The 57,017-nt window shown below is 48.0% G+C and carries 58 protein-coding genes, 1 riboswitch and 2 other annotated features (2 of these 61 running past the window's edge); of the genes, 30 read left to right on the forward strand and 28 right to left on the reverse strand.

The window, feature by feature from the left end:
- The 4 genes in view from KB186_RS03615 to KB186_RS03630 are tightly spaced (at most 49 nt apart) and all read left to right on the forward strand, a layout consistent with a single transcriptional unit that may run on beyond the window.
- Window positions 1-757, forward strand: the 3' portion of a protein-coding gene (locus KB186_RS03615; protein ID WP_173609714.1) for an ABC transporter substrate-binding protein. The gene continues 62 nt to the left of window position 1, outside the view; the window shows 757 of its 819 coding nt (coding positions 63-819); its start codon lies off the left edge, out of view; the stop codon is at window positions 755-757.
- A gap of 49 nt (window positions 758-806) precedes the next feature.
- A complete protein-coding gene (locus KB186_RS03620; RefSeq protein ID WP_232773119.1) occupies window positions 807-1,472 on the forward strand; it encodes an amino acid ABC transporter permease in 666 nt (221 codons plus the stop codon).
- Between the two features lie 17 nt (window positions 1,473-1,489).
- Window positions 1,490-2,230, forward strand: coding sequence for an amino acid ABC transporter ATP-binding protein (locus KB186_RS03625; RefSeq protein WP_285860344.1), 741 nt, complete (start codon window positions 1,490-1,492; stop codon window positions 2,228-2,230).
- A gap of 28 nt (window positions 2,231-2,258) precedes the next feature.
- Window positions 2,259-3,440 carry a thiolase family protein gene (locus KB186_RS03630; protein WP_232773120.1) on the forward strand — a complete coding sequence of 394 codons (1,182 nt, stop codon included), beginning with the start codon at window positions 2,259-2,261 and terminating at the stop codon, window positions 3,438-3,440.
- Between the two features lie 72 nt (window positions 3,441-3,512).
- Here the strand turns inward: KB186_RS03630 and KB186_RS03635 are convergent, their stop codons facing one another.
- The 3 genes from KB186_RS03635 to KB186_RS03645 all read right to left on the reverse strand — a co-directional run bounded on the left by KB186_RS03635 (window position 3,513) and on the right by KB186_RS03645 (window position 6,582).
- Complete coding sequence (locus KB186_RS03635; protein ID WP_173609711.1) at window positions 3,513-3,887, reverse strand: hypothetical protein; 375 nt, start codon at window positions 3,885-3,887, stop codon at window positions 3,513-3,515.
- A 125-nt stretch (window positions 3,888-4,012) separates the two neighbouring features.
- Window positions 4,013-5,728 (reverse strand): arginine--tRNA ligase, encoded by a 1,716-nt coding sequence (gene argS / locus KB186_RS03640; protein WP_232773121.1) that lies wholly within the window; start codon window positions 5,726-5,728, stop codon window positions 4,013-4,015.
- Window positions 5,729-6,093: 365 nt separating this feature from the next.
- On the reverse strand, window positions 6,094-6,582 hold the full coding sequence (locus KB186_RS03645) for a hypothetical protein (protein ID WP_232773122.1): 489 nt from the start codon (window positions 6,580-6,582) through the stop codon (window positions 6,094-6,096).
- Between the two features lie 198 nt (window positions 6,583-6,780).
- Here KB186_RS03645 and KB186_RS03650 point away from each other — a divergent pair, with 198 nt between their 5' ends.
- Together KB186_RS03650 and KB186_RS03655 are read left to right on the forward strand one after the other, a co-directional pair.
- Complete coding sequence (locus KB186_RS03650; RefSeq protein ID WP_232773123.1) at window positions 6,781-7,353, forward strand: sigma-70 family RNA polymerase sigma factor; 573 nt, start codon at window positions 6,781-6,783, stop codon at window positions 7,351-7,353.
- Window positions 7,344-9,548 carry a YcdB/YcdC domain-containing protein gene (locus KB186_RS03655; protein ID WP_232773124.1) on the forward strand — a complete coding sequence of 735 codons (2,205 nt, stop codon included), beginning with the start codon at window positions 7,344-7,346 and terminating at the stop codon, window positions 9,546-9,548. Before KB186_RS03650 ends, KB186_RS03655 begins: the two co-directional genes overlap by 10 nt.
- Before the next feature lie 65 nt (window positions 9,549-9,613).
- Here the strand turns inward: KB186_RS03655 and KB186_RS03660 are convergent, their stop codons facing one another.
- On the reverse strand, window positions 9,614-9,721 hold the full coding sequence (locus KB186_RS03660; RefSeq protein WP_007724452.1) for a YjcZ family sporulation protein: 108 nt from the start codon (window positions 9,719-9,721) through the stop codon (window positions 9,614-9,616).
- A gap of 212 nt (window positions 9,722-9,933) precedes the next feature.
- A riboswitch (SAM riboswitch) is annotated at window positions 9,934-10,035 on the forward strand.
- 99 nt (window positions 10,036-10,134) lie between these two features.
- Between KB186_RS03660 and metH the strand changes: the two genes are divergently transcribed.
- A complete protein-coding gene (metH, locus tag KB186_RS03665) occupies window positions 10,135-13,581 on the forward strand; it encodes a methionine synthase (protein ID WP_232773125.1) in 3,447 nt (1,148 codons plus the stop codon).
- Window positions 13,582-13,626: 45 nt separating this feature from the next.
- The gene (locus KB186_RS03670) at window positions 13,627-15,498 is read left to right on the forward strand and encodes a bifunctional homocysteine S-methyltransferase/methylenetetrahydrofolate reductase (RefSeq protein ID WP_229088033.1); all 1,872 of its coding nucleotides are present in this window, start codon (window positions 13,627-13,629) and stop codon (window positions 15,496-15,498) included.
- A gap of 59 nt (window positions 15,499-15,557) precedes the next feature.
- Here KB186_RS03670 and KB186_RS03675 read toward each other — a convergent pair whose 3' ends face one another.
- The 5 genes from KB186_RS03675 to KB186_RS03695 form a co-directional block, all read right to left on the reverse strand.
- Window positions 15,558-16,547 (reverse strand): phosphotransferase, encoded by a 990-nt coding sequence (locus KB186_RS03675; protein WP_173609705.1) that lies wholly within the window; start codon window positions 16,545-16,547, stop codon window positions 15,558-15,560.
- Between the two features lie 72 nt (window positions 16,548-16,619).
- A complete protein-coding gene (locus KB186_RS03680) occupies window positions 16,620-17,198 on the reverse strand; it encodes a mismatch-specific DNA-glycosylase (protein ID WP_173609704.1) in 579 nt (192 codons plus the stop codon).
- Window positions 17,199-17,312: 114 nt separating this feature from the next.
- Complete coding sequence (locus KB186_RS03685) at window positions 17,313-17,462, reverse strand: hypothetical protein (protein WP_162837744.1); 150 nt, start codon at window positions 17,460-17,462, stop codon at window positions 17,313-17,315.
- Window positions 17,463-17,670: 208 nt separating this feature from the next.
- Window positions 17,671-18,390: a 3-ketoacyl-ACP reductase gene (locus tag KB186_RS03690; RefSeq protein ID WP_232773126.1), complete on the reverse strand. Its 720-nt coding sequence runs from the start codon at window positions 18,388-18,390 to the stop codon at window positions 17,671-17,673.
- A gap of 178 nt (window positions 18,391-18,568) precedes the next feature.
- Window positions 18,569-20,089 carry a carboxypeptidase M32 gene (locus KB186_RS03695; protein WP_232773127.1) on the reverse strand — a complete coding sequence of 507 codons (1,521 nt, stop codon included), beginning with the start codon at window positions 20,087-20,089 and terminating at the stop codon, window positions 18,569-18,571.
- A 186-nt stretch (window positions 20,090-20,275) separates the two neighbouring features.
- On the opposite strand from KB186_RS03695, the gene KB186_RS03700 reads away from it, so the two are divergent.
- A complete protein-coding gene (locus KB186_RS03700) occupies window positions 20,276-21,874 on the forward strand; it encodes a peptide chain release factor 3 (RefSeq protein WP_173609701.1) in 1,599 nt (532 codons plus the stop codon).
- An 88-nt stretch (window positions 21,875-21,962) separates the two neighbouring features.
- Here KB186_RS03700 and KB186_RS03705 read toward each other — a convergent pair whose 3' ends face one another.
- Genes KB186_RS03705 through KB186_RS03715 form a run of 3 tightly spaced genes read right to left on the reverse strand, consistent with a single transcriptional unit; the run spans window position 21,963 to window position 24,174 of the window.
- Window positions 21,963-22,472 carry a GNAT family N-acetyltransferase gene (locus KB186_RS03705; protein WP_217367030.1) on the reverse strand — a complete coding sequence of 170 codons (510 nt, stop codon included), beginning with the start codon at window positions 22,470-22,472 and terminating at the stop codon, window positions 21,963-21,965.
- A 30-nt stretch (window positions 22,473-22,502) separates the two neighbouring features.
- Window positions 22,503-23,591 carry a M24 family metallopeptidase gene (locus tag KB186_RS03710; protein ID WP_232773128.1) on the reverse strand — a complete coding sequence of 363 codons (1,089 nt, stop codon included), beginning with the start codon at window positions 23,589-23,591 and terminating at the stop codon, window positions 22,503-22,505.
- Between the two features lie 31 nt (window positions 23,592-23,622).
- A complete protein-coding gene (locus KB186_RS03715) occupies window positions 23,623-24,174 on the reverse strand; it encodes a helix-turn-helix domain-containing protein (RefSeq protein ID WP_173609699.1) in 552 nt (183 codons plus the stop codon).
- A gap of 169 nt (window positions 24,175-24,343) precedes the next feature.
- Here KB186_RS03715 and KB186_RS03720 point away from each other — a divergent pair, with 169 nt between their 5' ends.
- Window positions 24,344-25,492: an MFS transporter gene (locus tag KB186_RS03720; protein WP_232773129.1), complete on the forward strand. Its 1,149-nt coding sequence runs from the start codon at window positions 24,344-24,346 to the stop codon at window positions 25,490-25,492.
- Window positions 25,493-25,677: 185 nt separating this feature from the next.
- A complete protein-coding gene (locus tag KB186_RS03725) occupies window positions 25,678-26,661 on the forward strand; it encodes an ABC transporter substrate-binding protein (protein WP_232773130.1) in 984 nt (327 codons plus the stop codon).
- Between the two features lie 54 nt (window positions 26,662-26,715).
- On the opposite strand, the gene KB186_RS03730 is transcribed toward KB186_RS03725, so the two are convergent.
- The 5 genes from KB186_RS03730 to KB186_RS03750 all read right to left on the reverse strand — a co-directional run bounded on the left by KB186_RS03730 (window position 26,716) and on the right by KB186_RS03750 (window position 31,566).
- On the reverse strand, window positions 26,716-27,510 hold the full coding sequence (locus KB186_RS03730) for a DUF817 domain-containing protein (protein ID WP_232773131.1): 795 nt from the start codon (window positions 27,508-27,510) through the stop codon (window positions 26,716-26,718).
- A gap of 39 nt (window positions 27,511-27,549) precedes the next feature.
- Complete coding sequence (locus KB186_RS03735) at window positions 27,550-28,353, reverse strand: alpha/beta hydrolase (RefSeq protein WP_232773132.1); 804 nt, start codon at window positions 28,351-28,353, stop codon at window positions 27,550-27,552.
- Window positions 28,350-29,351, reverse strand: a complete 1,002-nt coding sequence (locus tag KB186_RS03740) for an ABC transporter substrate-binding protein (RefSeq protein WP_221867187.1) — start codon at window positions 29,349-29,351, stop codon at window positions 28,350-28,352. The genes KB186_RS03735 and KB186_RS03740 overlap by 4 nt, the downstream gene beginning before the upstream one ends.
- A 46-nt stretch (window positions 29,352-29,397) precedes the next feature.
- The gene (locus KB186_RS03745; RefSeq protein WP_232773133.1) at window positions 29,398-30,588 is read right to left on the reverse strand and encodes a helix-turn-helix domain-containing protein; all 1,191 of its coding nucleotides are present in this window, start codon (window positions 30,586-30,588) and stop codon (window positions 29,398-29,400) included.
- A 150-nt stretch (window positions 30,589-30,738) separates the two neighbouring features.
- Entirely contained in the window at window positions 30,739-31,566 is an 828-nt protein-coding gene (locus KB186_RS03750; protein WP_173609842.1) for a sulfurtransferase, read from the reverse strand.
- A gap of 98 nt (window positions 31,567-31,664) precedes the next feature.
- Here KB186_RS03750 and KB186_RS03755 point away from each other — a divergent pair, with 98 nt between their 5' ends.
- The gene (locus KB186_RS03755; RefSeq protein ID WP_232773134.1) at window positions 31,665-32,264 is read left to right on the forward strand and encodes a DUF502 domain-containing protein; all 600 of its coding nucleotides are present in this window, start codon (window positions 31,665-31,667) and stop codon (window positions 32,262-32,264) included.
- A 73-nt stretch (window positions 32,265-32,337) separates the two neighbouring features.
- Here KB186_RS03755 and KB186_RS03760 read toward each other — a convergent pair whose 3' ends face one another.
- On the reverse strand, window positions 32,338-32,580 hold the full coding sequence (locus KB186_RS03760; protein WP_232773135.1) for a hypothetical protein: 243 nt from the start codon (window positions 32,578-32,580) through the stop codon (window positions 32,338-32,340).
- A gap of 64 nt (window positions 32,581-32,644) precedes the next feature.
- Complete coding sequence (locus KB186_RS03765) at window positions 32,645-33,088, reverse strand: DUF2621 domain-containing protein (RefSeq protein ID WP_007724494.1); 444 nt, start codon at window positions 33,086-33,088, stop codon at window positions 32,645-32,647.
- A 167-nt stretch (window positions 33,089-33,255) separates the two neighbouring features.
- Between KB186_RS03765 and KB186_RS03770 the strand changes: the two genes are divergently transcribed.
- The 3 genes from KB186_RS03770 to KB186_RS03780 all read left to right on the forward strand — a co-directional run bounded on the left by KB186_RS03770 (window position 33,256) and on the right by KB186_RS03780 (window position 35,096).
- Window positions 33,256-33,630: a hypothetical protein gene (locus KB186_RS03770; RefSeq protein ID WP_012685928.1), complete on the forward strand. Its 375-nt coding sequence runs from the start codon at window positions 33,256-33,258 to the stop codon at window positions 33,628-33,630.
- A gap of 54 nt (window positions 33,631-33,684) precedes the next feature.
- The gene (locus KB186_RS03775) at window positions 33,685-34,644 is read left to right on the forward strand and encodes a tetratricopeptide repeat protein (RefSeq protein WP_221867183.1); all 960 of its coding nucleotides are present in this window, start codon (window positions 33,685-33,687) and stop codon (window positions 34,642-34,644) included.
- A gap of 65 nt (window positions 34,645-34,709) precedes the next feature.
- Window positions 34,710-35,096, forward strand: a complete 387-nt coding sequence (locus KB186_RS03780; protein WP_221867182.1) for a VOC family protein — start codon at window positions 34,710-34,712, stop codon at window positions 35,094-35,096.
- A gap of 80 nt (window positions 35,097-35,176) precedes the next feature.
- On the opposite strand, the gene KB186_RS03785 is transcribed toward KB186_RS03780, so the two are convergent.
- Genes KB186_RS03785 through KB186_RS03795 form a run of 3 tightly spaced genes read right to left on the reverse strand, consistent with a single transcriptional unit; the run spans window position 35,177 to window position 37,766 of the window.
- Entirely contained in the window at window positions 35,177-35,983 is an 807-nt protein-coding gene (locus KB186_RS03785; RefSeq protein WP_232773136.1) for an ABC transporter permease, read from the reverse strand.
- Complete coding sequence (locus KB186_RS03790; protein ID WP_173609686.1) at window positions 35,964-36,767, reverse strand: ABC transporter ATP-binding protein; 804 nt, start codon at window positions 36,765-36,767, stop codon at window positions 35,964-35,966. Before KB186_RS03790 ends, KB186_RS03785 begins: the two co-directional genes overlap by 20 nt.
- Window positions 36,768-36,773: 6 nt before the next feature.
- A complete protein-coding gene (locus KB186_RS03795) occupies window positions 36,774-37,766 on the reverse strand; it encodes an ABC transporter substrate-binding protein (protein WP_173609685.1) in 993 nt (330 codons plus the stop codon).
- Window positions 37,767-37,892: 126 nt separating this feature from the next.
- Here KB186_RS03795 and rnz point away from each other — a divergent pair, with 126 nt between their 5' ends.
- From rnz to KB186_RS03815, 4 genes are all read left to right on the forward strand, one after another.
- Entirely contained in the window at window positions 37,893-38,849 is a 957-nt protein-coding gene (rnz, locus tag KB186_RS03800) for a ribonuclease Z (RefSeq protein ID WP_173609684.1), read from the forward strand.
- A 43-nt stretch (window positions 38,850-38,892) separates the two neighbouring features.
- A complete protein-coding gene (locus KB186_RS03805) occupies window positions 38,893-39,117 on the forward strand; it encodes a hypothetical protein (RefSeq protein WP_088907054.1) in 225 nt (74 codons plus the stop codon).
- Window positions 39,118-39,143: 26 nt separating this feature from the next.
- Complete coding sequence (locus tag KB186_RS03810) at window positions 39,144-39,800, forward strand: YczE/YyaS/YitT family protein (protein ID WP_173609683.1); 657 nt, start codon at window positions 39,144-39,146, stop codon at window positions 39,798-39,800.
- A 128-nt stretch (window positions 39,801-39,928) separates the two neighbouring features.
- On the forward strand, window positions 39,929-40,018 hold the full coding sequence (locus tag KB186_RS03815) for a YjcZ family sporulation protein (RefSeq protein WP_100169674.1): 90 nt from the start codon (window positions 39,929-39,931) through the stop codon (window positions 40,016-40,018).
- Window positions 40,019-40,128: 110 nt separating this feature from the next.
- Here the strand turns inward: KB186_RS03815 and KB186_RS03820 are convergent, their stop codons facing one another.
- On the reverse strand, window positions 40,129-40,401 hold the full coding sequence (locus KB186_RS03820; protein ID WP_173609682.1) for a stage VI sporulation protein F: 273 nt from the start codon (window positions 40,399-40,401) through the stop codon (window positions 40,129-40,131).
- Between the two features lie 187 nt (window positions 40,402-40,588).
- Here KB186_RS03820 and KB186_RS03825 point away from each other — a divergent pair, with 187 nt between their 5' ends.
- Window positions 40,589-41,509 carry a S8 family peptidase gene (locus tag KB186_RS03825; RefSeq protein ID WP_173609681.1) on the forward strand — a complete coding sequence of 307 codons (921 nt, stop codon included), beginning with the start codon at window positions 40,589-40,591 and terminating at the stop codon, window positions 41,507-41,509.
- A 67-nt stretch (window positions 41,510-41,576) separates the two neighbouring features.
- On the opposite strand, the gene KB186_RS03830 is transcribed toward KB186_RS03825, so the two are convergent.
- Window positions 41,577-41,903 carry a hypothetical protein gene (locus KB186_RS03830; protein ID WP_173609680.1) on the reverse strand — a complete coding sequence of 109 codons (327 nt, stop codon included), beginning with the start codon at window positions 41,901-41,903 and terminating at the stop codon, window positions 41,577-41,579.
- 69 nt (window positions 41,904-41,972) lie between these two features.
- Between KB186_RS03830 and KB186_RS03835 the strand changes: the two genes are divergently transcribed.
- Window positions 41,973-42,425 carry a YaiI/YqxD family protein gene (locus tag KB186_RS03835; protein ID WP_173609679.1) on the forward strand — a complete coding sequence of 151 codons (453 nt, stop codon included), beginning with the start codon at window positions 41,973-41,975 and terminating at the stop codon, window positions 42,423-42,425.
- Window positions 42,422-43,090: a phosphatase PAP2 family protein gene (locus KB186_RS03840; protein WP_232773137.1), complete on the forward strand. Its 669-nt coding sequence runs from the start codon at window positions 42,422-42,424 to the stop codon at window positions 43,088-43,090. The genes KB186_RS03835 and KB186_RS03840 overlap by 4 nt, the downstream gene beginning before the upstream one ends.
- Window position 43,091: 1 nt before the next feature.
- Here the strand turns inward: KB186_RS03840 and KB186_RS03845 are convergent, their stop codons facing one another.
- Window positions 43,092-43,973 (reverse strand): LysR family transcriptional regulator, encoded by an 882-nt coding sequence (locus KB186_RS03845; RefSeq protein ID WP_221867180.1) that lies wholly within the window; start codon window positions 43,971-43,973, stop codon window positions 43,092-43,094.
- A 132-nt stretch (window positions 43,974-44,105) separates the two neighbouring features.
- Between KB186_RS03845 and KB186_RS03850 the strand changes: the two genes are divergently transcribed.
- Window positions 44,106-45,323, forward strand: a complete 1,218-nt coding sequence (locus KB186_RS03850) for an MDR family MFS transporter (RefSeq protein WP_221867179.1) — start codon at window positions 44,106-44,108, stop codon at window positions 45,321-45,323.
- Between the two features lie 283 nt (window positions 45,324-45,606).
- On the opposite strand, the gene KB186_RS03855 is transcribed toward KB186_RS03850, so the two are convergent.
- Window positions 45,607-46,995, reverse strand: coding sequence for an amino acid permease (locus KB186_RS03855; RefSeq protein WP_173609675.1), 1,389 nt, complete (start codon window positions 46,993-46,995; stop codon window positions 45,607-45,609).
- A gap of 551 nt (window positions 46,996-47,546) precedes the next feature.
- Window positions 47,547-48,965, reverse strand: coding sequence for a sigma-54 interaction domain-containing protein (locus KB186_RS03860; RefSeq protein WP_173609674.1), 1,419 nt, complete (start codon window positions 48,963-48,965; stop codon window positions 47,547-47,549).
- A 196-nt stretch (window positions 48,966-49,161) separates the two neighbouring features.
- On the opposite strand from KB186_RS03860, the gene KB186_RS03865 reads away from it, so the two are divergent.
- The gene (locus KB186_RS03865; RefSeq protein ID WP_173609673.1) at window positions 49,162-50,373 is read left to right on the forward strand and encodes an ornithine--oxo-acid transaminase; all 1,212 of its coding nucleotides are present in this window, start codon (window positions 49,162-49,164) and stop codon (window positions 50,371-50,373) included.
- A gap of 271 nt (window positions 50,374-50,644) precedes the next feature.
- Window positions 50,645-50,782 (forward strand): sporulation histidine kinase inhibitor Sda, encoded by a 138-nt coding sequence (gene sda / locus KB186_RS03870; RefSeq protein ID WP_007725857.1) that lies wholly within the window; start codon window positions 50,645-50,647, stop codon window positions 50,780-50,782.
- Window positions 50,783-50,856: 74 nt separating this feature from the next.
- Here sda and KB186_RS03875 read toward each other — a convergent pair whose 3' ends face one another.
- Entirely contained in the window at window positions 50,857-51,366 is a 510-nt protein-coding gene (locus KB186_RS03875) for a molybdopterin-binding protein (RefSeq protein ID WP_173609672.1), read from the reverse strand.
- Window positions 51,367-51,774: 408 nt separating this feature from the next.
- Between KB186_RS03875 and KB186_RS03880 the strand changes: the two genes are divergently transcribed.
- The 5 genes from KB186_RS03880 to KB186_RS03900 form a co-directional block, all read left to right on the forward strand.
- Window positions 51,775-53,301, forward strand: a complete 1,527-nt coding sequence (locus KB186_RS03880; protein WP_232773138.1) for an AbgT family transporter — start codon at window positions 51,775-51,777, stop codon at window positions 53,299-53,301.
- A 133-nt stretch (window positions 53,302-53,434) separates the two neighbouring features.
- Window positions 53,435-54,604: a MalY/PatB family protein gene (locus KB186_RS03885; RefSeq protein ID WP_221867178.1), complete on the forward strand. Its 1,170-nt coding sequence runs from the start codon at window positions 53,435-53,437 to the stop codon at window positions 54,602-54,604.
- A gap of 78 nt (window positions 54,605-54,682) precedes the next feature.
- Window positions 54,683-55,615, forward strand: a complete 933-nt coding sequence (glsA, locus tag KB186_RS03890; protein WP_221867177.1) for a glutaminase A — start codon at window positions 54,683-54,685, stop codon at window positions 55,613-55,615.
- A gap of 93 nt (window positions 55,616-55,708) precedes the next feature.
- Window positions 55,709-55,990 carry an Fpa/YlaN family protein gene (locus tag KB186_RS03895; protein WP_007725848.1) on the forward strand — a complete coding sequence of 94 codons (282 nt, stop codon included), beginning with the start codon at window positions 55,709-55,711 and terminating at the stop codon, window positions 55,988-55,990.
- Between the two features lie 108 nt (window positions 55,991-56,098).
- Window positions 56,099-56,339 (forward strand) — a binding site (T-box leader).
- Between the two features lie 49 nt (window positions 56,340-56,388).
- Window positions 56,389-56,626 (forward strand) — a binding site (T-box leader).
- Between the two features lie 63 nt (window positions 56,627-56,689).
- Window positions 56,690-57,017, forward strand: partial view of a sodium-dependent transporter gene (locus tag KB186_RS03900; protein WP_173609668.1) — the 5' portion only. Its footprint extends 1,007 nt past the window's final position; the window shows 328 of its 1,335 coding nt (coding positions 1-328); its start codon is at window positions 56,690-56,692; its stop codon lies beyond the right edge, outside the window.

The raw sequence follows: 57,017 nt of genomic DNA on the forward strand, positions 1-57,017 counted from the left end.
ATGTAGCCAAGGCGCTTCCACTAACAGTGCGGGAGGGCAAGCAGGTGGGGCTTCTGCTGGAAATGCGTCGTCCATGACAAAAGAGGCAGGCGTATTTGTATACGCGGCTTCAGGTGAATATCAGCCATTCAGCTACTTCAAGGATGGTCAATTGACCGGATTTGATGTCGAGATCGGCAATGAGATCGCCAAGCGTTTGGGTCTTGAGCCAAAGCCAGTCACGTCGCCTTTTTCCGGTATTATCGCAGGGGTAAAAGAAGGACGCTACGATGCAGCGATTGCCAGCCATGCGATTACAGAAGAACGGAAGCAGCAGGTTGATTTCGCAGACCCGTACTACTTGTCCGGTGGTCAACTGTTCGTTCGCCCGGATGGGACGATTAGCACACTGGAAGGTTTGAAAGGTAAAGAAGTGGCAGTCGCACTCGGCACTACACACGAAAAGATGGCGCGGGAGTATACGGATAACATCAAAACGTATGACAGCGATGTAACGGCTCTGCGTGCCTTGGAGCAGGGAAAACACGATGTCGTGATTACAGATAGCGTCGTAGGGGAGATTGCCATTGCACAAGGCTTGAAGCTCAAGAAAAGCGGGAAGCCACTCTCGGAAGTCAAGCATGGAATCGCAGTGCGCAAAGGAAATACGGAATTGCTGAATAAGATCAACGAAGTGCTCAAGCAAATGATGGAGGATGGTACTTACGTCAAACTGAGCGAAAAATATTTTAATCGCGATATCAGCAAAGCAGAATAGTGAGTTGGTATAAAAGACAAATTCCATTACGAGTGAGGGGTGGCATCAAGTGCCCAGTTTTGCCCATCTGACAGAAGAGTTTTTCCGGACATTGCCGTTTTTTTGGAAGCCGTTGCTGCTGACCTTTCAGTTGACGATCGCTTCTGTTATCGTAGGCTCGATTATCGGATTGTTTGTCGCTTTGTTAAAGGTATCCAAGCTTCCAGTTGCACGCTTCATAGCCAATGCGTACATCATGATCATTCGCGGTACACCGTTGGTCGTGCAAATTTTCGTTTTGTATTTCGGCTTTTACAAAATTATTGATCTCGGTCAATTTTGGTCGGCAGCGCTCGCTCTGGCGATTCACAGTGGAGCCTATATCGCAGAGATTTTCCGGGGCTCGATTCAGTCGATTGATAAAGGACAAATGGAGGCAGGTCTATCTTTGGGCATGTCCGCTCGTCAAACCATGCGCCGGATCATTTTGCCGCAAGCGATGAAACGATCAATCCCGCCGCTTGGTAACCAGTTTATTTTGTCTTTGAAGGAATCATCTCTGGCCGCTTTCATTGCCATGGATGAGTTGTTCTCACTGGCCCGTCGCTTGTCTGCGGAAACCTTTGATGAAATGACGTACTTTTTGATTGTGGCGCTCTATTACTTGGTTATTGTTATGGCGTTTACGTATTTGGTCCACATCATGGAGAAGCGTCTGGCAAAAGGAGAGGCGTAAAGAGGAGGGGAAAGACGATGGAAAAGCAAAGAGAAATGATACGCGTGCAAAATTTGAAGAAAAGCTTCGGAAAAGTGGAAGTTCTCAAGGATGTCACCCTGCAAGTCGGAAAGGGTGAGGTCGTCGTCTTGATCGGTGCCAGTGGATCGGGGAAAAGCACATTGATTCGATGCATTAATTTTCTGGAGATCAAGGACGGCGGAGAGATTTATATCGAAGGTAAAAGCATCGATCCGAAGAAGGATGACTTGACCAAAGTACGGCAAAAGGTAGGCATGGTGTTCCAGCACTTCAATCTGTTCCCGCATAAAACCGTTCTGGAAAACATCATGGAGGCACCGCTGATTGCGAAGAAAGCGGACAAGGAAGAAACGAAGCAGGAAGCGCTCCGGCTGCTGAAAAAGGTAGGTCTTTCTGAAAAAGCGGACGCCTACCCATCCAGCCTCTCCGGTGGACAAAAGCAACGCGTGGCCATTGCTCGTTCACTGGCGATGAAACCGGATATCATGCTCTTCGACGAGCCAACCTCGGCGCTTGACCCAGAGCTGGTAGGGGAAGTGCTGGAGACAATGAAGCAGCTCGCGCAAGAAGGAATGACGATGATTATCGTGACGCATGAGATGGGGTTTGCCAAGGAAGTGGCTGACTGGGTGGCGTTTATGAATCAAGGCAAGATCATCGAGATGGCTAGACCCCAAGAAATTTTCAACAACCCGAAAGAAGAGCGCACGAGAGAATTTTTGAACCGTGTACTGTAATGGCGTAAAAACGAAAGGGAGCTGGGGTATGAGAGACGTAGTCATTGTTGCGGGTGTGCGCAGTGCTGTGGGTGCATTTGGGAAAAGCCTGCGGGACGTACCGGCAACAGAGCTGGGGCGGCAGGTATTGGAAGGCTTGATGAATAAGGTTGATTTGCCGAAGGAACAAGTCAATGAAGTGATTTTTGGCAATGGGTACGTACATGGGGGAGGACTCAATGCTGCACGGATCAGCTCGCAGCTGGCGGGATTTCCATGCAATGTCTATGGTCACATCGTTATTAAAGCCTGTGGTTCAGGATTGAAAGCAATTGGCAACGGTGCGCTAGCCATTGCAGCAGGTCAAGAGGATGTGGTGATTGCGGGCGGAGTGGAATCCATGAGCAGTGTTCCCTACCTCGTGAAGAACCGCTGGGGCAGCAAATTCGGCAATTTGTCCATGGAGGACGCTCTTTTGTCCGATGGCTTGATCTGCTCGTTGACCGGCGAGCATATGGGGTTGACCGCAGAACGGCTGGCGGTACAGTACGGTATTTCCCGTGAGGAGCAGGATTGTTTTGCCTATGAGAGCCACGTAAGAGCAGCGGCAGCAATCGAAGCAGGCACGTTCGCGAATGAGATCGTACCAATTGAAATCAAGGATCGCAAAGGCACCCGTGTTTTTGCGCAGGATGAATCGGTGCGACATGATATCAAGCTAGAAGAGCTCGCCAAGCTGAAAAGTGTTTTTCAAAAAGAGGGATCTATCACTGCCGGAAATGCGTGTCCGATGAATGACGGCGCAGCCGCAGTATTAATGATGTCTCGTGAAAAGGCGGAGGAGGCGGGTTTGACTCCGCTCGTGAAAATCAAGGCTTTTGCCAGCGCAGGAGTCGAACCTGACGTAATGGGGATCGGACCAGTTCCCGCTACGCAAAAAGTACTGGAGAAAGCGGGATTGGCGCTAGAAGACATTGGGCTCATCGAATTAAACGAGGCATTTGCCGCCCAGGCTTTGTCCGTGATCAAATGCTTGGAACTGGACTCGAGTAAGGTTAATGTCAATGGAGGCGCGATTGCCTTGGGTCACCCTGTGGGAGCAACTGGCGCGAAGCTGACAGTGACGTTGATGAACGAAATGATGCGCAGACGCGAGAAGTATGGCATGGTGACGCTGTGCATGGCAGGTGGCATGGGAATGTCAGTGATCTATGAAAATTTGACGCTATAAACTTTACATGTACAAATGAAACAGCCCCGAACGTTGTTATGTCGGGGCTGTTTGTCATGAAAGCTAGATCGGTTATGAAGGGGCATTTTGTTCACGTAAGTATTTTCGCAATGTAGCCGCTACTTCTGTTGGGTTTTCCAGCTGTACAATGACGTGCTGGTATTTGGCATGACCCTCTACTTCCAGGATCAACAACGAATCTGTCTGGGTAAAAGAAAGGAAGTACCATTCATTTCTATACTGAAAGCTTCCTTCATAAATGTTCAATGGGCCAAAAGACGTCCCTGGCATGCGCAACATCCATTTTGGCGGAATGAAAGAACCAACCTCGACATGCTTGATCGACTGATAAGGTAACGTGATCGTGCTCTTTAAGGCTAAGAGCGTATGCAAGCCAGTGAGTCGCAAGGTAAAATCCGTCTTGCCGAAATGTACACTTCTTCCCATTGTTGCTCACCTCTTTCATCTGCCATCGTTTCATTATCTCACAGAAGAATGACGATGACACGGGACAATCAAAAAAGCCGGCGCTTCCCCACAAAAGGAAGGCAACCGGCTTTTCGTATTCTTTCTTACATTTCTTCTGGAGCAGACAGACCGAGCAGACGCAGACCTTCCTTCAGCACAGCAACGACTGCTGCTACGAGCTGGAGACGAGATGCCTTCACATCTTCTTCCTCAGCCAGGATGCGTACATTCGCATAGAATTTGTTGAACGTTTGTGCCAGGTCGATCACATACTTGCCGATTTGCGACGGATCGAAGTTATCGGCAGCACGTTCGATTACCTCTGGGAACGCGTTCAAGAGGGTAATCACTGCCCAAGCCTCTTTGCTGTCGAGTGCACCGGAAGCCAGGTTTACCGCCGACGCTGGCTGGTAGCCACCTCTGCGCAGTAGCGAGCATGCACGCGCGTGTGCGTATTGCACGTATGGTCCTGTTTCCCCTTCGAAGGTCAGCATCTCTTCCCAGGAGAAGTTGACATCATTGAGGCGGAAGTTTTTCAAATCATGGAAAATAACTGCGCCTACCCCGACTTGACGAGCCACTTCTTCTTTATTGGACAGCGTAGGGTTTTTCTCCTCGATGACTTTTTGGACATCAGAAATGGCTTGTGCCAACACTTCTTCCAAGAGAACAACTTTCCCTTTACGCGTGGACATTTTCTTGCCGTCCTTGAGCATCATGCCGAATGGGATGTGGTGCATATTTGCAGACCACGCATAGCCCATTTTTTCCAACACTTTATAGAGCTGCTGGAAGTGAAGACGTTGCTCGTTTCCTACGACATAGAGTGCTTTTGCAAAATCGTACGATTCGTGACGGAAGAGGGCAGCAGCCAAATCGCGCGTTGCGTACAGGGTAGCGCCGTCAGATTTTTTGATCAGGCATGGCGGCATGTTGTATTCATCGAGGTTCACGACCATCGCACCGTCGGATTCAGTCAATAGCCCTTTTTCCTCGAGCAATGTAACAACGCGATCCATTTTGTCGTTGTAGAACGCTTCCCCGTGTGTGGAGTCGAAGGCTACGTTCATCAGGTCGTAGATCTTCATGAATTCCTTGAGGGACTCATCACGGAACCATTTCCACAGATGCTGTGCTTCTTCGTCGCCATCCTCGAGCTTTTTGAACCATTCGCGGCCTTGATCTTCCAAGGTAGGATCGTTCTCGACTTCTTCGTGGAAACGAACGTAGAGGCTGAGCAGCTCCTTGATTGGTTCTGCTTTTACCTTTGCTTCGTCACCCCAGAGGCGATACGCAACGATCAGTTTCCCGAACTGTGTACCCCAGTCACCCAAGTGATTGATGCGCACTGGCTCGTAGCCTTGCTTTTCCATGATGTTGGCAATTGCGTTCCCGATAACGGTAGAGCGCAGGTGACCCATGGAAAACGGCTTCGCGATATTCGGGGAGGAGAGGTCGATTGGTACTTTGCGCCCTTGACCGACATTGCTGCTTCCGAATGTGCTGCCTTGGGTAAGGATGGTCCCGATTACTTGCTCTGCCACATTTTCTTGATCCAGGAACAGGTTCACGTACGGACCAACTGCTTGCGATTCGCGCACTGGTGCACCGGTGAGCTGTCCAGCCAGCTCTGCCGCGATCATCGGTGGGGCTTTGCGCAATGCTTTTGCCAATTGGAAGCATGGGAAGGCCACATCGCCCATTGCAGGGTTTGGAGGTGTTTCCAGCATGCCGTATACGGCTTCTTTTGTCAGTGTGTCAACGCCCATCGAGGAGAGCGTAGCGGCAATCTTTTCAGCGACTTGGTGTTTGTAACTCATCTAAATTTCTACTCCTTTCAAATAAAAAAACCTCTACGTCTCCTGTGAAAAAGAGACGAGAGGTTATACTCCCGCGGTGCCACTCTTGTTGTTTTTCCCTTCCATCGAACAGGAAGGCAAAAACCGCTTGATCTGCTGTAACGGGCAGTCCCGGCATGGCCCTACACGATCCGTTGCCCATAATGGCTGGCGCAGGATGTTCAGGCCGCATCTCCGAGGGGCGCTTCCTCACATGGTTTGGCATCGGGCTCACACCGTCCCCGACTCGCTTTCGTCCTCACACAAGGAGTACTTTCCTCATCAACGATTCGTCTGTTTCACTAGAATTATAGCTGTTTATACCGTCATGATGCAAGGTGCCTCGATCAAGGTTTTTTTAATATCTTATCTAATTCCGCGAAATATTGCTTGGTCAGCTCTTCCTTTTCTTCCGCGCTGAGGTTTTCCGCATTCATCATTTGCTCTTTGTACTGCTCCAACTTTTCAAGCATAGCCAACTCGGCAGCAGCGGCCTCGTCCAGATCGTAATTTTCCGATGGATCGAACGGGATCAATCGATTGTCATTCCCACTTCGCAAATAAGCGGAGCGCCAGTTCTCCGGAAACTGGTACGGCTGTTCGCCAAACATAATCGCTAAAATATCGTCGGATTCAATCGGCAGGAAGTGATCGTAATCGTCTCTTCTGCCTCCCTCGGACAAGTTAATGTGGGACAAAAAATAATGGAGATAATGTTCCCCGGTTTCGGTATTCTTAACGATGGAATAGGTTTCAAATTCGGATTTGGACAGTTCTTTTATGGTTTCCAAACAGGACAGAAATTTGTCTTTTTCTCGTGCTTGCAAGTCATCCATGTCATCTCGTTCCTTTCGCTCTACAATAAGCCTCATGATAGCAAAAGCAATGGGTGCTGACAATGAAAGCAACGTAACAGAGTGCAGCAGTGGAAGAAGAGAAAAGGATTATGGAAAAAATAATTGGATATTCTTGTCACAAAAATAAGCCAGCTGGATCAAATACATATCAACACGAAACAAGGAGGTGAACAGCGCGTGAATGCAAGTGCCAAAAGTAGCGAAGCGGACTGGACGCTGCAATTGACCAACGAGGAGAAGCTGACGAGGCTCATGAGCGAGTACGGAGACAACATCGTGCAGCTCGCCTACTTGATCGTCAAGGATCGGGGAATTGCGGAAGACATTACCCAGGAAGTGTTTCTGAAGGCGTATCGGGGTCTGGATCAGTTCCGCCATCAGAGTAGCGTGAAAACATGGCTTTACCGAATCGCGATCAACGAGTCCCGCAAATATTTGCGTTCGTGGTCCTTTCGCCAGATTTTTTCTACATACCTCTCCAAAGAGGAAGCACCCCCGGAAAAGGTCGACACGGCAAATGTTGAATCGGCAGTCATCGGACAAATGAGCAAGATACAGGTAGCGGAGCAGGTGATGAAGCTCTCGCCGCTGTACCGAAAAGTCATGGTACTTCATTACTATGAAGATTTGTCGATAAAAGAGATTGCGCATGTGTTGGATATTTCAGAAGATGCCGTACGAACCCAATTGTCACGGGCCCGAAAACATTTTAAGACATTGTGTGAAAAGGAGGGATTGGAATGGACGTAGATAAGCAAATGCGTGAAGCGGTACGGAGTGCAAGTGAGGAATCGGTGGAGGAAGTGAGGTTTACAAAGGAAATGGAATTGCGGATCAGAGATGCGATTGCAAAGAATAAACACAAGAATCGAAACCGAATTTTCGTGGCTGGTTCGCTGGCAGCTTGCTTGGCGGTTACTGCTGTGGGAATGCACCAGCAAGGCTGGTTTCCACAGTTGCCAAATGGCAAAAATGTAACGAATGCGATTGCAACGACTGCTACGGAAACAAATAATAAAGAGGCAAATCAGAACAGTGTAATGGTGTCGGCGGAAGATGCCGTCTTACCATTGAAAAAAGTGATTCCAGCCTTGAGCAAGATGACAATAAGAGTGGATCGTACAAGCTATGGATTCAGTGCACTAACTTTACTGGAAGGGGATACTGCGCGTGCCAATGTTGTCTATGATACACAGACAGGACAAATTGAGAGCTTTACAATAAACGGTGAGCGGAAAGAACAGAAGGAGATAAACTTGCCATCATCCAAGACTGCGGCGAAAGCAGCAAGCGCATTTCTTCAAGCTTTTTTGGGGGAGGAAAGTAAGACCTATCAGCTCGTCGAGACTCAGATCTACACCGACGAGCATATGGTAAAAGGCCCATGGATGAGCGTGAATTATCAACGGATCGAAAACGGCCAGCCCGTTCCGTTCGACGTATTGTCGGTTGGAATTGACGAACGTGAGCAAGTCGCGTTTTTCGGGCGATTGAACAAGAGCGAACAAGCCTTTTTCACCAAGCTGACAGATGCCATGCCCGATTTGAGCCCATCCCTTCTTCTTTTGGATAAAGAAAAGAACCACGATGGCATGTCATTCATTTTGGGGAAAACGAACAAAGAGGGTCATGAAGTTTCTCTTGTGATCACTGGCAATGGTCAAGCATTGGAACATTATAGGCTTCTGTTTAAGGATGAAAAGGAAGCAAAGAGCCAGAAAAGAGCAGAAGGAGCAAAAGCATTGGAGCAAGAGCGACAGTTCCTGAACAAGCTGCTCGGGGCTGATAGCGAGAACTATCGGTTGTTGGACGCCAACCATCCGGGATTGTACCTGAGATACTATAACGGGATGCCGGTGTTGTCTGATGAAATAAGCATCGAAACAACCGACTCTGGCCACCTCGAATATTTCAATAAGGGGCTCGAATCATTTGAGCCGTCGCAGTACCCGGATGTATCGACTGCTGTGTCAGAAGAGGTAGCCATCAAAGAGCTGAGCGAGCATATGAAGCTTCGGTACGTGCAGAATCCGAGAATACAGCCACAATCAAATCAAGGGGATATGTGGCAGCCCATTCTGGAGTACACACCAGCTGTTTCCTTCATGCAAAGAGGACGTGAAGATGGTCAGGAGTGGTATATCGACGCGACCAATGGCAAGATGGTGTATGGAACGGGAGATAACGGGCTTGCTTATGATCAGTTGAATACGAAGGAAGCACATCCGATCGAATCTCCAAAGGAATACGTCAAGGTTCGCTCCAAGGATGAGGCAAAAGCGTTGCTGCAAGCGGAATTCGGCATACAAGTGGATGACTCGACCTATAGAGAGAGTAACCGTGACGGACGCAAGGAATACGTCTGGAATGATAAAAATGACAAGTATATCGGCGTAGAAGTTCTCGCAGAAACAGGCAGTGTCGTCGGGCTGGGGTCACCGCGATCCGATACAGCAGTGACAGTCAAACGCGAGCAAGCGGAAGAGGCTGCACTTGCCTTTCTGCCTAAATACGTTGATCCAGGCATAAAAGAAGTGCAATTGGCGCAAGTCATACAGCCAGACGAAACGAATCCTGTGTCTTCGGGCGAATGGGAATTCAGATATCTCATGAGCAAGGATGGCATTCCAGTACAGGATCGCTGGCCGAAAGCGGCTTATTCAGTAACAGTCGATCCGTCTTCTGGCAAAGTGACAAAGTTCGAAAACTACAGAGAGACGCACGAGTTGGTGGAGCTTCCAGCATCCGACGAGATCGTCTCGAAAGACAAGGCTGTTGAGGCGTATTTACGAGTCATGCCATTAAAGCTGGTCTATTTGAGGAGAGATGTGGATGGGCAAAAATTAGCTCAACCAAAGCTGGCGTATGTGCCGTGGAGTGACGAAAAGCTGGCGTTCAAATATATTACTCTGGATGCTGTGACAGGCAAGATCATCACCAAATAACAAGAAAAAAAGGCTATCCCGAAGCCATTCCTGATGGCTTTTGGGATAGCCTTTTTTACACTTATCTAACAGTCGTCACACGAGCACCCGATAATAACCAACAGGATAAACAGCACGAGCACGATTGCGAAGCAGTCACCGAAGAATCCGTTACCGCAGAAAGATGTACTCATCTTTGTTTCCCCTCCTTTCCGTTATACTCCAGTCTATACACGAATGCCGATATTGGACTGGGCGGATGCCCACTTAGGCAAAAATGGGCGGGTAAGAAGAGAAGCTCAGTAAAAAATAGACAATTCACAATTGACGGGGAGACAAAAGGGGTGTTAAGATACTTGCAAACATTCAAGACATTTCGCAAACCAACTAAATGACAAGTGTACGACTCTTATCCAGAGAGGCAGAGGGACTGGCCTGATGAAGCCTCGGCAACCGGTAAAAATCCGGTGCCAATTCCAGCAAAGCTACGTGCTTTGAAAGATAAGAGGATGTCTCAGGCGTTTTCGTATCTGCTGACAAATCCTCTTCTTTCAAAGAAGAGGATTTTTTTATTTACCCAGATGCAAGGGAGAAAAGGGGCACGTCAATGAAACCAACTTTTCGCGAACAGCTTTCCCGGAAAATTCTGATTCTGGACGGTGCAATGGGCACCATGCTTCAACAGGCGAATCTGACTGCTGATGATTTCGGCGGTGAAGCCTATGATGGCTGTAATGAACTCCTGAACTTGACCAGACCAGATGTGATTCGTTCCATTCACGAGAAATATTTAGAGGCAGGCGCAGACATCGTCGAGACAAATACGTTTGGTGCTGCTTCCATTGTTTTGGCCGAGTACGATGTGCCAGAGAAAGACCTTGAGATCAATATAGCGGCAGCTCGCTTGGCCAGAGAAGCGGTGGATGCCTATTCCACGGAGGAGTGGCCGCGTTTTGTAGCAGGTGCCATGGGACCGACGACCAAAACCCTTTCGTTGACAGGCGGTGTCACCTTCGAAGAACTGATCGAGGCATATTATCGTCAGGCAAAAGGTCTGATTCTCGGCGGCTCCGATGTTCTTCTTTTAGAAACCTCGCAAGATACGTTGAACGTCAAGGCTGGCGGGATCGGGATTCGCAAAGCTTTTGAAGAGCTTGGACAGGAGATCCCCGTGATGCTGTCAGGTACGATTGAGCCGATGGGCACGACGCTGGCGGGCCAAAATATCGAGGCGTTTTACGTCTCCTTGGAGCATATAAAGCCTGTCTCTATAGGTCTGAACTGTGCGACAGGACCTGAGTTCATGCGTGATCATCTGCGGACACTATCAGGAATTGCCCAATGTGCGGTCAGCTGTTATCCGAACGCAGGTTTGCCAGATGAGAACGGTCATTATCATGAAACGCCACAGGGACTTGCCTCGAAAATGCGGGCGTTCGCGGAACAGGGCTGGATAAACGTCGCTGGCGGTTGCTGCGGAACAACGCCTGACCATATTCAAGCGATGGCAGAAGCATTGAAAGACTGCAAGCCGCGCAGTGCTGCTGTAGAACCGCTGAGCGCGGTCTCCGGGATCGAGGTCGTTTACGTCGAAGATGACAATCGTCCCTTGCTCGTAGGGGAGAGGACCAATGTCATCGGTTCCAAAAAATTTCGTGATCTGATTGCAGCTGGTCACTATGAAGAAGCGTCTGATATTGCCCGAGCCCAAGTAAAGCGTGGTGCACATGTCATCGATATATGCTTGGCTGACCCCGACCGTGATGAATACGAAGATATGGAAAAATTCCTACAGTTCATCGTGAAAAAAGTAAAAGCACCGCTCATGATCGACTCGACAGATGCCAAGGTCATGGAGCTGGGACTTCGCTATTCGCAAGGGAAGGCCATTCTCAACTCAATTAACCTGGAAGACGGGTTGGATCGATTTGAGGAAGTGGTTCCGCTTATTCACAAGTTCGGTGCCTCCGTTGTCGTCGGAACGATTGAAGAAGCGGGTATGGCTATCACTCGCGAAAAGAAGCTGGAGGTCGCGCAACGTTCGTATGACATTCTCGTCAACCAGTATGGAATAAAGCCACAGGATATTATTTTTGATCCACTTGTCTTTCCAGTAGGGACAGGGGATGAACAATACATCGGCTCTGCCAAGGAAACCGTAGAAGGCATTCGTTTGATCAAACAGGCAATGCCTGCTTGCAAGACGATCCTGGGTGTCAGTAATGTTTCCTTCGGCTTGCCTCCTGCGGGTCGGGAAGTGCTGAATGCGGTCTTCTTGTACCACACTACTCTCGCAGGGCTTGATTACGCCATCGTTAACACAGAAAAGCTGGAGCGCTACGCTTCGATTCCAGAAGACGAGAGAAAGCTGGCAGAAGCCCTTCTATTCGAGACAAATGATGAGACATTGGCGGCCTTCACTGAATTTTATCGTCAAAAGAAAAAGGAAGTCCGTGTGGAAGTCTCCTCGTTAACACTTGAAGAACGTTTGGCCCGTTATGTAGTCGAAGGCTCCAAGGATGGTCTGGTGGAAGATCTGAAGCTGGCGCTGGATAAATACACACCACTCGAGATCATCAATGGCCCGTTGATGGCTGGGATGGAAGAGGTAGGTCGCCTGTTCAACGGCAACCAGTTGATCGTGGCAGAAGTACTGCAGAGCGCGGAAGTGATGAAGGCATCCGTATCGTTTTTAGAGCCATTCATGGAAAAAAGCGATGCCGCTGCCAAGGGGAAAATCTTGCTGGCGACAGTCAAGGGCGACGTACACGACATCGGAAAAAACCTCGTGGAAATTATTTTGTCAAACAACGGCTACAATGTCGTAAACCTGGGGATCAAGGTACCGCCAGAGCAACTGATTGCCGCATGCAGAGAAGAAAAGCCGGATGCCATCGGTCTGTCTGGACTCCTGGTAAAATCCGCGCAGCAAATGGTCATTACCGCACAAGACCTTCGTGAAGCAGGCATTGATATCCCGATGATGGTTGGCGGTGCGGCATTGACACGCAAATTCACATCGAACCGGATTGCACCGGAATACCGTGGAATTGTTTTATACGCAAAAGACGCCATGGATGGTCTGGAGCTTGTGAATCGTCTGCAAAATCCAGAAGAACGTGATCGCTTGGTAGAGGAACAGCAGCATCTGCTGGAAGCAGTCGCAACGGCTCAGCCTGTTGTCGAGGAGAAAAAAGCACCTTTGCCAGCTCGTTCAGCCATCAGCAGAACCGTTCCAATCCATCTGCCGCCCGATTGTGAACGACATGTTTTGCGACAATACCCGCTGAGCCATCTGCAACCGTATTTGAACCTGCGGATGCTCCTCGGAAAACACCTCGGCGTACGCGGAAATGTAGATAGATTGATAGAGGAAGGCGACGAGAAGGTACTGGAACTGTACGGCATTGTGGAAGAGTTATTGAATGAAGCGAAGCAAAAAGGAACCATTACGACCCACGGTGTGTATCAGTTCTTCCCGGCTCAGTCAGATGGCAACGATATTTTGGTCTATGATCCAAAAGACCACAGCAAGTTGCTGGAGCGCTTTTCGTTCCCGCGTCAGCTGGAAGAACCTCATCTTTGCCTGTCCGACTTCTTGCGACCGGTGGAGAGCAAGGAAATGGATTATGTCGGATTCCTGACTGTAACGGCTGGGGGCGGGATTCGCGAAAGATCTACAGAGCTAAAAGAGCGTGGTGACTACTTGCGCTCTCATGTCCTCCAAGCCTTGGCATTGGAGCTGGCAGAGGCATTTGCTGAGCGAATTCATCACGTCATGCGCGATGTGTGGGGTATACCAGACCCTGTTGAAATGACGATGCTAGAGCGCTTTGGAGCTAGATATCAGGGCATTCGTGTCTCCTTCGGTTACCCTGCTTGCCCGAACCTGGAAGATCAGGCGCAGTTGTTCCGTCTATTGCGTCCAGAGGATATCGGCGTTCAGCTGACAGAGGGCTTCATGATGGAGCCAGAGGCTTCTGTATCAGCGATGGTATTTGCTCACCCTGAAGCGCGTTACTTCAATGCAGGTCCATCTATTTTTGAAGTCTAAAACGACGGAGTTTGACCACGTATAAATGAAAATGGGAGAGAAGGGATGGAGTTGACGACGAGAAAGAAAGATTTACGAGCCTACTTGAAAGACCACCTCCTAGTCGGAGATGGTGCAATGGCGACCCAGCTGCACGGGCTGGGCGTCCCAGTTGGCGTCAGCTTTGAAGAGCTGTGTTTGTCCAACCCTCGTTTGGTGCATGAAGTCCATACGTCTTACTACCAGGCGGGTGCACGTTTCCTAGAGACAAATACGTATTCTGCCAACCGAGATGCATTGAGCCGTTACGGTTTGGAGCATAAAGTAGCGAGGATTAACCGGCTTGCAGTCGCCATTGCAAGGGAAGCTGCACAGGATGATGCGTATGTAGCTGGCAGCATCGGATCTATTTTGGCTGGACGGGTGAAGAAAAAGGTATTGGATGAATTCCGTGACCAGTATGAGGAACAAGCAATCGCATTGTTGCATGCGGGCGTGGATGGACTGATTCTGGAGACGTTCCTCGATTTGGAGGAGCTGCTTCTGGCGATCGAGGTAATCCGCCCGCTCACAGATGTACCCGTAATCGCGCAGTTAGCCACTTTGGAAGTAGGGCGTACACGTGATGGCTACGCTTTGACAGATGCCTTTTCTGAGCTGAAAGCCGCGGGCGCTGACGTGATCGGACTAAACTGTCGCCTTGGTCCCGCTGAACTCTTACGCTCGTTTGAAAATACAGTGATTCCAGAAGATGCACTCTTATCTGTATTCCCGAATGCAGGGCGTCTGGGGATGACTGACGGAGAATACGCTTTTAAATCATCACCTGAATATTTTGGACAGAGTGCGCTTCGTTTGCGTGAGCAGGGGGTTCGGTTGATTGGCGGATGCTGCGGAACCACACCTGCACATGTGAAGGCGATTGCGGATGCACTTGAGTCACTGGAGCCGCAAGCGCGTGTAAACCCGACCATCGTAGCTGGAGATCGTCCTACGATTTCTGTGCAGAACACGAGGGAGAGGGAGAAACCGAGCATTGTCGAGCGCGTAAAAACCGCAACGACGATCATTGTCGAGTTTGATCCGCCACGTGATCTGGATGCAGACCAATTTCTCCACGGATGCTGCGAGCTGCACAAAGCAGGAGCGGACGCGATTACGCTGGCGGATAATTCGTTGGCGACAGTTCGGATGAGCAACATGGCACTCGGGGCACTCATGAAGAGCAGACATGGAATCGATCCACTCTTGCACCTTGCTTGCCGGGACCGCAATCTGATTGGGCAGCAATCGCACTTAATGGGGCTGCACGCTCTGGGGATCGATCAAATATTGGTGATTACTGGCGATCCATCACGCTTTGGGGACTTGCCGGGTGCCAGCTCGGTATTTGACGTGACCTCGTTTGATCTAATCCGCATGGTGAAGCAGTTGAACGAAGGTGTTTCGTTCTCAGGACGTCCGTTAAAGCAAAAAGCCCAGTTCATCGTAGGCGCCGCCTTTAATCCGAATGTCCGAAATATGGATGCTGCTGTTGCCCGATTGGAAAAGAAGGTCGAGGCAGGCGCGGATTACATTATGACGCAACCTGTGTACGATGCAGAGTCCATTCGGAATGTGTACGAGGCGACGAAGCATATCGGCATTCCTGTCTTTATCGGGATCATGCCGTTGACCAGCTCGCGTAATGCGGAGTTCCTGCATAATGAAGTGCCCGGAATCAAACTGTCGACAGAGGCTCTGGAACGGATGAAAAAGGTTCAGGGAGAAGCCGCCAGACAGGAAGGAATTGCAATCGCGAAGGAATTGGTCGACACGGCCGTTCGTTACTTCAATGGTATCTATCTGATTACACCGTTCAATTATTACGAGATGGCGGCAGAGCTCATTTCATATACACGCCAGCAAAGCTCTTTGGTGAAGATGGCCCAGGCTTAACGGTTTTACGCCAGATATATAGGGAAGGCCCATTGTATAGACAGGCTATAGCCTTGCTTCTAATACACATGGGCCTTCATTTCGTTTAGCATAAAGGCGGTCTTGAGAGCTTCCCGATTGCAAAACTGTTGAATCTCCGCAAGGTCCATCTGGGCATACAGCTTTTTGCGTAAAAAACGTTCAATGATATGCGGGAAAGTGAGATCGACAAAGAGCAAATGCAGTTGCTCCATCGAAAGGGGATTTTCTTGGAGATAGCCACGCAATATATGAGAGAACAATTCCTCGTTCCACTGGTCATTTTTTCGCATAGCAAGGGATAGAACACGGGCAATGTCTTTGGACGGAAAATCGTAACGAACGTCCTCCCAGTCAATGATCGCAATTCTTTGATTACTGACGAGCAAATTCCCATTATTAAAATCTCCATGACAGAGAAAATGGTTGGTTAAGGGTTCCCTTTTCCATTTCGAAAAGTATGGAGAGGATATCAAATGTTCCTTTGCTGTGATCCCGGCTTGTTTAAAAAAAGGAAGGTATTCCGCGATCACAGCGTATTTTTGATCATTCTTCCCGGCATATTGAAGCTCCCACTTCTCAAGGGCAGCTAAATCTGTCTTGTACTCCACGGTCCATTTTTCTGCGCCATTATAAAGGTTGCCATGCTTGGAAGAAAAACCGAGCGACCTCATATGAAATTTGCCCAATACCGAGCCGATCCGTTCCATTCGAATAGGGGAGTTATACGCGATATTTGGCCAGGATAGCCTTTGGTGGAGAACGAAAAGATTTTCCTTATGAGTTATGTAACGCTTATTATTTTTGGTTCGTTGAATGTCGGGGATGAGTACGTCTTTTTTCCGCAAATGCGCTTCAGCATCCAGGATGAAATGTAAACGTTCCTTTTGCAGAGGGGAAGCTTTTCCAATGAATTTGCCATTGGTTGTTTCCAAGTAAATGACGAGTGATTTGGGTGTATCCCGAATGGTCTTGTGATGCAAAACAGTCATGTCGTATTTGATCTGGATTTTTTTGATGAGGTCGTCCACTGCTGATGCCCCTCCTTGCGTACAGAGCTACAAGTATTGTACGGAAGAAAAGGTGTGAATGACACTAAATATCTACTTAGCTGGCAAGGGAAGAGGGTGCCAATTCATCTCGCGTAAAAAATGACTCAGCTCAGTAAACTTGGCGATTCGTTCCTCACGTGTAAAAGATGCGTTAGCCCCACTTGTAGACGGGACGACAAACACATAGCTGCCGGACCAATCTTCTGTCCCAAAGTACCTGATTGGCTGAAGCCCCAGTGAAATTGCTTGTTTTTTTTGTCCAGTCGCGTGACGAAAAGCAGTAATGCCATTAAAACAGATGACACGAGGCCGGTAAGTCTGGATCATTTGGACGAACAGCTCTGCCCCTGCAGCAAAATCCTCATTGCGCAGGTCTGTTGCGGAGCGGGTAGGGCGTGAGACCAGATCGGTAATACCATAGTTGTAGTCTAAGAGGGTAGCAGTTTCCTCTGGCAAGAGCTTGTGAGGTGTCAGGCCTCCTTCGTACAATCCGCGCCAAAACAGGTTGGCTGGATTGGCGTAGTGAAAACCCGTCGTAGCTGATATACGCCCTGGATTGATCCCGCAAAATAAGACTGCCAAATCGCGGCGTATGTATGTAGGCAACCATTTTTCTGTGAACTCGACCAAAGCGAACCCCTCCTGTTTACCACATTGTAGCACATCAGTGAGCGCTTTCAGAAAGAAGCAAAAAAAGCTGCCAGACTCGGCAGCTTCAGGTTATATTGGATCAAGTAACGGATCTTAGAGCTGGGGATGCGGATACGGCAGCACTTGCTGTGGCTCGTTGAACGTGAATTGCTCCATTTCATTCCGGACGTATCTTTTCGTCTCGAATGGAACGACTTCTTGTTCTTCATTACCCCACAACCAATTCGACAGCATTTGTATCATAAGGATACCCTCCACTTTGTGGAAATGTTTTACATGTTCATCATACTCCAGTTGAGGGCATTTTTGGTTGGGCAGGTGTGAATAAGGCGTGAAGAAATCGTGGATAGAACGTGAACAAAATTGAAGCGATTTCACAGGGCTTCGAAAAAAAGCGAAAAGAAATCCGCCTGTACGAACGGACTCTTTCCGCTTTTTTGCCATGTCATTTCTATGGATTGGTGGACCACAGTCCAGCGGATTTCACAAAGATGCGTTTGTTCAGTTTCAGCTGGCTAACCACGAACTCAGCAATATCCTCAGGCTGCATCGTCTTCTCAGGATTTCCGTCTGTCAGACCCAAGTCCAAAGCCAAATCGGTAGCTACCGTACTCGGAGTCAGCGCCGTGACGCGGATATTGTGTTTGCGTACTTCAAGAGCCAAAGACTCCGTCAGACCAAGAACACCGAACTTGGATGCGCTGTACGCACTGGTAAGAGGAGCACCTTTTTGTCCTGCTGTGGAAGAGATGTTGATAATGTCACCGGCGTTTTGTTCAATCATACCTGGGAGCACCGCGCGAGTCACGTAATAGACACCCATCAAGTTAACTTGGATGATTTGCTCCCATTCACTTGTTTCCAGCTCCATGAACTTGCCGAATTTGGCAACGCCCGCATTATTGATCAGGATATCAATCTGACCCAGTTCATTTTTGATAGAAGCAACAGCTGTTGTGACAGCATTGTAATTGGAGACGTCTGCGGTCGCAGTCGCTACCTTGACGCCGTATGCTTCTACTTCCTTGGCGACTTGCTTCAGACTTTCCTCAGAGCGAGCCAAGAGACCGAGATGCACGCCTTCCTTTGCGAGAGCGATCGCAATTGCGCGGCCAATACCTTTACCTGCACCCGTAATGAATGCGGTTTTTCCTTTTAGATCGATAGCCAAACGAAAAACACTCCTTTTTCAAGACAATAGGAATCTCATGTATATTGTGCAGTGTACTAGCATTTATCCCCGGAGGGAAGGATGCACTTTTATGTACGTAGGTTACGAAAAGTAACTGTTGGAAATGGAAATGTCCTCCCTGAGTAGGGAGAACATTGGGGAGCAAGGGGAGAACTGCTTACAGCTTGTATACGTCTGTGTATTTTTTCTCGAGGTAATTCATTAAGTAAGTAGCATTTGTACCTTCGCCAGTAATCGCTTGAACGAGTTCACGAGGGCTCTTCATTTTACCGTACTGATGGATTTTTTCCTTGAGCCACTCACGGATCGGCGCGAAATCGCCTTTTGCGATCAGCTCCTCGTAACCGTTAATCTCATTCTCCATAACGTGGACGAATTGTGCCGCATACACATTACCCAGCGAGTAAGTCGGGAAGTAACCGATCATTCCGCCTGACCAGTGGACATCCTGAAGCACACCCAATGTATCTGTCGGTGGCTCGACACCCAGGTATTCTTTCATTTTTTCGTTCCAGATTTTTGGCAGATCAGCCACCTGAATGGTTTGATTGATCAAGCCTTTCTCGATTTCGTAGCGGATCATGACATGCAGGTTGTACGTCAACTCATCTGCCTCTGTCCGGATAAAGGAAGGAGTAACAGCGTTAACCGCACGATGCAGATCTTCTACAGACACTCCTTCGAACTGGGTAGGGAACGCTTTTTGCAAGTCCGCAAAAAAGTGATTCCAGAATGGCAGACTGCGTCCGACCATGTTTTCCCAGTAGCGGGATTGAGACTCGTGAATCCCCATGGAGGTACCATCGCACAGTTGTGTGAACAGCAGTTCTGGATTGATGTTCTGCTCGTACATCGCGTGTCCAGCCTCGTGAATACAACTGAAGAGTGCAGAATTGAAATCATTTTCAGCGTAGCGCGTCGTAATGCGAACATCCCCAGGGTTGAAGGTGGTGCAGAACGGATGCGCACTACGATCCATGCGACCAGACGTGAAGTCGTATCCGATTTTCTCGAGGATATAACGGCTGAATGCTTCCTGGTCTGCCACTGGGAAGTTTTTTGTCAAGAAGGATGTGTCTGGCTTGTTCGGAGAGTCGGCGATCGCTTTTACCAGCTTGACGGTTTTCTCACGCAAGGTAGCAAAGATCGGATCGAGCTGGTCGACAGTCATGCCAGGCTCATACATGTCCAAGAGGGTGTTGTATTTGTTTTTGCCGTCATGACCCCAATATTCGATGAACTCGAGCTGGAAGTTCACGATTTTCTCGAGGTACGGCTGGAACATGGAAAAGTCGTTGTTGGCACGAGCTTCTTCCCACACTGTTTCTGCCTTGGCGGTCAGTACAACGTACTCTTGATGCCTGTCAGCAGGAATTTTCTTGTTGCGGTCAAATTCCTTTTTGCATTCCAGCACACTGTGACGGGTAATTTCATCCAATGTTTCGAGGACAGATGGCTCACTCAGCTCTGTCAAAAGCGCTTCCATTTCTTTAGATGTCGCCAGCTTGAATTGCTCGCCTGCCAATGTCCCGATGATTTCGGAACGGGCATCCATTCCATTGCGAGGAGCTTGTGTAGCCTTGTCCCAATAAAGAACGTTCAGTGCTTGCGTGTAGCTGGTTATTTTCTTCACATAGTCACGGAATTCGGCCGCACGTGTTTCCACAGTCGTTGACATAGGGTTCCTCCTGTAAATTTGTCATGTTCTGGTAATCAATATGTAAGTCATGCAGTCAAAAAATTTTTACTACTGAATATTATATCGGTTTAACAAAAAATTACTAGGTGGATGCGGCAAGCATTTGTCGGTATAATCGTAGAGGATACGAATGTGTTACTTATTTGCGACGACAGGAGAATGAAGATGAGTCAATCCAATCCCCAATGGGAAAATGAGATAGCAAAACGCCGTACCTTCGCCATCATCTCCCACCCGGATGCGGGTAAAACGACAATGACGGAAAAGCTGCTCTACTACGGCGGAGCCATCCGTGAAGCAGGGATGGTCAAAGGGCGCAAAAATTCCAAGCATGCCACCTCCGACTGGATGGAGATCGAGAAAAAGCGTGGAATCTCCGTTACGTCCAGTGCGATGGATTTCGAATACAACGGACACCACATCAACATTTTGGATACACCTGGTCACCAGGACTTCAGTGAAGATACGTACCGTACGCTGACGGCTGCTGACGCTGCTGTGATGATTATCGACGTAGCAAAAGGGGTAGAGGCACAGACCATCAAGCTGTTCAAGGTCTGTCGGATGCGGGGTATTCCGATCTTTACGTTCGTGAACAAGCTGGACCGTCACGGTAAAGATCCATTCGAGCTCTTGGAAGAAATTGAGCGTGTACTGGGTATTCGTTCTTATCCGATGAACTGGCCGATTGGGATGGGCAGCTATTTCAGCGGCGTATTTGACCGTATGAAGTCTCGTGTCGAGCTGTATCAAAACAATACACAGCACGAGGAAATTTCCTTTTTCCCTGTTGAGGGAGCAGAAGATCCATTGATCGGTGATCGTGTTGGTCAAGAACTGTGGCAGCAATTGCAGGACGAAATCTCTCTGCTGGATGTTGCGGGAGATGAATACGATCCTGAACTGATCAACAAAGGGCAACTGACGCCTGTTTTCTTCGGTAGTGCCATCAATAACTTCGGTGTACAAACATTCCTGGACAACTTCCTGCAAATGGCGCCAGCACCTTCCGCGAAGAAGAGTACAGAAGGCTTGATCGATCCGTATACGAACGCGTTCTCCGGCTTCATTTTCAAAATCCAAGCCAATATGAACCCAGCTCACCGAGATCGCATCGCTTTCTTGCGTATTTGCTCCGGCAAGTTTGAGCGGGGAATGTCAGTCAAGCACGTCCGTCTTGGCAAAGACATCAAATTGGCGCAGCCGGTACAGTTTATGGCACAGGACCGCGAAATAGTCGAAGAATCGTTCGCGGGAGATGTCATCGGTCTTTTTGACCCGGGCATTTTTCAGATCGGCGATACACTCTGTGTCGGAAAATCATTTGAGTACGAAGAAATGCCGCACTTCTCGCCAGAGTTTTTCTCCAAGGTGATGGTGAAGGACGCGATGAAGCACAAGCAATTCCAAAAAGGAATCATGCAGTTGACCGAGGAAGGAACGGTGCAATTATTCCGTACCCATCCGATGGAAGAGCTGATTCTTGGCGTGGTAGGTGTGCTGCAGTTCGAGGTACTTGAATACCGTTTGAAAGCCGAGTACGGGGTAGACATCATGCTGACTCGTATGCCGTATCAAATCGCTCGCTGGCTCGAAGGGGAGAAAGCAGACCTCGATGCTGTGAAGAACCGAACCGTTTCCGACCGTTATGGCCGTCCGGTTATGCTGTTTGAGAGCGAGTACCAGCTGCGTGTCGCGATGGATAAGTACTCGAATATCAAGTTCCACGAGAGTTCTCTCGGTTTGAAAACTGTTCATTCTTAATTGAAAAAGAAAATGCAGGGCCTCCCGATCACGGTGAGGCCCTCTTTGTCCATTTCACGAATTCCACGACTCATTTGGACAGCATGGACTAGAACTCGATGGCAAAAAATCTGACCTCATCCGTAGCATTTGGAAGGGTAACCATTCCTTTCTCTTGCAGACCGATTTTCTTTAGAAGGTTGGCTGAAGATGCATTATCGGGGTTAGTGATTGCTACGATGCGCTTTAAGCCGACAACTTCTTTTCCGTGGGCAAGAACAGCAGAGGCTGCCTCATACGCGTAGCCTTTGCCCCAGTATGCGGGCAGTAAGGCAAAGCCGATATCGACATCCTCCAACGAATCTCTCTTGATCAGTCCACATAAGCCGATCGGAACATTTCCTTCCTTCAGCTCTGCCAAATACAGACCAAAGCCAAGACTCTCGTACATCGCGACAGCACCATTCAAAATATAGTTGCGGGCGTCTTCCGTCGTACGAAGACCACGATCGCCAATAAATCGAATCCAAGAAGGCTCATTCATGAGTTTCAAGACAAAATCTGCGTCTTCGGCAGTTTGCCAGCGGAGGATGAGACGATCTGTTTCCAGCACTTTCAAAGGAACGACACCAGCCTTTGCTTTTTGGATTTATCCAATAATTTGCATTTCTTTGGGAAACGACGTCAATACTTCTACGCCATCCTTCGTGACGAGCACATTGTCTTCAATGCGGATGCCACCGATCTTCGTGTTATAAATGCCTGGTTCAATCGTGAAAACCATGCCCGGGATGAGCTCTCCTGCTGCTTGGCTATGAACGTAAGGAGCTTCATGTAGCTCTAGTCCGATTCCGTGCCCGACACGATTGATGAAAAATTCTCCATAGCCCCGGTCCCCAATGACAGCTCGTGCAGTTCGGTCAACCTCTGCGATCGGAGCTCCTGGTCGAACGGCCTGTATCCCGGCCAGATTCGCTTGCAAGACCGTATCGTACATGTCTAGCAATTCTGACCCTATTTGACCAACTGCAAAAGTACGAGTCAGATCCGATACATACCCATCGACATAGACCCCTGCGTCAATCAACAAAACTTCTCCTGCCTGAATCGCATGTTCTCCTGGGTCACCATGGGGCAGTGCTGATTTTTCTCCCGCCAGTACAATCGTTGAAAAGGAAGGGCCTTGGGCTTTTAGCTTTTTCATTTGGTATTCCAGTTCTGCTACGACGTCCAGTTCCGTCATCCCTACGGATATCAGAGGGAGCGTACGGCGTAGGGATTCCTCCATCACCCAAATTGCCCGCTTGATGGTAGCGATTTCAGATGCATCCTTGGACACACGTATATTGGACAGCAGTTCTCCGACATCGACTGCTTCTGTAGCGTGCACGATCGAGACAAGCGACTCATATGTTTTCGCTGTCAAATGGTTCTTCTCCACACCAATGTGAGTGAGGGGAGTTGGAAGCAGCTGCTGAAACACAGTCAGTGCATCCTGTGAATCATCATGCGTGTAAATCATAATGGCTGGACAAGCCTCCCGTGCTTTTTCACCGTCCAGCAGTGGAACGAAGAGGAAGGGGGACTCACCTTTCACCAAAACGAGGGCCATAAACCGTTCATGTGGCTCCGTCAAAAATCCGGTAAAATAGTACACGTTTTTGGGATGCGTCATAATCAATGCGTCCAATTTCCTGCTTTCCATGTACGCGTGCAGCTTTTCCAATCTTTCTTGCATCCAGATCACCCTTTTTTAATGGTAGACAAGGTTAGGTTCTAAAAATGACAGGTGTCAAAACGGACAGGATCTCGGCTTCTTCAACAGTGGAAGGATTGTACCACGTATGAAGGAGAGAGGAAGGGAAGTGAATTGTGTCTCCTTGATCGAGATGGTATTCTGTTTCGTCGACGACGATGGTGACACATCCTTTAACGACATAGTAAAACTCTTCCCCAGGATGCTGAAAGGCGACATGCTTCGTCTGTCCGGGTGGCAACACGTTGAGGAGGGGCTCAAGTGCTCTGTCAGGGAAATTTCCACCGATTCGAACGTACTTCACAGGTGACCCTTCAATCTGCAACGTTTTACGCCTTGCAATGGGGGTGTGGTACGTGACATCTTTTTCGACTTCAAAGAAGTACGTAATGGGGACACCCAGACATTCCGCAATTTTCTGGAGAGAAGTAATCGCGAGCGAACTATTGCCGCGCTCTACCTGTGATAAAAAACTGACGGAGAATCCCGATTTCTCGCTTAAATCCTTTAAAGTAAGCTCCTGCTGAATACGAAGTGCTCGTATTTTTTTGTAGATGTGCTCCAAAAAGTCACCTCCTGACAAAGTCAACTACGGTATTACAGTAAATATTACGGTAATACAAAAATAAATGCTACATCTATTCTGAATCTTCCTTCTTCTTTTCGTATCCTACTTGTACCATTCGCTTCATATACTGGAATAAAGACAGGCCGTTAGAGAGGAAGGGAATGTTTTGAGAGCTCTCCTGTTAGTGGTTTTGTTTCTTGTTGCCTTTGACATGCACGCGCAGACGCCACTTCTTGCGCCGTATTTAAACGTATTGGGTGTATCCGCTGCGATGATTGGTTTCGTGCTCGGGGGATATGCGATCAGCAACTTGACAGGCAACCTGCTCGCAGGACCTTTTCTCGATCGCTATCCGAAAAAATGGTTTATCGCAGGTGGATTGATTTTGGCTGGTGTGATGCTGATTGGTCAAGGCATTGTGCAAAATACCGCGGGTTTCTTTACCTTTCGGCTGATGCTCGGGTTTTTGATGGCGTTTGTTTCTCCTGCTTGTTCTGCACTGCTCGGAGAAACAGGGAAGACGGCACTTGAGCAGGGCGAGATCATGGGAAAAAAGGGATTGGTCCTTACCTCGGCAGGTATCGTATCCCCGGCAGTCGGTAGCTTTTTGGCGGTGCAGTTTGGTTATGGTCAATCATTTGTGATTCTGGGTTACATGATGATGATTGCTGGCGTTTTCGCTTGGATGATGCTGCCCGATAGAGTAGAGGGAAGCGTGCCGTCAACGCCAAGGATGAAAGGTGGGGGCAAGCAGAGCCTAACCGCCATCCTGGAAAATCGAATGCTGTATCCAGCGTTTCTTGGGGGATTTGCGATCATTTACGCACAAGGAACGATCATCTATGAAGTGCCTTTGCTCATCCAAAGACAGGGGATGTCCCCGGCCGTTACGGGGATATTATTCAGCTTGAAAGGGTTGGGAGCACTTGCGATTTTATGCCAGTTTTGGCTGCATCGCGTCCCTGTTGAGACGAGAGCGTTTGCCGGATTGGGTGTGCTCAGCCTTCTTCTGTACGCCCTGGCAATCGGGCTGGCGATTCCGATTCACGTCATGATGTTTTTCTTCGGTGCATGCTTTGGGATGCTGTTCCCTGCTTTTGCAACCGTTTTGACAGTACATTCACCCCGAGAGTTATACGGGAGTGTGTTTAGTATTTACTCGGCGGTTTTGTCAATCGGAGCGGTATTGAGCCCAATATTGGCAGGCTTGCTGGGGAATTGGCACCATTCCTACTTCATTGCGTTTTTTGTAACCGCGGGTGTCTGTCTGATCGGGGGACTGCATCGATTCTTGTTAAGCGGGGTTCCACGCTAGGAGGATATGGACTTTCTGCTTAGTAAGCAGGGGGTCTTTTTTCGTTTTCAAAATAAAAAGTTGAGCATCTTGCCATGATCCGCTATAATACCCATTGTGATTATGATAATTATTCTCAATGAAAATGCGGTCGAGTAGGCATTTGTCGCTGCTAGATGGCATGACGCAAATGGAGGAACACACCCATGAAAAAAACAGCCAAACTTTCGATAGCCAGTGTCGTATTGGCAAGCCTCGTTACAATCGTGAGCGCTTGCTCTGGCCAGTCGAACACTGCGAGTCCAGAGACACAGACGGGCAACAGCCAGACCGCGACACCAGCTGCGGAAGCTTCACGAGTACTGAAGGATGCGTTGGGGAATGAAGTAACAGTCCCAGCTAAACCGCAGCGCGTGATCGCTTCTTATCTGGAGGATCATTTAGTAGCGTTGGGAGTGAAGCCAGTTGCTCAATGGTCAGTAGGGAACAACCAGGTACAAGGCTACCTGCAAAAAGAGTTGGCGGGTATTCCAGCGATTCCTTACGATCTGCCGCCAGAGGTCGTGATGAGCCACAGCCCCGACCTGATTATTTTGGATAGCGCATCCCTGGTCCAAGGGGACAAGTATAGCCAGTACTCAAAAATCGCTCCTACGTACACCATTGGAAAAGAAAAGAACAGCGATTGGCGCAAAGAGCTCCTGACAGTAGGAGAAGTCCTCAACAAGGGAGAAGAGGCGAAGAAAGTGCTGGCGGATTATGAGACGTTTGTAGCCGAGTCGAAGCAAAAGTTGCAGCAAGCAATTGGGGAAAAATCAGCGGCAGCGCTGTGGATGACGGGGAAAAATGTGTACGTAGCACGTCAGGACTTGTCTAGCGGTGATGTGCTCTACAAGGATCTCGGGTTTAAGGTGCCTGCTATCGTTCAGGAAATCTCCAAGTCAGGAGAAGCAAACTGGAACGCGATCTCTATGGAAAAATTGGCTGAACTCGATGCCGAGTACTTGTTTATCGTAAACAGTAATCCGACTGCTGTAGAACAACTGCAAAAGGATGCAATATGGGCGAATATCCCTGCTGTGAAGAATGGAAATGCGTATACGTTTGCGAAAGATTCCAGCTGGCTGTACACAGGCGTCATTGCCAACCGCCAAATGATTGAGAATGTACTCAGCAACGTTATTAAGTAAGAAGAGAAAGCCTATCCACCCTTTGACGTTTTGTACGAAGAGTGGATAGGCTTTTTACATGTGTTCCTTGCTATCATGGGATTGGGATCGTCTGGATTTTACGTGCTTCAATTCCGCCACGATAATAAAGCTCACGATGACAAGTAAAAACCACGAGCTGATTTTACTGAGATGCACGAGCTCCCAGCCTGCTCTTTGATTCGGATAATTCCAAGCGCCGAGGAACGTCGCTATATTTTCCGCAATCCAAATGAAAAAACCGATCAAAAAGTAGCCAATAGGGATGGGCATGAAAAACCGCTCGTTCGCGACAGTAAAATATACACGTGTTTTCCAGAAGACAATGAAAATAGCTGCCATCAGCACCCAACGCAAATCCCAAATATAATGGTGGGTGAAAAAGTTCAGATAGATCATTGCACCTAAAATGGTGGCGATAATCTGATTCGGCCAACCGGTGAGAGATACCTCTAGTCGACGCCAAGCTTGACATAAGTAGCTCGCGACACTGGCGTACATGAAGCCACTGTAAAGAGGAACACCAAACACTTTGCTGTACGCATCCTCTGGATAGCTCCAAGATCCCATATGTACCTTGAATATTTCCAAGCAGAGCCCGATCACGTGAAAGACCGTGATGACCTTCAATTCGTCCCGAGACTCCAAGCCGCTTTTCACCATGAAAATCTGAAAGAGGAGGCAGAGCAACAGCAGGAGGTCATATCTTGGCAAACCAGGAATGGTGACGAGTTTGGATAAGGCGAGCGAACCGAAAATAAAGACCGGAAACAAGCAAGACATGGCTTCTTGATAACCGAAATGAAGCAATAGACGCATATATCGTATCATTTGTCTGTCCTTTACGTTTACGAGAGTAGTTTCAGAGGGCTAATCCGTAAGCACAAACCGCACAAGCCTATTAATAGCGGAAGGGAGCACGCTTACGTGGCCCTCATCTTCGAATTTGATGAAGCTTACTTGAACACCTTTGGTAGCGAGTGATTCCATGCGCTCGACGACCCGTTGTGCACCCTCGACCATGAAGGAGAGCTCATCGCCGCCAACAATGACAAGCAGCTTTAGTTCATGATCGCCTTTCCAATGGGCGATGAAGCGCTCTTGCTCTCTTAATACCTCGTCGTTGCCCCACCAGACGGAAGGGCTGCCTGATACGACGTGTGAGAAAAGCTTCGGACGCGAGAACATCGTATACAGTGTGAAATGACCGCCCAACGAGTGGCCGAAAATCGCCTGTTTGCTCGGATTTACCTGCCATTCGGAAGAAACAGCTGGCATCAGCTGCTGTTCAAGGAAATCGAGAAACAAATCAACTCCACCATGCTCTGGCCAAGGTTGCCCATTCGGTCGGTCAGGAAGTGTAGCTGCGTCCACAGGCATGGTCAAATCGTAACAACGGCGGTCCATGTCAAATGGCAGACGGGAGGGATAGCCGATTCCTACAACAATGGCTGGGTTGAAGCCCTTGGGCTTGCGGGTTTGCAACTTCACTGTCTCGGCAATCGTTCCGAACATCGCATCGCCATCTACGGCATAAATAACCGCATATCCTTCGGGAGGGGCCTCAGCTTCCGGAATCGCAATCATAATCCGATAGTCATGACCTTGGCTTGATTGCAGTGTCCACTCTACACAATTACGAGGGGAGTAGTCGTTTTTCTCTATGATTTTCATTTTGCAATCAATCCTTTCACATCGTCAATGACTTTCCTATGTGCGATCAGGCCGCCACTTAACCAGTGATCTCCCTCTACTTTAAACGTACGACCATTCCTCACAGCCTCCATGCTTTTCCAAACAGGACTCTCTGTTAATTCTTTCTCGAAGGCATCTCCCGTACCAGCATCATTGATGAGGAAAATATAGTCCGCATCCAAATCAGGTAAGCTCTCCAGTGATAAATTGATGTCACCGCCGGATACAACCTGGCTTGGCAAAAAGCCTAGCTCATTGGTAAGGACATATCCACTGAAGAAATCGTACTTGATGAAAAACATCCCTCTGCCATTGAAGCGAATGATCGCTGCTTTTTTGCCTTGGATATGAGGGGCCAGCTCCTTTTTGGCTGCCTCGACATGCTCCTTATATGTCTGTAAAGCTTTTTCAGCTTCCGCCGACTTGCCCAACAAATTGCCAACCACGCGTACGGAAGATTCAAGATCAGCATTTGCTTGCTTGAACACATATGTCGGCGCAATCATCTTATATTTATCGTACACGCCGCTTTCGATATGGTTGGCATTGTGCAAGAGGATGAGATCTGGCTCATGGGCCATAACCGCTTCCGGCTCTGGAGGCAATCCACCTGTGAAGGCAATGGACGGCACATCTTTTAGCTGATCTTGCAAATACATTTTTGGTCTTGAGCCAGAAGACCACTGCACGACCGGAGCAACGCCCAGTGCGACCAAAGTATCTTCCAGATTGGGAGCGAATATTTTGGCAGGTGCGGCAGGCAATGTCACCTCGTTACCCATTTCATCTTTTAGAACCCGCGGGTAGGTAGGCTGGTCAGAAGAGCTTTTTGCCGATCCTGCGAAATTCCCAGTCGCAGACGAATCGACCTTCTGCGTCACTGCCTCACTGCTTACGTTGTTCCCACAGCCTGCTGCCAGTCCAGCAACGAGCATCGTCGTGGTCAGCATCAGCGCAAGACTTGTTTTCTTTGTCATACAAGTGGAGTCCCCTCTCGTTGATAATGTTTCTCACTCGGGAACATTATAATTCACCCAAGAAAGGGGCTCCATGGACAACACCTTGAATCGCATTTGGACTTTTCCCCGTTACCATCAGCAGCATCTCATCCAGCATACGGTTCATGGCGACCGGTGAATACTCGTACCACGGATTAGAAGGCAAGGGGTAGAGATACCCATTTTGAACAGCGCGAAGTCCTCTCCAAATCGAATGGTGCTGGAGAGTCAGCCAGCTTAGACGTGTCGACTCATCCAGACAAACGAACAACAGGATTCGCTCCGGGTCAATGCTCGCAAGCTGCTCGAGTGTGATTGGCCGATTGCAAGGTTCCATTTCCTCTTCCACAAGAGAAAGCTGCAAATCGTCGCATAGAAGCTCCTTCATTCCCTTGTTGTTGTAAAGATGGATGCCATCCCGATAAAGTCGAATGATCGCAAATTTATCTTGTTTGAGCACGGATTGCAGGTCTGCTCGAACGGCAGCAACCTTCGCCTCATAAGAAGCGATCCAGGCGTCACAAGCTGCTTCTTTGCCCGTGTAACTGGCAACCTCACGTAATTGCTCCTTCCAGCCAGAAGATTGGAGGGTCATTACGTCAATGCCGTGTGCGGACAAACGTTGTCTGGTAGTACCGGCAAGCTCTATGTGGCTAATGACAACATCCGGCTTGGCACCTAGAAGCATGACTTCCTGATCGTCATCGTTCCACGTTGTTTCGACCGCTTTTAGATGAACCGCGATCTGTTGCTGATACTGCTGATAGTAATAGGGGGTCCACTTCGCATCCAAAGGAGCAGCGACTGGTATAATCCCCAGTACTACTAGATGTCCCAGCAGGGAAGGGGAGTAGACGGCAACTTTGCGCGTGGTAGCTCTTTCATACGCGGAGGGGGATACACCCACTTCCTTTTTGAACTTCCGGCTAAAGTAAAACTCATCGCTGTACCCGATTGCTTTCGCAATATCGCGCAGCTTCATATCCGTCTCGCGTAACAATCGCTTGGCGTGATTGATACGCAGACTCGTTACATAATCCATGACACTTTGTCCGTAAGCTTTCTTGAACGAATCGCCAAAATAGCTCGGACTTAAGTTCGCCATCGCTGCCAACGTAGTTACGTTTAATGGACGATCGAAGTTACAGATCATATAGACGCGAACCTCGTTGAGTGACATTTTGCGACTAGGCTCGTATTCTTCGTTATGCTTCATGAATCCATCCACCTTTTCAGGCACGTGCAGATGCTTGTGATAATGATAATTATTATCTATGAATGGTGACGAAAATGATAGAGGAAGAAAAAATAAGACGACCGCTCCTACTGTAGGTAGGGAAGCGATCGCCGCCAGTTCAATTATGGATTACTCTTCGCCGGTCGCTACCGGATTATCTGGATACGAGCTCCAATCACTCCAACTGCCCAAATACAATTTCACATCGGTTCGACCTGCAGCATGGAAAGCGAGCAAATTGGAGCAAGCCGTCACGCCTGAGCCGCAATAGACGATCAATTCTTTATCAGCGTAAGGAGCGAGACGCTTTTGCAGCTCGTCTGCTGGAAGCATTGTCTGATCCGCAGCCAGGTTGTCCTTATAAAAGAAATTGTGCGCCCCGGGTATGTGACCTGCTTTTGCGTCGATCGGTTCGTTCTCGCCGCGGTAGCGTTCTGGTGCACGAGAATCGAGCAATACAGTATGTTCACTGCGTTTTTTGACACCTTCCATGTCAACCAGCATATCGTGACGTACATGGGGGACGAACTGACGAGCTTGTACAGTAGGTACTTCTGCTGTTACCTCATAGCCAGCCTTTTTCCAAGCAGCGTATCCGCCGTCGAGGACAGCTACCTGATCGTGACCAAGGTATCGCAGCAGCCACCATAGCCGTCCTGCCATCGCCATTTCCTGATCATCGTAGGCGATGACAGTCGTGTTGGCATCGATTCCCGCATTTGAAAAATGGGCAGCCAGCAGATCCGTATCTGGTAGGGGATGACGTCCACCATGCTCGCTTTTGGTGCCAGAAAGGTCACGGTTCAGATGAAAGTAGAGGGCTTGCGGGATATGGTCCTTCGTGTATTCCTCTGCACCTGCTTCAGAAGCACTTAAAGCAAAACGACAATCGACGACCACCAAATTTTCATCGTTCAGATGATCCTTGAGCCATTGAGGTGTGACAAGTGCTTGCATGAATCTCCCTACTTTCTCTTTTTTCTTCATCATAGCAGATGGCAATCCAATCAGGTACAATAATTACGGAAAAGTGGTTAGTAGAGAGGAGAAGAGAGATGAAGCGTTTCATTCGCTATTTTTTAGAGGGGTTATTGTTTGTCATTCCTTTGGCAGTGACAATTTATATTTTGTACTGGATTTTCACGACCGTGGATAACTGGTTCTATCTGCTGGTCCATAGGTGGTTTAATCTCCAAATTCCAGGACTTGGTGTCCTCTTGACTATACTTGGCATCACGATTGTAGGCTTCCTCGCATCGAATGTACTGACACGTGGAGTGCTTTCGCTGGTATCCACTGTCTTCGAGAAAGTACCATTTATCAAACTCATTTATACGTCCATCAAGGATTTGATCGGAGCGTTTGTAGGGGAGAAGAAGAGCTTTGACAAGCCGGTGCTCGTGACGCTATCCAAGGATGGAAATGCGAAGGCCATTGGGTTTATTACAAAGGAAAGCCTCGATTCTTTCGGTCTCAGCGACCACGTAGCAGTCTATCTGCCGCAGTCGTACAATTTTGCGGGAAATCTCCTGTTGTTTCCGAGTGATCAGATACAGCTGCTTGATACGGAAAGCTCAGAAGTCATGGCATTCCTGGTATCGGGTGGGGTGTCCGGAGGGCAGCAAAACGGTAACAAAAAAAGCAGCGATGCGTAAATCTATCTAATTTCGACTGTTCCACACAAAAAAGACACTCAAGCGAGTTTGAGTGTCTTTCATTTCAGTAACGTTAGCTGCTAAAAAATCCACTATGGCTGGAATATTTGCGACGATAGTGGCGATGACCGTATGTTCGATGCCCCATCTTCCACGAGGGCCGATATCGGTAATCACTGCTGCTGTACTTGTGATAGCCACGTCCGGTCATTTTCCATAAGAACCGGGCGCCTTTCTTAAAGAGGACCGCCACAATGACAACCGCAACGATCAAAATAACGGAACCGATCCCCAAAATCGTGAGTAGGACTGACATCCACATCGTCTCCTCGCCTAAAAGGTCTTACCTTTTTTACGGATGACTCCACAGGAAGTTTCAATTATCCCTCGGCATTCAAATATTTCTCATAGGGCGTGTAGTCGATTTCTTTGGATTGCAGGTGGGCAATGAGCCATTTATGGTCACGCTTGGGGGTTGCTACGATGTATCCCTTTACAATCAAATCTGTTGTAATGGTGGTTGCTTTCTCTTCTAATGCAATCTGGCCGATTTTCGCTGCGATGGAACGTCTCGCAACATCACGAAACAACTGTGGTACAGGATCAACCAGTTCATTGAGCAAGGTCAAACCCTCATCTGTCCAGAGCGAACGTGTCTGATCAATGTAATGGTCTTGCCAATCCAAGTCAGATTTTCCGTCTTGCTTGGGCATGGACTTGAGAAATTTGCGGAACATGAAGTACCCGCCAATCGCCATCAGACTTACGAGAACAATGGTCCAGCCAACGATAAACAGGGAAAACCCTGTAGACATTTCACCCATACCTTGTACACCTCATTACCAATATCCATTCATTAGTAAAATTGTACCTTATTTTGGTTCGGGCAACAAACTTTTTGTGCGTTTACCTATCCTAAGGGGTTTGCTCTTCCCAAGAACACATACAATTTAGTATGATTAGAATTAATCTTTATTGGGAGTTGACGCTCATGTTCAAGCTTGGACAACGCGTCGTCATTGTTGCCGACTCCTTCGAGCAGGGTTTGCCTTTGGGTGAATACGGTTACCTGATTGCTCGTGACCGCAATCCGGACAGCGCATTTTCCTGGGTTTTACGCATTCCGAAAATTGATAAGCATATCGCCGTTGTAGAAGAGGATATCGCCTTGGAGGAGCAATTGCTGGAGGAAGAAGCAAACCGCATCTCGCATGAGGCTTTACTTGACTTTGCATTGGCGACAAGGAACGAAGCACTGTTTCGACAACTGATGGGCATGGAAGATGCAGAAGAGGCAAATGACGAACCGGCGAAGGAATCAATGGAGGAATTTATCCGTAAAGTAAATATCAAAGCATGGATCTAATTGGTGATACAAGCATTTGAAACTTTTGTGAGGAAATGAAAGCGAGGCTGTTTCATGTCTGAATTTGTGACGTTTACCAATGAGCTTGGTCAAACCATCGATATGTCCCGAGAGGATTACCAGAAAAAAATAATTCCGCAAAATCTGGATAAGTACTGGGATGAAAAAGATAAGCTTCGCGATTTTGCGATGGAGTTGGTGAAGGGTCAATTTCACGAGCAAGCCGCTGTCGCTGCCGACAGGCTTCTCGAATTATACGGGCCAATTGAGTCTGCTCTCATTTTCCGTGCAGTCGTTCATATGCAGGCGAGAGAGTTTGAAAGCGCTAAAAAAATCCTGACAGATTGTTTGGAACGATTCCCGTCATCGGGTACGGCTTGCACCAATTTGGCAAAAATCTTCGCGTTTGAAGGAGATGAGCCAAAAGCGTTCGAGACTCTACATACAGGTTTGCACAAAGACCCGAATCAAGAAAATGGCTTGAACATGTTTGTCGAGAGCTTCTTGCAAAGAGGGAAAAAGGATGAGTTAAAAGGACAGCTGGAGGCGCTGGCAAGTAAAGAAGGAGCTTGGAGACCACAGCTTCAACTGGCTCGTCTTGCTTTGACGGAGGAGGACCTCCTGAATGCGATGAAATGGTACACGGTAGCGATTGAAGGAGCGAAGGATCGCTTTGAGGTCGTCATGACTGTGACTGGTGAATTGGGACAAGCGGGTTATGTCTATCAATTGATTCAGATTTGTGAAAAGTTCTGGACGCCACATTTCCCGTATCCGTATGCGGGCTTCAACTATGCCAATGCTCTGTTGGCGACTGATCAAATGGAAAAAGCAATCGGCATCCTGCGTAACATGCAAGAGCATTTGCCAGATAACTACAAGCCAATGGTCGATCACTTCCTGAATCGAGTACCTGGAGCGCTCGAAGTGGAAGCAGCCGCCCAACAGAAAGTCGTTGAGAGCCAAATGGATGATCCGACGACGAAGAAGAGCAAGTGGAAGTTTTGGAAGTAAATCGATAGCTAGAGCGCCCGGCATTTCACTGTCGGGCGTTTTTCTGTAAGAAGGGGGATTGTGCGATGCTGCATCATGTGGAAGTGAATGTCTCCAATCTGGCGCGCTCAAAAGATTTTTGGGGTTGGTTGCTGGAGGGTGAGCTGGGTTATACGCGGTATCAGGAATGGGCCAGTGGGGTAAGCTGGAAACAGAATGGCACCTATCTGGTATTCGTCCAGACAGAAGAGCGATTCCTCGACATTTCGTATCACCGTTGTCGTGTCGGTTTGAATCATCTGGCATTTTACGCACGGGATCGGGAACATGTGGAAAAGCTGCGGGAGGAAGCTGCTCGTCGCGGCATCTCCTTACTTTATCAGGATCGGCATCCCCATGCTGGAGGAGAGGGGCATTATGCTTTGTTTTTCGAGGACCCAGATAGAATAAAGGTCGAAATCGTGGCACCCTGATCTCCCCGGAACATATTAGTCCATGAAAAAACGGTGCAATCATCCCCGGTAGATGGTTGGCACCGTTTTTTAGAAGCCATCTATTTGAACTGGCTGGTGAGCCGCCGCTCTATATAGGCTACGCCTTGATACATCAGGGTAGCGATGACCGCGATAATGGCTAAGCTCATCATGACCAGGGTGAAATTAAACACTTGGAAGCCGTATATGATCAAATACCCCAAGCCTTGCTGGGATACGAGAAACTCTCCGACGATGACGCCTACCCACGAAAGTCCGACATTTACCTTCAGCGTTGCGAGAAGGGTTGGAATGGTAGCCGGCAAAATGACGAGCGTGAAGATTTGCCGTTTGCTCCCTCCGAGTGTTTGCACGACTTTGACGTAGTTTTGATTGACTTCCTTGAAGCTGGTGTAGACGTTGATCGTGGTGATGATGACCGAGATCGCGCACCCCATAGCTATGACGGAGAGCAAACCTGGACCAAAGCCGACGATAAAAACCGGACCGAGGGCTACCTTTGGCATACTGTTGGCAATAACCAGGTAAGGCTCTAGTACGCGGGAGAGAAAAGGGGACCACCATATGATCGTTGCCATGACGGTTCCCAGAATCGTTCCTAAGAGAAAGCCGATAATCGTTTCCCATACAGTCAAGCCAACATGCGGGAGAAGACTGCCATCTTGCAGCTGCAACCAAAATTGAGCCCAAATCTTGGAGGGATAGCTGAAGATGAACGCATTTATGGTATTGGTTCGAGCCAACAGCTCCCATAAGCCGAGAAAAACGAGAAAGAGGAACAGTTGTGTGGAAAAAACGGAAAAGCTCATACGCTTTTCTAGCTGCAAGTAGCGGCGATGGACGGATTCAATTTCCTTTGGCTGCATCAGACACTACCTCCATCTCTTTCCACACGCGATGGAACAAGTCTTGGAATCCTTCATGATTTCTGGCGTCGAAGGGCAGAGCATCCCGAATCGGGCTGGGTACGACAATCTCGCTGTTGATACGTCCCGGGTTGCGTGAAAAGATATAAACGCGATCGCCCATCGCGATCGATTCGGAGAGATCATGTGTTACAAGGACTGCCGTTTTTTTATGCCGACGCAGTGTTGAAAAAATCAAGTCTTCTAGCTTGAGTTTGGTCTGATAGTCCAATGCCGAAAATGGTTCGTCAAGTAACAGCACATCCGGTTGACAGGCGAGTGTTCGGACGAGGGCAACCCGTTGCCGCATGCCGCCTGACAGCTGCAGGGGAGAGGATTTGCGCACATCAGACAGCTCCATTTCATCCAGCAGATGCAGCGCGTACTCCTCTGTTTCTTTGGTTCGGATGCCTTGGATATCGAGTCCGAGAAACACGTTGTCTTCGATGGAGCGCCAGTTGAACAAATAATCTTGCTGCAGCATGTAGCCAACTTGCCTAGACGTTCCTTGGACTTCTCTTCCGTCGATCCACACCTTGCCTGCTGTCGGCTTCTCCAGCCCTGCGATCAGGGAGAGCAGCGTCGTCTTTCCACAACCGCTGGGACCAACCAGACAAATGAATTCGCCTTCCTCCACGCGCAGGTTAATGTCTTGGACCGCCATGAACGCCCTGGTCGTGGATAAATAAAGATGGGTCACGTGGCCGAGTTCTATTTTTGCCGGCGTAGAAGAAATCTGCTTCATGACGGCCTATTTCCCTTCTTTGGATTGGATAGCAAAAGTGGTGTTTACCAGCTTGTTGTAATCAGCGCGTTGCTTTAATTCACCAGCGGAATCCATAATATCTTGTAGCTGGTTCCATTCTTTTTCGTCCAGAATGGGATCTGTCGCATAGGAGCCTTGCTCCAGGTAACGCTGTACAGCGGTTTCCAGAATCTTTGGATCGATTTGCTCGAAGTACTTGCCTATTACATCAGCCGTTTCTTTTGCACTGTGGCTGGCAACCCACTGTTGCCCTTTGTAGACCGCATTGGTAAACTTTTGGATAGCTGCTGCGTTGCTGTCGATATAGCTTTGTTTTGTCATGAAGACAGTGTAAGGAACGGTTCCGCTCTCTTTGCCAAAAGAGGCGACGACATGGCCGATTCCTTCCTGTTCAAAGCGGGAGGCTTCCGGTTCGAACAACTGTACATACGCTCCTGTACCAGATGCGAAGGAAGAGGCAATGTTTTTGAATTCGATATTCTGAATGAGTTCCAGGTCGCCTTGCGGATTGATGTTGTGCTTTTTGAGTACATACTCCCCGACCATTTGCGGCATGCCGCCTTTACGTTGCCCCAAGAAGACACTGCCTTTTAGCTTGTCGAAAGTAAAGTCATCCATTTTGGTGCGGGAGACGAGGAAGGTACCATCCGTTTGTGTGAGCTGCGCGAAGTTGACAACGGGATCGGCAGCTCCTTGCTGAGAGACGTAGATGCTGGTCTCGGAGCCGACGAGCGCGACCTCGATGCCGCCAGATAACAGAGCCGCCATCACTTTATCTCCGCCGGGAATGGTTGAGAGCTCCACTTCCAGACCTTCTTCCTTGAAAAATCCTTTTTCAAGTGCGACATATTGCGGGGCGTAAAACAAAGAACGAGTCACTTCACCAATTCTTATTTTTTCGGGAGTGCTGGAGCAGCCAGTCAAGACGGCCGTCATAACGAGAAAAGCGGCCAGCCCCAGCGCCAAAAATCGTTTCATGATAAGGAGTCCCTCCTTGCTAGGCTTTGTATGTTGTAGGCTATGCGCCCAGACAAAAAAGGGTGAATGCCTAGAGATAGAGACAGGCACATGATGAGGGAAGGCCACAAAGGAGATGGACATAGCGTGATCGTTACATTTTTAGGCACCGGATCAGGTGCACCCACTACGCGAAGAAATGTGAGTGGGATCGGCTTGCGATTTTTACAGGCAGGAAAGTGGTGGTTGTTTGACTGCGGAGAGGGGACGCAGCACCAGCTACTGCGAGCACCGATGAAAATCAGTCAATTGGACAAAATTTTTATCACCCATCTGCATGGGGATCATCTGTACGGACTGATCGGACTGCTTGCGAGCCGGTCATTGCGCAATACCGAGCCAACTCCGTTAGAGCTGTACGGACCACCGGGGCTCGATAAATATTTTCGAGCGATCATGGAGGCAAGTCCGGTTCATTTGCAATATCCATTAGAAATAAAAATCGTCAGTGAGGGCGTAATCTACGAGGACGAAGAGATCGTGGTGAGCTGTCGGATGGCGAAGCATCGCGTGCCTTCGTTTGCTTATGCCGTGGTGGAAAAGGAGAAGACAGGAGCATTTCAAGTAGAACTGGCAAAGCAGGCCGGGGTGCCGTCAGGGCCGCTGTTTGGAGCCTTGAAGAGAGGAGAACAGGTCACACTCGAGGATGGTCGTGTTCTGGACGGGAAGGACTTCGTTGGAGAGCCGCAGCCAGGACGCAAAATCGTCTTCAGTGGAGATACGGAACCGAGCCACGCGGTACTCGAGCTGGCAAAAGGGGCGGATTTGCTCGTCCACGAAGCGACCTACGCCCATCACGACAAGGAGCTGGCGACCAGAAGCGGGCATTCCACAGCACGAGAGGCGGCTCAAATTGCCAAAGAGGCTGGCGTGAAACAACTGTGTCTGACTCACTTCAGTCCACGTTATGAAGATGAAGACGGGGATTTTTCGATGGAGGATTTGTTGGCAGAGGCGCAGCAAATTTTCCCAGCGACCCAATTGGCTGACGATCTCGGCAGCATTTCTGTCAAGCGAGAGAGAAACGATGGGAGAAAGAAATAATCCTTGCTATAATGAATGATCACGATGGAGGAGGTGGGGGAGCATGAAGCGGATTACCTTTGCTACACCAGAAGAACTTATTCAACATTGTCAGTCGGAAGAAGTCAGCCTCGTTGTCGAATATCGAGACGAAGTGAACAAGCAACGCCAGGTCATTTTGACGGGCGAGCAGCTTGCAGAGGCACAGACCTACCTAAACTTCTCCAAATCCGAAGCGTATTACCGGAAGGACGGACTTTTTTACGAAGTCATCGCAGGCTGGAAGTAAAACACATCGTCAGGAGATGAGTAGACGTGTCTGGCAGAGGTTCCAACCGGTCGATTGCGGTTCGCTACATGATGTTTGTGCTTGGCTTGTTCGTTGGTGCATTCGGTACGGTGCTGGCCATTAAGGCAAACTTAGGCGTAGCACCCTGGGAAACCTTTCACATCGGCCTGCAAAAAACATTTGGATTAACGATTGGCCTATGGTCTCAGATCGTAGGAGTCGTTGTCATTTTCGCCACGTATTTGGTGGCAAAAATCAAGCCCAATTTTGGAATGTTCTTAAATATGATTTGCTTTGGCTTTTTTCTCGATCTTATCTTATGGTTGGATTTTATTCCTGAACTGCAATCAATTTGGGCGAGGTTCTTGATGTTTCTCGCAGGTGTTGTTGTTCTGGCTGTCGGAATCGGGATGTATTTGTCTCCTTCTCTTGGTGCGGGTCCGCGTGACAGCTTTATGCTGGCGATGAATGAGCGTCTTGGCTGGAGTATCCAGCGAGTCCGCCTCATTATAGAAGTAACCGTCCTGCTCGCAGGAGCAGCTTTGGGTGGACCTGTGTCAATCGGCACGATTCTGATCGCGCTGTTAACGGGACCAATGATTCAACGGACGATTCCGTTTTGGCGTCAAGTTATGAAAAAACAGTATGAACTGCCCGAGCCTGTTGAAAGACAAGCGAGCTAATCTCCATTCAATTTGCCAGTAGCTGTGTAAAAATCCGGGAAAAACGGTCTTGTATAGGCGAAGGTCCAATCATCTTTGAGCATTCGCACATACAGTATGACTAGTTGCTGGCAAAGGAGGGAAAGCGAATGAGTCTGTTCAACGGAGGATTTGACGACTTTGCTTTAATACTGGTGTTGTTCGTATTGCTCGTTATCGTTGCTTGCTCTTGCGACTAACGAAAAACACTGGGTAGCTTCGCCAGAGGGAGAGCGATTTTTCGCTCTCTCTTTTGTTTTGCATGGAAAAGGCTTCGCCAAAGAGTGGCGAAGCCAAGGGTAGACATATCTTATCCGAGACGATCATGCACTTGCTTTTTTACACTGGACATTTGCTGGTCGGATAATTTGACACCGACTGCCTTGCTGACTTTTTTAATCAGCTCGCTTAATTTCTTGTCGTCCTTCAAGTCTTTCATGGAAAAGTCTTTTGCCAGTGATCGTACATCGCCCATCGTCCATTTTTTCTTGCTTTTCTTGTTGATGGACTTCAGTAAATCACGTGGATTGCCCTTCGCTTTGAGCTTGACTTTTGCCCTTGCTTTTCCTTTTGCTTTTGCCATGATGCTTCGCTCCTTTCAAAAGAATACGTCTGCCCTATGCAGTTATATGGAAAAGCAAGGGGGTTCGCTTGGACAGATTCACGCCGCTTTTCGCCTATTTTGCTTAACGTTGTGCAATGGCCCAAACCCATAGGGGGAGCCGTGACATAGGATGAGTCAGAACGATGCATGACAGGAGGCTAGTAGGTTGAAAATTGTCAGCTTTCATCGGGATACGCCATTTACCGAGATACTGTCAGATTTGAAAACCAAGGTTCTGACCAAAACCGAGAGACTTCCATGGCGATGCTATGATGACCTTTCTTGCTTGTGTGTCAAACAAAAGATTTTTGAGCAGCATGAGGAGCTTTTTCGAAGGTATAAAGCGATGGTGGAAGAGAACATTACCGTAAGTGTCCATGCGGAAGGGGAGGATGAAATCCCGTGGGGCGTGCGATATGTAGGGGCACAAAGATTGTGGCGAAAGGGGCGCGGAGCAGGCGTCAAAGTCGCTGTCATCGATACAGGAATCTCCCGGGATCATTTTGATTTGAGAGATCAAATAAAGGGCGGCATCCAACTTGTACGCGGCAAACAAAATGGACACGGTACGCATGTCGCAGGAATCATCGTAGCTGAGATGAACCAAAGAGGAATTGTGGGAGTGTCTCCTGAGGCCCATTTGTATGACGTCCGTGCTTTTGATCATGAAGGTCAATCATCTTTGTCGACCATTTTGCAGGCTCTGCAATGGTCGATTGCCAATAAGATGGATGTGATCAACATGAGCTTTGGCATGCCCCAATATAGCGAAGCAATGGCGCGAGCAGTTGGCAGGGCCCATCAGCAAGGAATCGTACTGGTGGCTTCTGCAGGAAACGGAGGGGGAGAAGCGGAGTATCCCGCTCGGTACGATGGTGTCATAGGGGTTAGTGCGATTGATCAAACGGGAAAATTGGCATCGTTCAGTGCGAGAGGCAAGGGCGTAAATATGAAGGCACCCGGAGTTGATATTTTGTCTACGTGGCCGGGCAATCAGTTTAAAAAGCTGAATGGTACTTCTATGGCTGCCCCGCATGTGGCAGGGCTGAAAGCGCTAGAAATTGGTCGCAAACGAAAAAAAGCGTAGCGTTTCTACGAAAAAACAGCTCCCAGGCTAAAATGAAGCCAAGGAGCTGTTGCTTTTAATAAACGAATTATTGATGGATTTTGGTGTCATGGTCTTGCTGGACACGGAACCATATATTAAGATCGTTAATAACACTGGCCAATTCGTGGATCTCGCTGTTCAATTCGCAAGATCTTACGAAATTTTCCTCTTCGGACATTTGTTTGGTTTTCTCAATGATAACCTGCTCTACCCGGTGTATTTGATCCGGAATGGTTGCGCGGATTTCTTCCCATTCCAGCAACATGTCCGCTCTTTCTACAGTCGAATAATCTTCCCATTCCAGATGCAGCACGGGAAGTCGTATACCTAGCCGTTCATCATGGATAAATTGATAGCGCAAAGGTGAACTCACTCCTCTCCACCTCCATCATACCAAAAATGAATCGGTACGGGGAGAGAAATACACACGAAAGGAGCAACCATGTCAAAAGGACGTGTTCTTATCGATGCGGATGCTTGTCCGCGCCAGGCACTCTTAACCGCCCAAGCATTGTGCAAAGAGCTCGACTGGATCTGTTTGACCTTTGCCAGTTATAATCATCAAATCGGCAACGCAAATCATGTGACGGTAGATGCCGGGCCACAAGCGGTAGATATGAAGCTGGCGAACGAAACGAGTCCGGGGGATGTCGTGGTGACACAAGATATTGGTCTGGCAGCTCTCATTCTCGGGAAGAAAGCCCATGCCCTGACACCACACGGGATGGTTTTTGACCCAGAACGGATTGCGTTTCACTTGGAAGAACGAAATGAAAAAGCGAGATATCGCCGCGGGGGAGGTCGTACGAAGGGGCCTGCTGCTCGTACACGAGAAGACGATCAACGATTTGCTGAGTCCCTGCGCTTTTTGATAGAAAGAGGAGATCAACAATGATTCAGACAACTAGAAAAAATGGATATGTAGGCGGAGCACTAGCGTTTGCTGTTCTTGCTACGATCATGTTTGCCCTCTACCTAGCAGGGAGAGTGGCAGGTATGGATCAAGCTGCCATCGCATTTGCGGAGTCGATTCGCTCGGATGTTGGGACTGCCTTTTTTCGATTGGTAACCAATCTGGGCGGAGGCATGTTCCTTGTACCAGTAGCAGTGATTATGATCGTTGTCCTATACATAAAGAAATATCGTGTGGAGGCAATGTTTGTTCTCATTTCCCTCGGTGTCAGTGAAGTCGCAAATGAGCTTTTAAAGCTGTTTTTTGCCAGACCTAGACCGAGTGGCGTCAATCTGATTGAGCTGCCGGAGTCCTTTTCGTTTCCGAGTGGTCATGCAATGATCGGACCAGCCTTTTATTGCATGGTCGGGTTTTGGATTGCCCAGTGGTTTGCGGAGAAAAGATGGTCGTCGCTTGTGCAGCCTGCGATTTTTATTTTCGTGGCATTGCTCGCGTTCAGCCGTGTGTACTTGGGCGTTCATTTTTTGAGTGATGTGCTTACTGGCTTTTTCCTGTCGATGTGCTGGTACTTTCTCCTTCGTCTTGGCTATGAAGAATGGATGGGGAGACGAAGCACAGTCGTCGACCCCATACCGCATTCCAGATAATCTAGGTGGAATACCCTAATTCACTCATTAAACTCAGCCATTTTTCTACGCTGGGTTTATTTTTTTTGTCCTTCGGCAAGACGATGTACGCCGAGCGTTTGGGAGGCTTATTGCCTGTGATGATCAGTTCCTTCAAGGTACCAGCCGCAAGCTCGGCTTTGACGGTAGAGCGCGTCAACAAGCTCACGCCGAGACCCTCTTTTATCAGATCGATGGCGAGCTCCGCTTTGTCTACTGTTAGCTTGGGTACGTAATTTCGCGGCAGTGTCTGTCTTATCCACTCGTTAAAAGGAGGGCCCCAATTCATGTACAGCAGCGGCAGATTGCGCAGTTCGCGCCAATCGACGTGTGTAGATGCGGCGATGGAGCTCTCTGGACAGCAAACCAGGACAATTTCATCATCCCACGTTGGAATGACGTCAAAGTTGGGTAAGGATGGAGGAACGTATACGATTCCGATTTGAATCACGTTATCCAGCAAATACTGGATGACATCGGACGAGTGGCCTGTCTTTGTGCTGATGGCAATTTGTGGATACCGGTAGTGGTACTCTTTCAAGATTGGTTCGAGGGTGGATGTCCAGATCGCGTTTAAGCTGCCAATCGATAAATAGTCTTCATAAGGCTGGAGTGAGGCGACTTCATTTAGGGCTTCATGGGACAGTTTGAGAATTCTCTCTGCATACGGTAAAAGGGTTAAGCCCGCTTGGGTTATCTCAACACTTCTTTTATCACGAATGAAAAGAGGTTTGCCAACTTTTTCTTCCAGTTGCTTGATTCGCATTGTCACCGTAGACTGGACTAAGTGGAGCATTTCCGCAGCCTTGGTGAAATTTTTCGTTTGGGCCAATGTGTAGAAAGCGCGTAATTGTTCGAAGTCCATACAGTTGGAATCCCTCTTATCTAAATATTTGATTACCATATACAAAATTGTTCGTTTCCCAAATTATACCCTGTTCGCTAAGCTGGGGATATCCTTATTTCATGGGCTATCGGGAGAGCGAGGGGTATTGGAATGAAGTGGGAATGGTGGCGAGAAACGCCCTTTTCAGTGAAGCTCTTGTTAAGCACATCTTTTATGATGAATATGGGTTTTTATGCATTAATCCCATATCTCACTTTGTATTTGACAGGCAGCATCGGCTGGACACTGGCGATGGCAGGAATTGTCCTGAGTGTGAGACAGTTCTCGCAGCAAGGTCTTGCCTTTCTTGGCGGTGTGATCGCGGATGCCTTCGGATACAAAGGGGCGATGTTCCTCGGGTTGGGCGTGCGTGCTGTTGGTTTTGCGATGTTCGCTTTTTGTACCGAGACGTGGCACTTTTTTGTTGCCGCGATTCTTTCCGGTTTGGGTGGGGCGTTGTTTGAGCCTGCATGTTCTGCTGCCTATGCCATTATTACGCCTGACGCCATTCGAAAAGAAGTATTCTCCCTTCGCAATGTGCTTGGCAATATTGCAGTTGTCGGCTCTCAAATCGTGGGGACAGCACTCTCGGCTATTGATTTTACGTACATTTCGCTGTTTGCAGGGGCGGTTTTTGGTGTGAATGCTATCGTGATCTTCTTTTTATTCCCACCGATTCGCGCCACGAATACACGGCATAGTATATGGGAAAGTATGTCTACGGTAGTGAAGGACAAGCTGTTTGTACGTTATACCTTTATTTTGATGGGGTATTATTACTTGAATATGCAGGTGTTTTTAACGATTCCGCTATTTGTTGAAAATGTTACACATAGCAAGGTGAATGTAGGGATCGTGCTTTCTGCGCTTTCGCTGTTTGTGATCTTATTTCAAATGAAAGTGACACAATTGCTGGAGGGTTATCCGCAAAGGCTTACCTTGATTGGCATCGGGACGTTGTTTATGAGCGTGGGACTATTTTTGTTCACGTTTGCTGATTCATTGTGGCTCATTCTCTTGGATGTGTTCCTTTTTGCACTAGGTACCATGATTGCTGTTCCGAATCTGGTGGATGTCGTTCCCCGTTTTGCTCCTAAAGATTTGGTGGGCGCCTATTATGGCTTTAACGGATATTCGATTGCCATCGGAGGTTCATTTGGACAGGTAGCGGGAGGATGGGTGTACGATGTCGGGCTGCGTTTGCAAACGCCGTGGCTGCCGTGGACCATTTGTTTGGTCATTGGTTTTTGGGTGGCCTGGATGCTGCATCGTATGGAACAACAAACCGGACAAATCGGGAATGATTTGAAGAAAATAGCTCGCTCATAAATATTTTTGGGCGAAATGAAACATTTTCCATTGTTCATACGTATATATCGATAGAGATGATTGGCGCAAGAAAGTGAGGGAATTTTATGGAAGATATGAAAAAGCTGAAGCGCATGTTGCTGGTAACGAGTTCCCTTGGATTTGCAGTCTTTGCCATGGTAGTCGTTACGGAAATTGTCCGAATCTCATTGTAGCAATGCCAAGCCTAACGCATCGCATATAAAACATGAAAAGCTTGCAGTCCCTTCTTGAAAGTAGGGGGCTGCAAGCTTTTCTTTTTGATTTACGCTTCGAGTTTCTTTTTTAAATGGAATTGATACACGCATATCGCAATGATCATGAACGGAACTCCGCAGTACAAGGCGATGCGCTGTTCTGGATCGAATGCCAGACTCACGAGAACGAGCAAGTTCAAGATCAAGGAGATCAAAGGCAGTATAGGGTACAAAGGTGTACGGAACTTCAGGTCCTCCAGCTTTCCTCCATTTTTCAGGTAATGGCGACGGAAAGCGAGCTGCGAAGCGGAGATGGAGATCCATCCCACCTGTGCGCCGAGACCAGCGATGGACAAGAGCACCATGAACACCGTATCTTCTGCAAAAATACCGGACAGAAGAGACAAGAGAGCAATGGCAAACGTAATCAACAAAGCGTTCATCGGAATGCCTTTTCCATTTACCGCCCCAAGCTTTTTCGAAGCCATTCCTTCTTTGGACAGGGAGTAAAGCATACGAGTTGCTGCGTACAAACCAGAGTTGGCCACAGACAGAAGTGCTGTCAGGACAACGAAGTTCATAATGTCAGCTGCATAAGGAATCCCAATGCTGTCAAATACGACGACAAATGGACTTTCAATCACACCCGCCTGTTGGTGTGGAATCATCCCTGCCACAATGGCAATCGCCAGAATGAAGAATACGAGTGTGCGCCAAACCGTCGTACGAATGGCCTTCGGAATCGTCTTCTCTGGATTCTCACTTTCTCCAGCCGCAATCCCGATTAACTCGGTACCTTGAAAGGAGAAGTTCACGGTGATCATCGTCATCAGCAAGCCTGTAATTCCAAAGGGGAGAAGCGGGCTTTCTGTAAAGTTGGTGAGCATTGGCGCAGGCTGACCGTTTTTTAGGTCGATAATGCCAAACATCGCCGCTCCACCCAAGATGATGAACAAGATGATAGCGCTTACTTTAATGCTGGAAAACCAGAACTCAGACTCACCGAACGCTCGAGCAGATAAAGCATTTAATAAGAAGAGCACTACACCGAAGATCGCACACCACATCCAAACAGGTGAGTCAGGGAACCAACGTTGCATCAGCAATCCTGATGACAACAACTCTAAAGCAACGGTCACGGCCCAACCAAGCCAATACAACCAGCCTACACCAAACCCAAGTGCTGGGCTAACAAAGCGAGTCATATATGTTTGGAACGAACCGGCCACTGGCATGGCAACTGTGAGCTCGCCCAGACATAGCATAGTCAGGTACATGATAAAGCCGCCGACTAAATAGGAGAGAATGGCACCAACTGGTCCTGCCTGACTAATTGTATAACCTGATCCGAGGAATAACCCGGTTCCGATTACGCCGCCAAGAGAAATCATAAAGAGGTGTCTGCTGTTCATCGTGCGTTTCAATTGATTGTGCTGTTCCATGTTGCTTTGGGACATATAACCCTCTCCTTCACGCGAGTATGTTAAATGGATGTATGCGTTTTCAGGCGCGATAGCGATATATGCTCTGCAAGAATGATACCAAATGAAATACTTTATGAAAATATTATTTTTGAGGTATATCCTGGCAAAAAGTGCAAAATGATTCGGCAGTTGATGCAAAATAATTAAAAAAACGCCAAATCTCTTGGCGTTTATTAAAATTGATAAGGGAATAATTGGATTGGCTGAATAGCATCTCATGAGATTATCATGCAAGTTTTTTAGGGAACGATGAACCAACAAAACTGTCGAGAAGAAAAAGCGCAGGGCTCGTAGACCTTGACAAAGCCTACCCAGTCGGAACTGCAAAAAGGGGACCACGCTTGTCGAACACTTCTTCCTCGAGAACCTTCCGCCCGTAGGGTGGCTTTGGCTCGACGGACCCCTTTTTGCAGTGGAGACGGATAGTGAATCACCTTTGCAAGCGTGTCAGAGTCGAAGAGAACTGTGCTTTTTCTTCTCCTCCACTATGTTGACTCAAACCAAAACGTTTTTATTGGTATGCTTTACCCCTTTATCCCCAGCTTACGCAAACGATATTGCAAGCTCTGACGACTGATTTGTAATTCCTTGGCTGCTCTTGAAATATTTCCGTTATAGCGTTCCACAACATGGTGAATATATGCTGTTTCAAATTCTTGCATCGTTTCCTTCAACGGCTTTCCTTCGTCCACAAATGGCAACGTGTGGGGGGAAGGTTGCTCGATTGTTACAGAAGCGGCTGGCATACGACGCAAAAAGTGTAAGGGCAAGTGTTCATAACGGATGGTTGATTCGTCAATCATCAGATTCATGGCCCCCTCAATCAAGTGCTGAAGTTCACGCACATTGCCAGGCCAGTCATGCTGAATAAAAAATTGCAGAACCTCGTCACTGATGCTTCTTACCTCCATTTGGAACAGCTCATTGTATTTTTCGATAAAATGGCTGACCAGCATCGGAATATCTTCCTTGCGTTCCCGAAGCGGGGGGAGAAATAACGTGACGACTCCGAGCCGATAGTACAGATCTTTTCGCAAATGCGAATTGGCGATTGCTTCAACAGGATCTTCATTGATAGCCGCAATAATTCGTACATCGATCGTTCGATCCTTTGTGTCACCAATACGTCTAATCGACTTCTCTTGCAGAGCACGCAACAATTTTGCTTGTAGTGGCATACTAAGCGAGTTGATTTCGTCGAGAAAAAGTGTTCCGCCTTCTGCTTGCTCAAACAAGCCAGGTCGCTCTACTGCGCCGGTAAATGCTCCGCGAGCAGTTCCAAACAATAACCCTTCGATCAGGCTATCCGGAAGTGCAGCGCAGTTTTGTGAGATAAGGGGACCAGATGCACGCAGGCTGGCATTATGGATGCTTTGCACGAACAGCTCTTTCCCGGCACCAGTCTCACCGACTACCAATACGGATGAGGAGGTGCGTGCTGCGCGTTTGGCATTCTCGATGACATCGAGAATTGGACCGCTTCTCCCGATAATGTGCTCGAATGTGTAGCGTGACCCGTTTTTTTGCAGCAGGTTTTCTCTGATCAATCGTTCCATCTTGGTAACATCATTGGCGATTTCCATCGCCCCGATGATCTTGCCATTTACAATGATGGGGTACGTATTGTTGATGGTTGAAATTTCTTTTTGCTTGTCATTGAAATACGTTTGGCGTGTATTGCGGATGCTATTTCCGGTACGCAAGCATGTGAGCAAGGTACTTTCCTGACCAGACGGGAACTGAAAAACTTCTGCCAAAGGTTTGTGCAAAACATCTTGTCTGGTCATCGATTCCAGCTCGGTCATTTTGGCATTGTATACAATCGTTGTCCCGTCCGAATCGATGACGTGTACACCTTCATTCATTCTGTCCAAAGTATGTTCATAAATGCGCAAGAGAGTGTCAGCAGAAGAATTATGCGTAGAAGACGACACTGTGGTCACCAGCCTTTCCTTATGAGGGTATCATAGCATAAAGGGAATGAGTGCAAAAACATTATGCACTGCAAAAGATTACGAATGCGAGATGCAAAATTTTTTTGCTCAACTCATCGAATTGGATCGACTTTTTGGGGTTTTGCTGTTTGGCATCGTTCTTGCTAGATAATTTTAGCAAGTGATCTTGAAGGAGGCTAACGACATGAGTAAAACAAACGTGGTTATTGAACAAACAGAAAAATTTGGTGCGCACAACTATCATCCGCTACCGATCGTTATTTCCAAAGCAGAAGGCGTATGGGTACACGATCCGGAAGGCAATAAATATCTGGATATGCTGAGTGCATATTCTGCGCTGAACCAAGGACATCGTCATCCACGTATCATCCAAGCTCTGAAAGATCAAGCAGATAAAGTAACGCTCACTTCCCGAGCTTTTTACAATGACCAACTGGGTGAATTCTACGAAAAGCTCTCTGCGGTGACAGGTAAAGAAATGATCTTGCCAATGAACACCGGTGCTGAAGCAGTAGAGACGGCACTCAAAGCAGTTCGTCGCTGGGCTTATGATGTGAAAAAAGTACCAGAAAACCAAGCAGAAATCATCGTATGTGAAGGCAACTTCCATGGTCGCACTGTCACAGTGACTTCCTTCTCTTCTGCAGAAGAGTACAGACGTGGCTTCGGGCCATTTACACCTGGTTTCAAAATCATTCCTTATGGCGATATTGAAGCGCTTAAGCAAGCGATTACACCGAATACAGCAGCATTCATGCTGGAGCCAATTCAAGGAGAAGCAGGGATCATCATTCCGCAAGAGGGCTTCTTGAAGCAGGCACAAGAGGTATGTAAAGCAAACAACGTACTCTTGGTCAGCGACGAGATCCAAACGGGCTTCGGACGCACAGGTAAAATGTTTGCCAGCGATTGGGAAAATGTAGTACCAGATATGTACATCATGGGGAAAGCTCTTGGGGGTGGCGTGTTCCCGATCTCCGCAGTAGCAGCAGATAAAGAGATCTTGAGCGTATTTGAGCCAGGCTCCCACGGTTCTACTTTTGGCGGAAACCCACTCGGATGTGCGGTTGCCATCGCAGCTATGGATGTATTGGCTGACGAAGGTCTCGTACAGCGCTCCCTGGAAATGGGCGCATACTTCATGGAGAAATTGAAAGAAATCAACAACCCGATTATCAAGGAAATTCGCGGACGCGGTCTGTTCATTGGCTTGGAGCTGACTACAGCGGCTCGTCCATATTGCGAAAAACTAAAAGAACTGGGACTCCTGTGCAAAGAAACACATGAGACAACCATTCGCTTTGCACCGCCACTTGTTATCAGCAAAGAAGACCTGGATTGGGCAATTGATCGCATCAAACAAGTTCTGCACGTGACAGAAGCAGCAAACGCATAAAAGCAACAAGGAAAGCCATCCTGTACAGGGTGGCTTTTTTGTGGGTTATTATGACAGAATAATCGCATCATTCGTTCGACAAATTTCGACTGACTGTGGATAAAAGAAAAAAAACATCCACAAAGGAAATGCTTGGATGCTTATAAGTTACACACAATTTGCCCACATGTTACCAACAAGATGTCCACATTGCTTGTGGATATCCGAACGATTGTTCGATACAAATGCTTCTGGTACAATGGGCTCATATTAAGGATGGAGGTGAGCAAAGGTGAAATACTTAAGTGACCAAATGCTGATAGAAGTATATCATCGAGCTGTCGACCTTCAACTAGATGCAGCTTTTATCGAATTGCTTCGCGAAGAACTACAGCATCGGAATATCCGTATCACGCAGTTCAGCGCCTAAGAGCAAAATCATCACACATACGTCACATATGGCAAAAGCCATCCTCTTTTTTCGGGAGGATGGCTTTTGTTATCTTACGCTTGCTCCGTAATAAACTCAAAAGCGGTAATTCCTTTAATTGGTTCTTCATTGGCAAGCAACATTTCAGGCAAATAAAAATACACAGGACCATCCTCTTTAATAGGCCTGCCGCCTTTGGAGAATTGGAGGATGGCTCTTCTTGCCTCGGCAAGTGGAAGAACGATCGCTTCCTCATCCTCGCGGTGAAGACGGACATGAGTCACCTCTGGTAGGGGCTCAGCATTTGTAATGAAGGGATCAAGGCGCATTCCGTACTCGCCTTCGAGCACTTTGCGTTCTTCGGCTAAACTTTTTCTTTCGGAAGGAAGCGTAGCTCCTTCGCGCAATTCCTTATCCCACTGCGTACCTGTGCCAGCCAAATATTTTGCTTGCGTGGCCAGCGAGCTATCATCTTCGCCCGAGTATGTTTTCAGATCGAATTTGCGTTCATCAAAAACCCAGACGGTTGGATCCAATGTAATAGGGAAAGCAATAGCCCCTTTGAACACGATAACATCAGACATGCGTCATTCCTCCGTGGTCGTTCATAATCAATCTCTATATTACTATAGACCAGCAAATGACAGCAATTATCGGAAAAGCGAAAATTTCATAAAATAGTCTAAAAATTATTGACATACATTTTACAGATTATATAATCATATTAGAAAGTTATTATGTGAGAGTGAACTTTGCCTGTGATATTTGAATTCCTACTGAAAAGTGGGGGGGCCAGATAAAAGGCATTGTGTACAAGCCTTTCGATTTTTGAAAAGGCTTTCACGAAAAAAGGGAAGCTCACTTCGTCTTTCTCCCGCTGAACCATCAACGGCGATGAGCGCTAGAGAAGGAAACCTACATCATTCATCCCGAGGATGGTTGCAAAGCCGCAGAAACATTCAGGGAATTCAAACGACTTAGGGGGCGAAACTATGGCGAAAGGCACGAATGTGCAAGCAGATCTGATGAAGCAAAAAGGTATTTTAAAATGGATTGAAACCGTAGGGAATAAACTCCCGCACCCATTTGTACTGTTCATTATTTTGTGTGGCGTGTTAATGGTCGTCTCTGCAATCCTCGCAGCCATGGATTTTTCGGTTATACATCCTGCAAAAGGCGAAGAGGTTGCTGTAAAGAGTTTGCTTAGCGTCGAAGGTATTCATTGGATGTTAACGAGCATGCTGAAAAACTTTATTGAATTTCCAGCACTTGGCCTCGTTCTGGCGATGACGCTTGGAATTGGACTGGCAGAAAAAATCGGTCTTTTGACGACAGTTCTACGCAAAATGATGGCAGGCATTCCGGCAGCCGTTGTCAGTTATGCCATTGTCCTTGTCGGTATTTTAGGAAATCTTGCTTCTGATGCAGCCATGGTTATTATTCCTCCGCTTGGCGGTCTCGTGTTCTTGGCAATGGGGCGTCACCCGATTGCAGGCTTTGCAGCTGGTATGGCTGGTGTATCCTCCGGTTTTACAGCGAACTTTTTCATTGCCGGCACAGATGCTCTCTTGGCAGGGATCAGTACCGAAGTAGCGAAAACAATTGATCCAAATGCAATGGTTACACCTGTAGATAACTGGTTCTTCATGTCAGCTTCCGTTGTCATCCTCGCTTTCTTTGGAGGGTGGATTACCGATAAAATCATCGAACCACGTCTTGGCACGTATCACGGGGATCGAAACGTACAATTCGAGGAAGTAACTCCGCAAGAAAACAAAGCACTGCGCAAAGCTGGTATCGCAGCATTGATTTTCGTAGTCATTGTAGGGTTGCTGGTCGTTCCGGAGGGTTCACTGCTGCGTGATCCAAAGACAGGTGACTTCTTGACCTCACCGTTTTTGAAAGGGATCATTCCCATCATCTTGTTGTTCTTCGTGACTGTGTCGTTTGTGTACGGCAGAGCAATGGGACTGATTAAAACATCGAAGGACATTCCGCATTACATGTCCGAAGCCATCAAGGATATGTCAGGCTTTATTGTGTTAGCGTTTACAGCAGCGCAGTTCATCGCGTTCTTTAACTGGAGCAACATTGGTATTTTGATGGCTGTCAATGGTGCAGAATTCATGACAAGCATGGGCCTGACAGGCTTGCCGATCATTATTGCCTTCACCCTATTCACAGGTGTTTGTAGCTTGTTTATCACGAGTGGTTCAGCTTTGTGGGCGATCCTCGCACCTGTATTTATGCCAATGCTGATGCTGTTGGATTACAATCCGGCGTTTATCCAAGTCGCTTATCGGATTGCGGACTCCGCAACCAATACGATTTCACCTGTGAATCCGTACATCCCGCTCTTCCTGGCTTTCTATCAGAAGTATAATAAGAATGCCGGGATGGGAACGATTTTCTCTACCATGACTCCATTTGCAATCATTTTCTTGGTTGTATGGATCTTGCAGTTGACAGTATGGTACTTCCTGGATCTTCCATTTGGCCCTGGCGTATACGCTCGCTAGTTTATTATTTAGTAAGAAGAGAGTCGCTCATCAGGGCGGCTCTTTTTTTCGTGCACCAGAAGCTTGGACAATTGGAAAAAGACGGTTTATGCTGTGTGTATGTAAGTGAAGGGACTACGGGGAGGGAACGAGCGTGTACGATTTTGATCAGCGCATCGAACGTAAAGGGACAGACAGTGTCAAATGGGAGATTCAAAATCCGAGAGTCAACGGAGAAGGGATGCTTCCGCTGTGGGTGGCCGACATGGATTTTGCTTGCGCTCCTGAAATCACAGAGGCATTGATCAAACGAGCAAATCACCCGATATACGGATATACGTTGAAGTCAAATGCCCTTTATCAGAGCTTGAAAGAGTGGATACACAAGCGATTTGGTGTAGAGGTAGACGTGAGCTGGATGACAGGGATACCTGGGGTCGTTCCCGGCATTCACGTCGCTATAGAGGCTTTTACAGCCCCAGGAGACGGTGTCTTGATCCAGACGCCCGTGTATCATCCTTTTTATCATGCAGTCGAAAATCGTGGACGTCATGTCGTTGCCAGCCCACTCATAGAGCGTGACGGGCGTTATGAAATGAATTGGGATGATCTCGAACAAAAGCTGAGCGACACGCGGGTGAAGCTCATGCTGCTCTGCACACCGCATAATCCGATCGGCAGGGTATGGACCAGAGAAGAGCTGGAGCGCTTGGGGAGATTGTGTGTAGAAAATGGCGTGATTGTGGTTGCCGACGAGATTCATTCGGATTTGGTCTATGAGCCAAATGTTCATACGCCTTACTATTCGCTGGCACCGGAGCTGGCTAACCAGAGCGTTACCTTTCTATCAGCCGCCAAAACGTTTAATTTGGCTGGCCTGTATACTTCTTATTTGATGGCAGAAAATCAGCAGTTATTGCGGGACTTCCAGGTCACAGCATCCAAAATGGGCTACGAGAACCTGAATCTGTTTGGGATGGAAGCAACGATCGCTGCCTACCAACATGGAGAAACATGGCTGGAAGAACTGCTAATCTATTTACGTAAGAATGCGGCCTATGTACATGAGTTTTTATCGACTCGTGTTCCGGGGGTATCTATGGCAATTCCAGAAGCGACATACTTGGGGTGGATGGATTTTAGACAGTTAGGTTGTAGTCAGGCGGAGTTGAACAAGCTCATTCGCGAGGAGGCAAAGCTCGGTTTGCACGATGGGACGACGTTTGGGCCAGATGGTGCAGGGTTTATGCGAATTAATTTTGCCTGCCCGAGATCGATTCTAGTCGAAGCGATGGAACGATTGGAGCACGCTGTTCAGAAGTAGGGATTATTTGACATGTCCCCTATAGAAATCTACAATCGAATCTGTATACATCGACGTAATAGACAGAGGGGATTTTCGATGGATTTGAAGCAAGCGTCTGAACAATTGTTACAAGTACGCAACCAATCACTTGAGTATACACACAATGGGAGTGTAGCGTCCTACATCCCTGAATTGGCAAAAGTCGAACCACATCAATTGGGGGTGGCTGTATGCTTGCCCGATGGGACGATCCTTTCTGCTGGTGATGCAGATGCGCCATTCTCGATGCAAAGCATCTCCAAGATTTTCTCGCTGATCGTCGCCTTATGCCAGAACGGGAAGGAATACGTGTTTCGGCATGTGGGGAAAGAGCCAACTGGCGACCCGTTTAATTCGATTATTAAACTGGAGACGACCGAATCCCATAAACCACTGAACCCGATGATCAATGCAGGAGCCATTGCGGTTGCTGGCATGATTCGTGGCGCTAATGTGGACGAGCGGCTAGATGCTGTGCTGGCTTTGATGCGGAAAATGACGGGAAACCCTCATCTTACGATCAATCAAGCTGTTTATTGTTCTGAAAAGAAAACGGCTGATCGTAATCGTGCCCTTGCTTGGTTTCTAAAGGACAGCGGCATTCTCGAAACAGATGTAGAAGAGACGCTTGATCTGTATTTTCGCCATTGCTCGATAGAAGTGACAGCGAAGGAAGTAGCTACACTAGGGATGGTCCTTGCAGCAGACGGAATTCTCGTGAATACGGGTGAGCGAGTGATTCCAGAAGAGGTAGCAAGAATCTGCAAGACTTTCATGGTGACTTGTGGGATGTACAATGCCTCTGGTGAGTTTGCGATTGACGTAGGAATCCCTGCGAAAAGCGGGGTTGCCGGCGGTATTATGGCAACCGTGCCACAGCGTATGGGGATTGGTGTGTTCGGTCCGTCCTTGGATGAAAAAGGAAATTCGGTAGCCGGTGTCAAGCTGTTGGAGCTACTCTCAAAAGAGTGGAAGCTTGGTATCTTTTAGCTTCTTGCAGTTGATCTGTCTTCTCCCCTTTTCAAATGGCCCAGAATCGCGTACTATGTATGATAAGGATGGAGGCAAACGGAGGGATAGGTTTTGACAGAAATTAAGGTTCCCGATCTGGAACAAAAAGCGCTAGCGTTGCTTCAAGCAGACGCCGACAAAATTTACAAGCTGATCGACGTACAGATGGAAAACCTGACCATGCCGCAGTGCCCACTGTATGAAGAAGTGCTGGATACCCAAATGTTCGGGCTTTCTCGTGAAGTAGAGTACGCGGTCCGCTTAGGACTGATTAGTGAAGACATTGGTCGAGAAATTATGGGTTCATTGGAACGTAAATTGGCCCATCTTCATGAACTGTTTAATCAAAAGTAAGGCGAGGAGAGCGGCGATTATCCTCGCTTTTCATTTTGTTAAAAGAAAAAACACTTGCCTATTTCGTATATTTATATTAAATTAAATTCTATAATTTTTTATTAATTTTGAAATGCGATGATGGAGACTAGTATGCGGAATCACCGCTTGTCAGGGAGAAGCTGCCTTAGACTGTAAGCAGCTTTGAAGCGCGCCCCGTAGAATTCCCTCCTGAGCAGCCCTCTTAATGGCTTTTCGCCTAGTAGGAGGAATCGGGTCATTCCCGTTATCAATGATGGAGAGAAGTGTGTAGGGGTTCTGTATCCCGTGCACTTAATCAGGGTGGTACCGCGAATAACTCGTCCCTTTTTTGGACGGGTTTTTTTAATTTTCGTGAATGCCCAACAATCGAATCATAGAAACAAGCAAGGAAAGAGACTAGTAAACGGACCTGCTACATGACAGGAAAGGCTGCCATAGACTGAGAGCAGCCTGATGGAAGCCCCGTTGAATTCACTCTTGAGCTGACCTCTGAACGCAGGCGCCGCCAGTAGGAGAGTCCGGGTCACACCCGTTATCAATGACGAAGCGAGGCATCGCCTTTAGGGGGATGTCTAAGTAGGGTGGTACCGCGAGAAATGAAAACTCGTCCCTTTTTGGGGCGGGTTTTTTTGTATCCATTTTTGAGCATAAAAAGAATATCTTTGGAGGGTGAAGACTATGAAACAAGCCGAACAATGGACGAGCAGGCTCGGCTTCATCTTGGCAGCAGCAGGCTCGGCGATTGGATTGGGGGCCATTTGGAAATTTCCTTATATGGTCGGAACGAGCGGTGGTGGAGCGTTTTTTCTCCTTTTCATCATCTTTACACTAGCAATTGGTCTTCCGCTGTTGCTAGGAGAATTCACAATCGGACGCAGTACGCAAAAAGAGGCGATCAGTGCGTACAAAACAATTGCGCCAGGGTCACTCTGGCATTGGATCGGTCGCCTTGGGGTGATCACTTGCTTCTTGCTCTTGTCCTTTTACAGTGTAGTGGGGGGCTGGA

The sequence above is a fragment of the Brevibacillus sp. AF8 genome (assembly GCF_021270385.1).
Taxonomy (GTDB): domain Bacteria; phylum Bacillota; class Bacilli; order Brevibacillales; family Brevibacillaceae; genus Brevibacillus.

Bases quoted from the DNA above. Each gene is read 5' to 3' on its own strand.
- KB186_RS03625 (WP_285860344.1), top strand. From the start codon at position 1,490: ATGGAAAAGCAAAGAGAAATGATACGCGTGCAAAATTTGAAGAAAAGC.
- KB186_RS03630 (WP_232773120.1), top strand. From the start codon at position 2,259: ATGAGAGACGTAGTCATTGTTGCGGGTGTGCGCAGTGCTGTGGGTGCA.
- KB186_RS03635 (WP_173609711.1), bottom strand. From the start codon at position 3,887: ATGGGAAGAAGTGTACATTTCGGCAAGACGGATTTTACCTTGCGACTC.
- argS (WP_232773121.1), bottom strand. From the start codon at position 5,728: ATGAGTTACAAACACCAAGTCGCTGAAAAGATTGCCGCTACGCTCTCC.
- KB186_RS03645 (WP_232773122.1), bottom strand. From the start codon at position 6,582: ATGGATGACTTGCAAGCACGAGAAAAAGACAAATTTCTGTCCTGTTTG.
- KB186_RS03655 (WP_232773124.1), top strand. From the start codon at position 7,344: ATGGACGTAGATAAGCAAATGCGTGAAGCGGTACGGAGTGCAAGTGAG.
- KB186_RS03660 (WP_007724452.1), bottom strand. From the start codon at position 9,721: ATGAGTACATCTTTCTGCGGTAACGGATTCTTCGGTGACTGCTTCGCA.
- metH (WP_232773125.1), top strand. From the start codon at position 10,135: ATGAAACCAACTTTTCGCGAACAGCTTTCCCGGAAAATTCTGATTCTG.
- KB186_RS03670 (WP_229088033.1), top strand. From the start codon at position 13,627: ATGGAGTTGACGACGAGAAAGAAAGATTTACGAGCCTACTTGAAAGAC.
- KB186_RS03685 (WP_162837744.1), bottom strand. From the start codon at position 17,462: ATGATACAAATGCTGTCGAATTGGTTGTGGGGTAATGAAGAACAAGAA.
- KB186_RS03695 (WP_232773127.1), bottom strand. From the start codon at position 20,089: ATGTCAACGACTGTGGAAACACGTGCGGCCGAATTCCGTGACTATGTG.
- KB186_RS03700 (WP_173609701.1), top strand. From the start codon at position 20,276: ATGAGTCAATCCAATCCCCAATGGGAAAATGAGATAGCAAAACGCCGT.
- KB186_RS03710 (WP_232773128.1), bottom strand. From the start codon at position 23,591: ATGCAAGAAAGATTGGAAAAGCTGCACGCGTACATGGAAAGCAGGAAA.
- KB186_RS03725 (WP_232773130.1), top strand. From the start codon at position 25,678: ATGAAAAAAACAGCCAAACTTTCGATAGCCAGTGTCGTATTGGCAAGC.
- KB186_RS03730 (WP_232773131.1), bottom strand. From the start codon at position 27,510: ATGATACGATATATGCGTCTATTGCTTCATTTCGGTTATCAAGAAGCC.
- KB186_RS03735 (WP_232773132.1), bottom strand. From the start codon at position 28,353: ATGAAAATCATAGAGAAAAACGACTACTCCCCTCGTAATTGTGTAGAG.
- KB186_RS03740 (WP_221867187.1), bottom strand. From the start codon at position 29,351: ATGACAAAGAAAACAAGTCTTGCGCTGATGCTGACCACGACGATGCTC.
- KB186_RS03745 (WP_232773133.1), bottom strand. From the start codon at position 30,588: ATGAAGCATAACGAAGAATACGAGCCTAGTCGCAAAATGTCACTCAAC.
- KB186_RS03750 (WP_173609842.1), bottom strand. From the start codon at position 31,566: ATGCAAGCACTTGTCACACCTCAATGGCTCAAGGATCATCTGAACGAT.
- KB186_RS03755 (WP_232773134.1), top strand. From the start codon at position 31,665: ATGAAGCGTTTCATTCGCTATTTTTTAGAGGGGTTATTGTTTGTCATT.
- KB186_RS03760 (WP_232773135.1), bottom strand. From the start codon at position 32,580: ATGTCAGTCCTACTCACGATTTTGGGGATCGGTTCCGTTATTTTGATC.
- KB186_RS03765 (WP_007724494.1), bottom strand. From the start codon at position 33,088: ATGGGTGAAATGTCTACAGGGTTTTCCCTGTTTATCGTTGGCTGGACC.
- KB186_RS03770 (WP_012685928.1), top strand. From the start codon at position 33,256: ATGTTCAAGCTTGGACAACGCGTCGTCATTGTTGCCGACTCCTTCGAG.
- KB186_RS03775 (WP_221867183.1), top strand. From the start codon at position 33,685: ATGTCTGAATTTGTGACGTTTACCAATGAGCTTGGTCAAACCATCGAT.
- KB186_RS03780 (WP_221867182.1), top strand. From the start codon at position 34,710: ATGCTGCATCATGTGGAAGTGAATGTCTCCAATCTGGCGCGCTCAAAA.
- KB186_RS03785 (WP_232773136.1), bottom strand. From the start codon at position 35,983: ATGCAGCCAAAGGAAATTGAATCCGTCCATCGCCGCTACTTGCAGCTA.
- KB186_RS03790 (WP_173609686.1), bottom strand. From the start codon at position 36,767: ATGAAGCAGATTTCTTCTACGCCGGCAAAAATAGAACTCGGCCACGTG.
- KB186_RS03795 (WP_173609685.1), bottom strand. From the start codon at position 37,766: ATGAAACGATTTTTGGCGCTGGGGCTGGCCGCTTTTCTCGTTATGACG.
- KB186_RS03805 (WP_088907054.1), top strand. From the start codon at position 38,893: ATGAAGCGGATTACCTTTGCTACACCAGAAGAACTTATTCAACATTGT.
- KB186_RS03815 (WP_100169674.1), top strand. From the start codon at position 39,929: ATGAGTCTGTTCAACGGAGGATTTGACGACTTTGCTTTAATACTGGTG.
- KB186_RS03820 (WP_173609682.1), bottom strand. From the start codon at position 40,401: ATGGCAAAAGCAAAAGGAAAAGCAAGGGCAAAAGTCAAGCTCAAAGCG.
- KB186_RS03835 (WP_173609679.1), top strand. From the start codon at position 41,973: ATGTCAAAAGGACGTGTTCTTATCGATGCGGATGCTTGTCCGCGCCAG.
- KB186_RS03840 (WP_232773137.1), top strand. From the start codon at position 42,422: ATGATTCAGACAACTAGAAAAAATGGATATGTAGGCGGAGCACTAGCG.
- KB186_RS03845 (WP_221867180.1), bottom strand. From the start codon at position 43,973: ATGGACTTCGAACAATTACGCGCTTTCTACACATTGGCCCAAACGAAA.
- KB186_RS03850 (WP_221867179.1), top strand. From the start codon at position 44,106: ATGAAGTGGGAATGGTGGCGAGAAACGCCCTTTTCAGTGAAGCTCTTG.
- KB186_RS03855 (WP_173609675.1), bottom strand. From the start codon at position 46,995: ATGTCCCAAAGCAACATGGAACAGCACAATCAATTGAAACGCACGATG.
- KB186_RS03865 (WP_173609673.1), top strand. From the start codon at position 49,162: ATGAGTAAAACAAACGTGGTTATTGAACAAACAGAAAAATTTGGTGCG.
- KB186_RS03875 (WP_173609672.1), bottom strand. From the start codon at position 51,366: ATGTCTGATGTTATCGTGTTCAAAGGGGCTATTGCTTTCCCTATTACA.
- KB186_RS03880 (WP_232773138.1), top strand. From the start codon at position 51,775: ATGGCGAAAGGCACGAATGTGCAAGCAGATCTGATGAAGCAAAAAGGT.
- glsA (WP_221867177.1), top strand. From the start codon at position 54,683: ATGGATTTGAAGCAAGCGTCTGAACAATTGTTACAAGTACGCAACCAA.